This window comes from Paenibacillus lacisoli (genome assembly GCF_030580655.1).
Taxonomy (GTDB): Bacteria; Bacillota; Bacilli; order Paenibacillales; family Paenibacillaceae; genus Paenibacillus; species Paenibacillus lacisoli.
Map to the genome: position 1 here is coordinate 57672 of NZ_JAUQTB010000011.1, position 57671 is coordinate 115342.

The 57671-nt window shown below is 50.2% G+C and carries 58 protein-coding genes (2 of these 58 cut by a window edge); 12 read left to right on the forward strand and 46 right to left on the reverse strand.

Annotation, left to right across the window (positions count from 1 at the left end):
- Both Q5741_RS16430 and Q5741_RS16435 read left to right on the forward strand, forming a co-directional pair.
- Window positions 1-176 carry the 3' portion of a Gfo/Idh/MocA family protein gene (locus tag Q5741_RS16430; protein WP_305025296.1) on the forward strand. 925 nt of this gene lie to the left of the window's left edge, so the window shows 176 of its 1101 coding nt (coding positions 926-1101); its start codon lies beyond the left edge, outside the window; the stop codon is at window positions 174-176.
- A 109-nt stretch (window positions 177-285) separates the two neighbouring features.
- The gene (locus tag Q5741_RS16435) at window positions 286-1143 is read left to right on the forward strand and encodes a helix-turn-helix transcriptional regulator (RefSeq protein ID WP_305025208.1); all 858 of its coding nucleotides are present in this window, start codon (window positions 286-288) and stop codon (window positions 1141-1143) included.
- A 13-nt stretch (window positions 1144-1156) separates the two neighbouring features.
- On the opposite strand, the gene Q5741_RS16440 is transcribed toward Q5741_RS16435, so the two are convergent.
- The 11 genes from Q5741_RS16440 to Q5741_RS16490 all read right to left on the reverse strand — a co-directional run bounded on the left by Q5741_RS16440 (window position 1157) and on the right by Q5741_RS16490 (window position 13449).
- Window positions 1157-1507, reverse strand: a complete 351-nt coding sequence (locus Q5741_RS16440; RefSeq protein ID WP_305025209.1) for a 4Fe-4S dicluster domain-containing protein — start codon at window positions 1505-1507, stop codon at window positions 1157-1159.
- Entirely contained in the window at window positions 1504-3123 is a 1620-nt protein-coding gene (locus tag Q5741_RS16445) for an FAD-binding protein (RefSeq protein WP_305025210.1), read from the reverse strand. The genes Q5741_RS16440 and Q5741_RS16445 overlap by 4 nt, the downstream gene beginning before the upstream one ends.
- Window positions 3124-3153: 30 nt before the next feature.
- On the reverse strand, window positions 3154-4179 hold the full coding sequence (locus tag Q5741_RS16450; protein ID WP_305025211.1) for an ABC transporter substrate-binding protein: 1026 nt from the start codon (window positions 4177-4179) through the stop codon (window positions 3154-3156).
- A 28-nt stretch (window positions 4180-4207) separates the two neighbouring features.
- On the reverse strand, window positions 4208-4540 hold the full coding sequence (locus Q5741_RS16455) for a 4Fe-4S dicluster domain-containing protein (protein WP_305025212.1): 333 nt from the start codon (window positions 4538-4540) through the stop codon (window positions 4208-4210).
- A complete protein-coding gene (locus Q5741_RS16460; RefSeq protein ID WP_305025213.1) occupies window positions 4537-6138 on the reverse strand; it encodes an FAD-dependent oxidoreductase in 1602 nt (533 codons plus the stop codon). Before Q5741_RS16460 ends, Q5741_RS16455 begins: the two co-directional genes overlap by 4 nt.
- Window positions 6139-6179: 41 nt before the next feature.
- On the reverse strand, window positions 6180-7106 hold the full coding sequence (locus Q5741_RS16465; RefSeq protein ID WP_305025214.1) for an ABC transporter permease: 927 nt from the start codon (window positions 7104-7106) through the stop codon (window positions 6180-6182).
- 11 nt (window positions 7107-7117) lie between these two features.
- On the reverse strand, window positions 7118-7930 hold the full coding sequence (locus Q5741_RS16470) for an ABC transporter permease (protein WP_305025215.1): 813 nt from the start codon (window positions 7928-7930) through the stop codon (window positions 7118-7120).
- Between the two features lie 35 nt (window positions 7931-7965).
- The gene (locus Q5741_RS16475) at window positions 7966-8742 is read right to left on the reverse strand and encodes an ABC transporter ATP-binding protein (protein WP_305025216.1); all 777 of its coding nucleotides are present in this window, start codon (window positions 8740-8742) and stop codon (window positions 7966-7968) included.
- 243 nt (window positions 8743-8985) lie between these two features.
- Window positions 8986-9306: a nitrite reductase small subunit NirD gene (nirD, locus tag Q5741_RS16480; protein ID WP_305025217.1), complete on the reverse strand. Its 321-nt coding sequence runs from the start codon at window positions 9304-9306 to the stop codon at window positions 8986-8988.
- A gap of 30 nt (window positions 9307-9336) precedes the next feature.
- On the reverse strand, window positions 9337-11745 hold the full coding sequence (gene nirB / locus Q5741_RS16485) for a nitrite reductase large subunit NirB (RefSeq protein WP_305025218.1): 2409 nt from the start codon (window positions 11743-11745) through the stop codon (window positions 9337-9339).
- Between the two features lie 204 nt (window positions 11746-11949).
- Window positions 11950-13449 carry a protein adenylyltransferase SelO gene (locus tag Q5741_RS16490; protein ID WP_305025219.1) on the reverse strand — a complete coding sequence of 500 codons (1500 nt, stop codon included), beginning with the start codon at window positions 13447-13449 and terminating at the stop codon, window positions 11950-11952.
- Window positions 13450-13637: 188 nt separating this feature from the next.
- On the opposite strand from Q5741_RS16490, the gene Q5741_RS16495 reads away from it, so the two are divergent.
- The 4 genes from Q5741_RS16495 to Q5741_RS21700 all read left to right on the forward strand — a co-directional run bounded on the left by Q5741_RS16495 (window position 13638) and on the right by Q5741_RS21700 (window position 17774).
- The gene (locus tag Q5741_RS16495) at window positions 13638-13775 is read left to right on the forward strand and encodes a hypothetical protein (RefSeq protein ID WP_305025220.1); all 138 of its coding nucleotides are present in this window, start codon (window positions 13638-13640) and stop codon (window positions 13773-13775) included.
- Window positions 13776-13903: 128 nt separating this feature from the next.
- On the forward strand, window positions 13904-15406 hold the full coding sequence (locus tag Q5741_RS16500; RefSeq protein WP_305025221.1) for a 4-hydroxyphenylacetate 3-hydroxylase family protein: 1503 nt from the start codon (window positions 13904-13906) through the stop codon (window positions 15404-15406).
- 365 nt (window positions 15407-15771) lie between these two features.
- Window positions 15772-17472 carry an NAD-dependent malic enzyme gene (locus Q5741_RS16505; protein WP_305025222.1) on the forward strand — a complete coding sequence of 567 codons (1701 nt, stop codon included), beginning with the start codon at window positions 15772-15774 and terminating at the stop codon, window positions 17470-17472.
- Window positions 17473-17594: 122 nt separating this feature from the next.
- The gene (locus Q5741_RS21700; protein ID WP_407074373.1) at window positions 17595-17774 is read left to right on the forward strand and encodes a hypothetical protein; all 180 of its coding nucleotides are present in this window, start codon (window positions 17595-17597) and stop codon (window positions 17772-17774) included.
- Window positions 17775-18024: 250 nt separating this feature from the next.
- Here the strand turns inward: Q5741_RS21700 and Q5741_RS16510 are convergent, their stop codons facing one another.
- From Q5741_RS16510 to Q5741_RS16575, 14 genes are all read right to left on the reverse strand, one after another.
- On the reverse strand, window positions 18025-18552 hold the full coding sequence (locus tag Q5741_RS16510; RefSeq protein ID WP_305025223.1) for a YfiT family bacillithiol transferase: 528 nt from the start codon (window positions 18550-18552) through the stop codon (window positions 18025-18027).
- A gap of 256 nt (window positions 18553-18808) precedes the next feature.
- On the reverse strand, window positions 18809-19303 hold the full coding sequence (locus Q5741_RS16515) for a GNAT family N-acetyltransferase (RefSeq protein ID WP_305025224.1): 495 nt from the start codon (window positions 19301-19303) through the stop codon (window positions 18809-18811).
- A 106-nt stretch (window positions 19304-19409) separates the two neighbouring features.
- The gene (locus Q5741_RS16520) at window positions 19410-20168 is read right to left on the reverse strand and encodes a DUF3891 family protein (RefSeq protein WP_305025225.1); all 759 of its coding nucleotides are present in this window, start codon (window positions 20166-20168) and stop codon (window positions 19410-19412) included.
- Between the two features lie 102 nt (window positions 20169-20270).
- A complete protein-coding gene (locus tag Q5741_RS16525) occupies window positions 20271-20741 on the reverse strand; it encodes a hypothetical protein (RefSeq protein WP_305025226.1) in 471 nt (156 codons plus the stop codon).
- A 107-nt stretch (window positions 20742-20848) separates the two neighbouring features.
- Entirely contained in the window at window positions 20849-22183 is a 1335-nt protein-coding gene (locus tag Q5741_RS16530) for an LLM class flavin-dependent oxidoreductase (protein ID WP_305025227.1), read from the reverse strand.
- Between the two features lie 41 nt (window positions 22184-22224).
- Entirely contained in the window at window positions 22225-22692 is a 468-nt protein-coding gene (locus Q5741_RS16535; protein ID WP_305025228.1) for a DinB family protein, read from the reverse strand.
- Window positions 22693-22727: 35 nt separating this feature from the next.
- Complete coding sequence (gene solA, locus Q5741_RS16540) at window positions 22728-23852, reverse strand: N-methyl-L-tryptophan oxidase (RefSeq protein WP_345784166.1); 1125 nt, start codon at window positions 23850-23852, stop codon at window positions 22728-22730.
- Between the two features lie 7 nt (window positions 23853-23859).
- Window positions 23860-25026, reverse strand: a complete 1167-nt coding sequence (locus Q5741_RS16545) for an amidohydrolase (RefSeq protein ID WP_305025229.1) — start codon at window positions 25024-25026, stop codon at window positions 23860-23862.
- A 33-nt stretch (window positions 25027-25059) separates the two neighbouring features.
- Window positions 25060-26076: an LLM class flavin-dependent oxidoreductase gene (locus Q5741_RS16550; protein WP_305025230.1), complete on the reverse strand. Its 1017-nt coding sequence runs from the start codon at window positions 26074-26076 to the stop codon at window positions 25060-25062.
- 13 nt (window positions 26077-26089) lie between these two features.
- On the reverse strand, window positions 26090-26842 hold the full coding sequence (locus tag Q5741_RS16555) for an amino acid ABC transporter ATP-binding protein (RefSeq protein ID WP_305025231.1): 753 nt from the start codon (window positions 26840-26842) through the stop codon (window positions 26090-26092).
- Window positions 26839-27549, reverse strand: coding sequence for an amino acid ABC transporter permease (locus tag Q5741_RS16560; RefSeq protein WP_305025232.1), 711 nt, complete (start codon window positions 27547-27549; stop codon window positions 26839-26841). The genes Q5741_RS16555 and Q5741_RS16560 overlap by 4 nt, the downstream gene beginning before the upstream one ends.
- Window positions 27546-28331, reverse strand: a complete 786-nt coding sequence (locus Q5741_RS16565; RefSeq protein ID WP_305025233.1) for an amino acid ABC transporter permease — start codon at window positions 28329-28331, stop codon at window positions 27546-27548. Before Q5741_RS16565 ends, Q5741_RS16560 begins: the two co-directional genes overlap by 4 nt.
- Before the next feature lie 32 nt (window positions 28332-28363).
- Window positions 28364-29194 carry a transporter substrate-binding domain-containing protein gene (locus Q5741_RS16570; protein WP_305025234.1) on the reverse strand — a complete coding sequence of 277 codons (831 nt, stop codon included), beginning with the start codon at window positions 29192-29194 and terminating at the stop codon, window positions 28364-28366.
- A gap of 174 nt (window positions 29195-29368) precedes the next feature.
- A complete protein-coding gene (locus Q5741_RS16575; RefSeq protein WP_305025235.1) occupies window positions 29369-30247 on the reverse strand; it encodes a LysR family transcriptional regulator in 879 nt (292 codons plus the stop codon).
- A gap of 240 nt (window positions 30248-30487) precedes the next feature.
- On the opposite strand from Q5741_RS16575, the gene Q5741_RS16580 reads away from it, so the two are divergent.
- Window positions 30488-31033 carry a GNAT family N-acetyltransferase gene (locus Q5741_RS16580; protein ID WP_305025236.1) on the forward strand — a complete coding sequence of 182 codons (546 nt, stop codon included), beginning with the start codon at window positions 30488-30490 and terminating at the stop codon, window positions 31031-31033.
- Window positions 31034-31108: 75 nt separating this feature from the next.
- On the opposite strand, the gene Q5741_RS16585 is transcribed toward Q5741_RS16580, so the two are convergent.
- Both Q5741_RS16585 and Q5741_RS16590 read right to left on the reverse strand, forming a co-directional pair.
- Window positions 31109-31618, reverse strand: coding sequence for a ferritin-like domain-containing protein (locus tag Q5741_RS16585; RefSeq protein ID WP_305025237.1), 510 nt, complete (start codon window positions 31616-31618; stop codon window positions 31109-31111).
- Window positions 31619-31719: 101 nt separating this feature from the next.
- Window positions 31720-32595, reverse strand: coding sequence for a LysR family transcriptional regulator (locus tag Q5741_RS16590; RefSeq protein WP_305025238.1), 876 nt, complete (start codon window positions 32593-32595; stop codon window positions 31720-31722).
- A 120-nt stretch (window positions 32596-32715) separates the two neighbouring features.
- Between Q5741_RS16590 and Q5741_RS16595 the strand changes: the two genes are divergently transcribed.
- A complete protein-coding gene (locus tag Q5741_RS16595; RefSeq protein ID WP_407074374.1) occupies window positions 32716-33234 on the forward strand; it encodes an HPP family protein in 519 nt (172 codons plus the stop codon).
- Between the two features lies 1 nt (window position 33235).
- Here the strand turns inward: Q5741_RS16595 and Q5741_RS16600 are convergent, their stop codons facing one another.
- A complete protein-coding gene (locus Q5741_RS16600) occupies window positions 33236-35215 on the reverse strand; it encodes a GTP-binding protein (protein ID WP_305025240.1) in 1980 nt (659 codons plus the stop codon).
- Window positions 35216-35388: 173 nt separating this feature from the next.
- Complete coding sequence (locus Q5741_RS16605; protein WP_305025241.1) at window positions 35389-37062, reverse strand: ribonuclease J; 1674 nt, start codon at window positions 37060-37062, stop codon at window positions 35389-35391.
- A gap of 271 nt (window positions 37063-37333) precedes the next feature.
- On the opposite strand from Q5741_RS16605, the gene Q5741_RS16610 reads away from it, so the two are divergent.
- A complete protein-coding gene (locus Q5741_RS16610) occupies window positions 37334-37852 on the forward strand; it encodes a DUF3231 family protein (protein WP_305025242.1) in 519 nt (172 codons plus the stop codon).
- 254 nt (window positions 37853-38106) lie between these two features.
- On the opposite strand, the gene Q5741_RS16615 is transcribed toward Q5741_RS16610, so the two are convergent.
- The 4 genes from Q5741_RS16615 to Q5741_RS16630 all read right to left on the reverse strand — a co-directional run bounded on the left by Q5741_RS16615 (window position 38107) and on the right by Q5741_RS16630 (window position 42420).
- A complete protein-coding gene (locus tag Q5741_RS16615) occupies window positions 38107-38925 on the reverse strand; it encodes a carbohydrate ABC transporter permease (RefSeq protein ID WP_305025243.1) in 819 nt (272 codons plus the stop codon).
- A 16-nt stretch (window positions 38926-38941) separates the two neighbouring features.
- Entirely contained in the window at window positions 38942-39814 is an 873-nt protein-coding gene (locus Q5741_RS16620; RefSeq protein ID WP_305025244.1) for a carbohydrate ABC transporter permease, read from the reverse strand.
- Window positions 39815-39959: 145 nt separating this feature from the next.
- Complete coding sequence (locus Q5741_RS16625; protein ID WP_305025245.1) at window positions 39960-41222, reverse strand: ABC transporter substrate-binding protein; 1263 nt, start codon at window positions 41220-41222, stop codon at window positions 39960-39962.
- A gap of 16 nt (window positions 41223-41238) precedes the next feature.
- Window positions 41239-42420 carry an LLM class flavin-dependent oxidoreductase gene (locus Q5741_RS16630; RefSeq protein WP_305025246.1) on the reverse strand — a complete coding sequence of 394 codons (1182 nt, stop codon included), beginning with the start codon at window positions 42418-42420 and terminating at the stop codon, window positions 41239-41241.
- 185 nt (window positions 42421-42605) lie between these two features.
- On the opposite strand from Q5741_RS16630, the gene Q5741_RS16635 reads away from it, so the two are divergent.
- Window positions 42606-43490, forward strand: coding sequence for a helix-turn-helix transcriptional regulator (locus Q5741_RS16635; RefSeq protein ID WP_305025247.1), 885 nt, complete (start codon window positions 42606-42608; stop codon window positions 43488-43490).
- Window positions 43491-43542: 52 nt separating this feature from the next.
- Here the strand turns inward: Q5741_RS16635 and Q5741_RS16640 are convergent, their stop codons facing one another.
- The 12 genes from Q5741_RS16640 to Q5741_RS16695 form a co-directional block, all read right to left on the reverse strand.
- The gene (locus Q5741_RS16640) at window positions 43543-44049 is read right to left on the reverse strand and encodes a GNAT family N-acetyltransferase (RefSeq protein ID WP_305025248.1); all 507 of its coding nucleotides are present in this window, start codon (window positions 44047-44049) and stop codon (window positions 43543-43545) included.
- A 120-nt stretch (window positions 44050-44169) separates the two neighbouring features.
- The gene (locus tag Q5741_RS16645) at window positions 44170-45969 is read right to left on the reverse strand and encodes an ABC transporter substrate-binding protein (protein ID WP_305025249.1); all 1800 of its coding nucleotides are present in this window, start codon (window positions 45967-45969) and stop codon (window positions 44170-44172) included.
- Between the two features lie 39 nt (window positions 45970-46008).
- Complete coding sequence (locus Q5741_RS16650) at window positions 46009-46407, reverse strand: NUDIX hydrolase (RefSeq protein ID WP_455430324.1); 399 nt, start codon at window positions 46405-46407, stop codon at window positions 46009-46011.
- A gap of 42 nt (window positions 46408-46449) precedes the next feature.
- The gene (locus Q5741_RS16655) at window positions 46450-46941 is read right to left on the reverse strand and encodes a DMT family transporter (protein WP_305025251.1); all 492 of its coding nucleotides are present in this window, start codon (window positions 46939-46941) and stop codon (window positions 46450-46452) included.
- 33 nt (window positions 46942-46974) lie between these two features.
- Complete coding sequence (locus tag Q5741_RS16660; protein ID WP_305025252.1) at window positions 46975-47673, reverse strand: Crp/Fnr family transcriptional regulator; 699 nt, start codon at window positions 47671-47673, stop codon at window positions 46975-46977.
- A 57-nt stretch (window positions 47674-47730) separates the two neighbouring features.
- Window positions 47731-48156, reverse strand: coding sequence for a DMT family transporter (locus Q5741_RS16665; RefSeq protein WP_305025253.1), 426 nt, complete (start codon window positions 48154-48156; stop codon window positions 47731-47733).
- Between the two features lie 169 nt (window positions 48157-48325).
- The gene (locus tag Q5741_RS16670; RefSeq protein WP_305025254.1) at window positions 48326-49306 is read right to left on the reverse strand and encodes a glycoside hydrolase family 5 protein; all 981 of its coding nucleotides are present in this window, start codon (window positions 49304-49306) and stop codon (window positions 48326-48328) included.
- A gap of 268 nt (window positions 49307-49574) precedes the next feature.
- On the reverse strand, window positions 49575-50471 hold the full coding sequence (locus Q5741_RS16675; protein ID WP_305025255.1) for an ROK family protein: 897 nt from the start codon (window positions 50469-50471) through the stop codon (window positions 49575-49577).
- A 28-nt stretch (window positions 50472-50499) separates the two neighbouring features.
- The gene (locus tag Q5741_RS16680) at window positions 50500-51924 is read right to left on the reverse strand and encodes a sugar porter family MFS transporter (RefSeq protein ID WP_305025256.1); all 1425 of its coding nucleotides are present in this window, start codon (window positions 51922-51924) and stop codon (window positions 50500-50502) included.
- A gap of 258 nt (window positions 51925-52182) precedes the next feature.
- Window positions 52183-53532 carry an AraC family transcriptional regulator gene (locus Q5741_RS16685; protein ID WP_305025257.1) on the reverse strand — a complete coding sequence of 450 codons (1350 nt, stop codon included), beginning with the start codon at window positions 53530-53532 and terminating at the stop codon, window positions 52183-52185.
- Entirely contained in the window at window positions 53510-54958 is a 1449-nt protein-coding gene (locus Q5741_RS16690) for a sensor histidine kinase (protein ID WP_305025258.1), read from the reverse strand. Before Q5741_RS16690 ends, Q5741_RS16685 begins: the two co-directional genes overlap by 23 nt.
- Complete coding sequence (locus Q5741_RS16695) at window positions 54955-55947, reverse strand: substrate-binding domain-containing protein (RefSeq protein ID WP_305025259.1); 993 nt, start codon at window positions 55945-55947, stop codon at window positions 54955-54957. The genes Q5741_RS16690 and Q5741_RS16695 overlap by 4 nt, the downstream gene beginning before the upstream one ends.
- Window positions 55948-55968: 21 nt before the next feature.
- On the opposite strand from Q5741_RS16695, the gene Q5741_RS16700 reads away from it, so the two are divergent.
- A complete protein-coding gene (locus Q5741_RS16700) occupies window positions 55969-56139 on the forward strand; it encodes a hypothetical protein (RefSeq protein ID WP_305025260.1) in 171 nt (56 codons plus the stop codon).
- Between the two features lie 35 nt (window positions 56140-56174).
- On the opposite strand, the gene Q5741_RS16705 is transcribed toward Q5741_RS16700, so the two are convergent.
- Window positions 56175-57275, reverse strand: coding sequence for an NADH:flavin oxidoreductase (locus Q5741_RS16705; protein WP_305025261.1), 1101 nt, complete (start codon window positions 57273-57275; stop codon window positions 56175-56177).
- A gap of 311 nt (window positions 57276-57586) precedes the next feature.
- Between Q5741_RS16705 and Q5741_RS16710 the strand changes: the two genes are divergently transcribed.
- Window positions 57587-57671 carry the 5' portion of a GNAT family N-acetyltransferase gene (locus tag Q5741_RS16710; protein ID WP_305025262.1) on the forward strand. It continues 3050 nt past the right edge of the window, so only the first 85 of its 3135 coding nucleotides appear in the window; it begins with the start codon at window positions 57587-57589; the stop codon falls past the right edge of the window.

Consider the following 57671-nt stretch of genomic DNA (forward strand, 5'->3'; position numbering starts at 1 on the left):
AGGTCGGACATCCATTCTTCGGGTTGTTGATTCAGGATGTGCTGCAGCGTACTGAAGTCGCTATGACCCAGTCTCACGCCTTTAAAGCCGCAGAATTGTGTCTCATCGCTCAGCAGGAAGCATGGAATCGCCCTAATGCCTTAACCGGCTTTGTGGGGCATCTGACTACAAACTAAACGTTCAATATTCCGGCTGATGTGCTCCCCTCTCTCCCTAGAACATGATACAATAGCACCCTCAGGTGTATTGAAAGCGTTCTATTCAGATTATGGAGGGTTGTGGAGCATGCCGGATTTAATGAGATTCGATCCCCCCGTTATTTATAACTATCGTTCCTCTCAGCCTTTGACTGCCAGCTCCCAGGACGGTTTCCATTCGCATGTACAATATGAAGTGTATTATTTTCATGAAGGCTCCTGCCGTTACATTATTGGTGAACAGCTGCATCATCTGCGGCCGGGTGATGTACTCCTGATGCATGGCCGGACGCTCCACCGGGCTTATCCCGAGAATGGCCTGCCCTATGTGCGGTCGACCCTTCATTTTGACCCTGATCTGCTGCGGAATTATATCCAGGAGCACTACTGCCGTGAAATCTTGATGCCTTTTGAACAGCTTGGGAATTGCAGAGTGTCTTTTCTCCCCGAAGAACGTGCCGGCCTTGAGAGTATGCTAAGTGAACTTGCTGCATGGAAAGCAGAAAGTCAGGCCCGTGTACCGCTGCGATTTATCCTTCAAATCTGCGATCTGCTGGCCATGCTGGCAGATCGCTGTCTTCAGGACGATCGTGCTGAACGAAAAACCGTAAAGGAGCAGTACGTGCAGTATATTCTGGACTATATTGAGCAGCATTTCATGGAGGATATCGTTCTTGATGACATCGCGGAGCATCTGCACCTCTCCAAGTCTTATCTGGTCTCCATATTCAAGGAAAGAACAGGAACCACGGTCTTTAAGTACCTGTATCACCGGCGAATCAACCAGGCAAAATTGATCCTTCAGTTCCAGCCCGAGCTGACCATTACCGAAGTGAGCCAATTGGCGGGTTTCAAACAGCTGGCGCATTTCAGCCGAATGTTCAAACAGGCCACCGGATCTTCACCCGAAGCTTACCGGCAGCTTCGCAGTTCGTCGTCCTGGTGACCTGAATCGTATCTTATCTCTTTTTTGTCCGATGGGTTTCCGTAAATACTTCAAAAAAGGGTGTCGTGTCCCGCTCGGCCATCGTCGTCTCCACATTGCGGCCCCAGCCTATCTCTGCCCTCCAGCTACCCAGAAGCCCTTGCTGAATGAGAGCCTTCTCATTGACTTTTACAGCAGCTTCCGCAAAAGGAGAAACATAGAGTGCATCAACAGGACAGTAGGCTTCACACATAAAGCAGGTCTGGCAGTCCTCCTGTCTGGCGATGACAGGTACCTCGCCTGCCATATCGAAAACATTCGTTGGACAGACCTTCACACACAGGGAACAGCCGATACACCGATCTTGGCTCACCAGCTCGATCATGAGGATGATCCCTCCTTAGTCAGTACAGACAGCTCGGAAGCATGAGGGACTTTCTCTGCTGCGGTCTGGATTCTTTCGATACCTGATACAAGCAGTCTGTGGGTCTGACGCGGGTCAAGATCAGGATATTCTGCCAAGGCATGCAGCCCGCGGCTCTCCTTTCTCGCCAGTGCTGCCGTATAGATCCATCTGGCCACAGCGACCATTCCCGCTGTTTCACGCGCACGTACCCGCTCCTTCACATCATCAGCTGCCACATGATGATGCAAATCAGGCAGCAGATGATGCAGCCGATCTAACGCTCCGCGCACCACCGGTTCGCTGCGGAAGAAATTGATAGGAATCGGCAGAATTTCACGCTGGACAGCGGTAGTGATCTCCCGGCTGTTAAGCGGAGACGCAGTGTTAGAAGTATGTACCAGGCCATATCGTCCCGCTGGCTGGAGTATACGGTGCCCTGCGTCTGCTGCGTGAGACAGCGCATATTCAGCCGCACCGCTGCCGGCCCAGTTCCCGCTGCAAATCGCCCATGAAGCATTATAGGCGCCGCCGCCGGAGATAGCGCCTGTCACCTTCTCGCGCGAAGCAGCATCCCCTGCCGCGAATAACCCGGGCACCCGTGTTCGGCAATCTGTACCTGTCAGCCGCAACCCGCCTGTTCCTCTCATGGTGCCTTCATAGCGCAGCGTAAGCGGGAATTTATCGCGGAACGGATCAATTCCTGCCCTCTCCAGCGGCATGAAGAAAATCGGATGCGCATGCCTTAGAAACTGGCGCTTCTCTTCTGTGTCAGCCAGATTAATGGAGCAATAGACGGGCCCCTTCATCAGCTGATGCTGCAGACTGCCAAAGGTACGGTCCCCCCGGTTGATTTCGTTACCCTGCTGATCATACAATGTCGACCAGGCCAGCATACGGCCCCGTGTCACACTGCCAAACCCGGCACTAGGGGCGTACTGCCGGCTGAATTCCATCCCGGACAGGTCTGCTCCCGTTTCCGCAGCCATTAATAATCCTTCTCCGGTTAGCACATTGCAGCCCAGCCCTTTGCTAAGAAAGGTGCAGCCCCCCGTAGCCATTACAACTGCATGAGCACGAACCTCCCACTCCTCACCAGTAAGCCGATTCACCCCACGGGCACCGCCTACACCGTGTTCATCCTGAAGCAGCTCTAATGCTGGTGACTGATCCAGAATCCGGACACCTGCCTTTCGCACCGCTCTGCGCATTAGCTTCATATATTCCGGTCCATGGAGATGGGTGCGCAGCGTACGTCCTTCCTGATCCCTGGGAAAAGGATAACCCCATGCTTCCACCTTCTCCAGGTAGCCTTCCACCTCGTCCAGTACACGGTGAATCCAGGCATTCTCGGATAAATATCCACCGGCCCGGAGTCTTGCCTGCACAGCCTCCTCCCGCAGCTGCCGGATCGGCGGAATCACCAGCAGGGTTGTTCCTCCAGGTGCTGTGGCACCACTCGTCCCCAGGTAGCCTTTGTCTGCCAGAACGACGTTTGCCCCTTGGGAGGCCGCACGCCATGCGGCCCATGCTCCCGCCGGCCCACCGCCAAGAACGAGTACGTCTGCTGTAATTTTGTTATTAAGGCTGGCTGCCATAATCATTCCTCCAGTCTGTCCCGTCCCGTGTTATTTCAGCACCCAATCATTGATATTAAAGTCCTTCTTCGCCAGCTTCTCTTCCACGAGAAAGTTCTTGGTGCCTTCAATCAGTTTCAGTCCCTCATCTGTAAACGGCGTATCTTTAATTTGGCTGATCGGACTGATCTTTTTAATGACATCCGGCGTCGTACCCTGCGCATCTGCAGCAAATTGGTAGTACTCATCCTCATGCTGCTTCAGGTCATCCAGCGCTTTCAGACGAGCTTCATTCCATACTTTGGGGAAATCAGGGAATTTAGCGAGAAAAGCTTCGGACGCGACGGTGGCACCGGTTCCGATCAGATCAGGATGCTTGGTCGCATCATCCAGCAGTGGGTAACCTTCATTTATCTGCTTCAGCGCCTGTACGCCATTATTGGTCATAGCATCCACGTCTCCTCTGGCCAAAGCGGCGGATGCGTCAGGGATAAGCATATGAACCAGCTTGTAATCACTCACGCCTTCCTTTTTCAGCAGTCCCACCACATATCTATGCATGAAGGATCCTTTCTGGATAGCAATAGTCTTGCCCTGCAGATCTTTCACTGACGCTGCGCCGCCCTTCTTGGCAATCAAATATCCGATCGAATTTGTGGCCGGCTGTGCGATCAGGCGTGTTTTGGCTCCCGAAGCATATGCGATAATGGCAGGAGTGTCTCCGAGACTTCCAGCATCAAGCCGCCCGCTAACCAAGGATTCAGTCTGGTCGGGTCCGTTAGGGAATGCGGTCAGATTCACCTGGGTAATGCCGTGCTTCTTCAGCTCCTCCTGGATAATTCCTTTGTAGAACCCCCAGCCCTCGGCCCCGCTGGAAGGAACATTCAGCTTGTTAATCCCGATATAACCATAGTTGAAAACGGTCGGTTTCTCCGAATCAGCAGATGCCGCCTCATTTGCTCCTTTAGAAGAAGAGCAGCCCTGGACCAGCATGACGGCGAGCAGGCTGCTAACGATAAAGGCGGCCTTCCAGTAATTTTTTCGTTTTTTATTGGTTTTACTGTGAAAGATAGACATCGATGACTCCCCCTAATTGCATTAAAATTTATATTCCGGTGCGTCTTGCCAGCTGTATCATATATTCATGACTCGCTACCGGCTTGCGGCCTTTACCCCAGCCTACTTTGGCTCGGTAACCGCCCATGAAGCCCTGCTCTTCCAGTTCCTTCTCATTCACACCAATGACGGCCTCGGATTCCGGTGCCACATACAGGGCATCCACCGGGCAGTAGAGCTCACACATAAAGCAGGTCTGGCAGTCACTCTGTCTTGCGATAACAGGGATGCCGTCCTCCACCCGATCAAACACGTTGGTCGGGCAGACGGACACGCATTGATTGCATTCGATGCATTTATCAGCGCTGATAATCTCAATCAATGAACAACGACCTCCTTGTGAACCTGTTCCGGACGAACCCACAGCTGATCCAAACCGCCGGTAATGAGACGGTAGTGCTGGTTTTCATCTATTCCTTTATAATCGCTACGCTTGTGCATTCCTCTGCTCTCGGTCCGGGCAAGTGCGGAGGTATACATCCAGCGGGCCGTTGCCGTCATCGCAGCCGCTTCACGCGCCTTTACCCCGGCTGCAGTCTGCTCGACAGCCTGCCCCCGCTGGGACTGCCACAATTGATCCAGCCTGTTCAATGACTGGCTCATAACTTCACCGCTCCGGAACAGATTGCGGTCATACGGCTTCACTTCTTCCTGTACGGCTTGTACCCATTCCTCAGTACGGCTCGCATTGACACTGCCCTTGCCTTCCGCCACGATCGGGTTCGTTGATCGGCCTGTCAATTGACGAGAAGCTGCATGCACTCCCAACGCCTTGGCATAGTCTGCGGCCCCTTCTCCGGCAAAAGAGCCGGAAGACATTGCCCATGCCGCATTGTGGCTGCCTCCGCCAGTAAATCCGCCGCAGATCAGCTCACGGGTAGCGGCATCCCCGGCCGCATAAAGACCCGGAACTTTGGTCTCGCAGTTCTCGCTTGTGATCCGTATGCCGCCGGTGCCCCTTACAGTCCCCTCCAGCCGGAGAGTTACCGGGAATGGATCGGTGAATGGGTCAATGCCCCGGCGGTCAAACGGCAGGAAGAAGTTCGTCTGGCCGACACGGAGCAGCGGCTTCAAATGCTCGGGGGCCTGGTCCAGAATGGCATATACCTGCCTGCCCTCCATCAGATTACGTGCTATGACTGAGCGGCCGCGCTTGGATCCGGCGCCTTCCACAACCGTGCCGTCCTCATAATAGAAGCTGGCGTAACTGTAATAGGCGGTTTTGGTTACCGAAGAGAACGTCGGGCATATGGCATAGGCATTCGAGAACTCCATTCCCGACAGATTGGCCCCTGCCTCTGCTGCCATCAGATAGCCATCGCCAGTCAGAACGTTGCAGCCCAGTGCTTTGCTGAGGAACGCGCATCCCCCTGTAGCAATGACGACTGCCCCTGCTTCCACTACCCACGGGGTTCCTGTCTGGGTATGAACACCTGCAGCGCCGCCCACACCATGCTCATCGGCTAGCAGCTCCAATGCCGGACTATGATCGAGTATTTTGACACCAGCCTTCTTGACAACTCTGCGCATCAAGCGCATATACTCCGGACCTTGCAGACTTCGGCGGTGCTGGTTGCCGTATTCATCCAGCGGGAAGGGGTATCCCCAGGCTCCAAGCTGATTCATATTGACATAAGTCCGGTCGAGGACCCGGTTCATCCAGCGGTGTTCTGCCAGACGGCCGCCCATATCGTACCTGCTTGCCTTCGCTTCCTCCCGAAGCTGCTGATCCGGCTGCACATACCATACACCTGTGCCAGAAGGAGCTGTTGCTCCGCTTGAGCCGCAGTAGCCTTTATCAGCCAGCACCACTCTGGCCCCTTTGGCGGCTGCTGTTACGGCTGCCCATGTGCCTGCAGGTCCTCCTCCGATCACCAGTACGTCTGTAGTCAAATGCAAGGCACGATCCTGATTCGCCATTTCACAAGCCCCCTGATCTCATAATTTAAAGCATGTATACTTCATCCCTGGTAGCTGTCGCGCCAATGCAGCCATCTGCGCTCGAACAGTCTTACAAGGGAGTCAATAACCTTACCAACGACTGCAAATATCAGAATACCGACGAAAATAACCGGCGTATCCGAATTTTGCTTCGCTTCATTAATCAAAAATCCTACACCTGCTGTTGATCCTACCAGCTCCGCAACAACCAGACTGATCCAGGATACAGCGAGCGAAAGTCTGAGCCCCAGCAGTATGCTCGGCAGTGCTCCAGGAATCAGCAGCCGACTGAACCTTTGATAAGCGTTGAACTCCAGCACCCTGCCCACCTCAAACCACTTGCTGTCCACCTGACGAATGCCCATAAATGTATTGATATAGAGAGGAAAAAACGAACCCGTCAGAATGATTGCAATTTTCGATACCTCTCCAAAGCCAAACCATAGAATAATAAGCGGCGCAATGGCTAAATGGGGAACGAGACGTAATACTTGAATGCTGGGATCCAGCAAATACTCTGCCCGGCGAAACAACCCGGTGATACAGCCGAGCAGCAAGCCGAGGAACCCTCCTATGACAAATCCGGTTAATGCCCGCTCCAGACTGACACCAACATGATAGGCCAGCTGTCCAGATATCATCAGGTTTATGAAAGACTCCAAGATAATCCGAGGCGTTGGCAAAAATTCATCGGATACCCATCCCGCACTCCCGGCAAGCTGCCATAGAAGAATGACACCCACCGGAATGATGGAACCATAGCCCAAATCCCTCCACCAATCATGGATCTTCCTGTTCCTTGGAGCTAGCTCGGCTTCGTAATCGTACACTATAGGATCGGCTGTATCTGTTTCAGGGTCCCGGCTTTTCTGCGTAAAGGAGACAGTGGTGTCGCGTTCACTTGTTAACGTCGTCTTGGGGACCGGAATTTCTCTCTGCAAGCTCATTTCTCATCCTCCTATCCTCTGTACTGATCTTTCCATACCAGGAGCCGGCGTTCGATAAGACGAATGATATAATCTGTGGTAAGACCTGCAGCGGCGAAAATCAGAATACCTACAAAAACGACTGGCGTATCCGCAAACTGTCTGGCATCAGACATCATATAGCCGATCCCGGAAGTGGAAGCGATCAGCTCCGCAACGACCAGTCCCAGCCAGGATAATCCGATGGACAGCCGGGTACCGAGCAGAATGTTCGGCAGTGCCGCAGGGATAACCAGCTTGCGGATCTGCTTGCTGCGGCTGTAGCCCAGTACACGTGTTACTTCGAAGAACTTGTTATCGACATTGCGGATGCCAAGGTACGTATTGATATAGAGCGGGAAAAAGGCACCTTTTGCGATTAACAGAATCTTCGATTCTTCACCGATCCCAAACCAGAGAATGAACAGCGGTACAACCGCCAGGCTCGGTACCATACGAATCATTTGCAGGGTGGGGTCAAGCAGCTTTTCCATCCGTGAAAATAATCCAACGAGGATACCGAGCAGCAAACCGAGGCCGCCGCCTAAAGCGAATCCGGTCAGTGCGCGAATGGCACTGATCCTGAAGTTTGACCATAAGTCACCGGTCTGCGCCAACGTCACCAAAGCATCCGCAATCGTTAAAGGTGCTGGAAACAACAGCTCTGAGATATAACCCTGCTGCCCCAAAATCTGCCACAACACGAGTACACTGACTGGAACAATCAAGCCTAACCCCAGCAGACTCCATTTGCCTGGTCCTGCTCTTCGTGTCTGTACGGCTTCTCCTGAAGGTAAACTGCTCATATCTGCCACCCGCTTTCCTTTTCTATAAAACTTGACTAAATGCCGGCCCCATCCGTTAATTCCAGTTCATCCATGCTGTCCAGCAGCTTCAGCACCCGCAGCCGGAGCTCCTGAAATGAGGTTGTCGTCTTCTTGCGCGGATAAGGAAGATCCACCGGCACGATATGCTTGATCTCACCCGGACGCGGCTTCAGGATCACAACGCGGTTGGCCAGGAAGACAGCTTCATCAATATCATGGGTAACAAAAATCATGGTCGTCTTATTCGTCCGCCAAATGTCCAGCAGGACATCCTGCATATGAGCCCGCGTAAAGGCATCCAGTGCACCGAAGGGTTCATCCAGCAGAAGAACACGAGGGTTGCGCAGCAGGGCCCGGGCAATCGCTACCCGCTGCGCCATTCCCCCGGACAGCTCCTTAGGATAAGCCTTGGCGAACCCCTCAAGCTTCACCAGTTCAATAAGCTCATTCACTCTTCGTCTTACTTCGGGATCCCGCAGTGACAGATCGGCAGCTATGTTCTTCTCCACGGTCAGCCAAGGAAACAGCCGGTGCTCCTGGAAGATGAATCCTTTATCAATCCCCGGTCCTTCAATCTCCTGATCGCCAAGCCGGACATGGCCAGAATATTGCACGTCCAGTCCGGCTATAATCCGCAGCAGTGTACTTTTTCCGCAGCCGCTCGGTCCGATGACTGTAATAAACTCGCCTTCCTTAATCCGCAACTCAACTTGATGAAGAGCCTTGACACGGCCTTTTGCCGTATCAAATTGCTTGCTCAGTCCTGTAATATTCAATAACAGTTGTGCCATTTTCTGATTGCCCCCTTGGTGCAGGATGATTACACATTGAATTTTGTTATTTCCCATCTGTATACTAGGACTTATTGTTAAGGACTTTAGCACTCCTGACTCGCCCGAACAATAGGGTATAGGAAAGTTCAATAAGTCTATTGAGATTCTTTATTAAACTAATTCCTTACTGAAGGGTTGTACGGACGACAGCAAAAAGACTGCCGCATCTTTGCGACAGCCTTGGTCAGCTCTATTCTGTTCTTATACCTGAATCCACACCGCGTCTTCCTCAACTTTGACTGGGTAGGTTTTAACTTTACCCTCGTCCGGTGCCTGAACTTCTCCGGTAGACATATCAATTTTCCAGTCATAGAGCGGATCATAGATATAATGCCCGGATACAATGGCCTCTGCGAGCGGCCCGCCCTTCGGATGAGGACTGCGGTTCGCCATCGCGTAAAAATGATGATCCGAGGTGCGGAAGATCGCGATGTCTTCCCCTTCAACCTTTACCGCACGGCCAAGCAGCGTGAAGAACTGGTCCAGTCCGCCGATCCGCTGATAAACACCCGTCTGATTCATTACTCTCCCAACCTTTCTTATGACAGCTTTTTATGTGAACAGCTTGCTGCGGGTTTCTTCATCGTTCAGGACCTTGCTCCATGGCTCCTCAACCTGCTCCAATGCGAACTCGATCCGTTGTACCAATGCAAGACGCTCTGTCAGATTATCTACGACGGTCCGGCGGATATCCTCCAGTCCCAGACGCTCGACCCACTCCGACGTCCGTTCCAGATATTTACCAGTCTCCCGGTAGTACTGCATGATGGCTGCGCAGATCTCTACCAGCTCCGTATCTGTCTTCACTTTGCACAGGGAGTCCGCAATCCGCGGCTTGATCCCGCCGTTTCCTCCAACGAAAATTTCCCATCCCCCGTCGTTCCCTACGATTCCGATATCCTTCGTGCACGATTCAGCGCAATTCCGCGGACAGCCATTAACAGCCATTTTGAATTTGGCAGGGAAATCGAGACGTTCAAATTTGCGCTCCAGCAGAGCTCCCATACCCATGGAATCCTGGGTGCCAAAGCGGCAGAACTGTGCACCTACACAGGTTTTGACGGTACGAAGCGATTTGGCATAGGCATAGCCGGACGGCATATTCAGCTCCTCCCAAACCTGCGGAAGATCTGCCTTCTTGACACCAATCAGATCCAGGCGCTGTCCGCCGGTTACCTTGACCACCTTAACGTCATACTTCAGAGAGACATCCGCAATCCGCTTCAGCTCTTCCGGCGTTGTGACGCCGCCGTACATTCTTGGAACGACGGTATAGGTGCCGTCTTTCTGAATGTTGGCACTCATCCGCTCGTTGACGAAACGGGATTCCTTCTCATCCTGGTGTGTTTCCGGATAGATCATACCCAGATAATAGTTGATGGCTGGACGGCACTTCGAGCAGCCCTCAGGCTGGGACCAGCCCAATACGTTCATCACTTCCCGTGTGGTTTGCAGGCCTTTTGCCTTGATCTCCGCTACCACTTCATCCCGGCTCAGAGAGGTGCAGCCGCAAATTCCGGCTTTGGCCGTCTGTTCAAAGCCATCTCCCAGGACGTACTGCAGAATCTGCTCAACCATCGGTTTACAGCCCCCGCAAGAGCGGGTAGCACCTGTGCAGGCTTTGATTTGTTCTACGGTCGTCATTCCTTGATCTGTAATGGCGCTGACAATCGCCTGCTTGGTCACCCCATTACACCCGCAGACGATCTCATCGTCCGCCATAGAGGCCACCGATGCAGCTGCATTTTTATGGCCGGCACATCCGGTTCCCATGAGCGAGGCGTACAGATCTTCCGTCATTTCAGCCTGTTCGCGCACCAGCTTTTGAAGCGAAGCCGACTCCGTAACATCACCGAACAGTACAGCACCGACGAGCCGATTATCCTTCAACAGCAATTTCTTGTATGTTTTCTTCCAGTCATCCTTGCTGACAATCACCGAATGTTCGGCCTGCTCGATAAATTCACCGGCTGAGAATACATCAACTCCGGAAATTTTCAGCTTGGTGGATACCACAGAGCCTTCATACGGATTGACGGCGGTGCCGCTGAGATGCTTAGCCAGTACCGCCCCCTGCTCAAACAGCGGAGCCACCAGGCCATAGCATACACCACGATGCTCCGTACACTCTCCTACCGCATAAATGTCCGGCGCTGATGTGCGCAGATAATCATCAACCAGGATACCCCGGTTCGTATCAATGCCGCTTGCCTGAGCGACGTCTTTATTAGGTACAATACCGACAGCCATAACGACAAAGTCTGCTTCCAGCCGGCTTCCGTCTTTAAACACGAGGCCTGTCACCCGGGTATCTCCTATGAGTTCAACAGTCTGCTGTCCCATAGCAAAAGAGATTCCCTGGCTTTCCAGCTCATTCTTCAGCATAAGCGCAGCCTGATGATCGAGCTGGCGCTCCATCAGGTCCTCCATCAGATGGACAACGGTAACTTCCATACCGAGGTTAACCAGACCTTTAGCCGCCTCAAGTCCCAATAGACCGCCGCCGATCACTGCTGCTTTGCGATACATACGGGAAGCTTCAATCATCTGGTTACAGTCAGCGATGTCTCTGAATCCGACGACGCCTTCAAGCCCATGACCCGGTACAGGAAGGATGAATGGTTTCGAGCCGGTTGCGATGATGATTTTGTCATAAGGTACCGTAAGGCCATTCTCCGCGATCACCATCTTATTCGCTGTATCAATCCGGGTTACTGCAGTGCCGGTATGAAGAGTAATCTCGTTCTCTTTGTACCAGTCCCAGCTGTTCAGAACGATATCCTCTACAGTTTTGCTGCCTTCAAGCACATAAGACAACATGATCCGGTTATAGTTAGGGTGCGGCTCGCTGCCAAACACCGTTATATTAAAAGATCTGCCAAGTTTCAAAATTTGTTCCAACGTACCAATTCCAGCCATACCGTTACCGATGACGACCAGATTCTCCAGTTGTTTTGCCATGGATACGTCCCCCCGATTACAGGCTTTGTTAACATCACCTGTTAGCTAATGAGGTAAGTATATACGTTCAGCAGGACTAGGGGTTGTGACATTCCTCACAAAGACTTTATTTATTTAAGATTTGAAATGAAAGCTTATTTGTTTAATAAAACAAAACGACAAAAAAGCCCGCATCCATCCCAAGTTGCCGGCTTTTTTGCAGCATCAGGTTCCGCAATAGGTCCTGTATGGACCGCATACCGAAGGCACAGAACGATAATCAAGCTGTTCCGGCAAATGGGCATACGGCTGCGACAGTACGTTCAGCAGTTTCTTCAGCACCGAATAATCGCCTTTGTCTACGGCCGATTGAAGCGCTTCTTCCACACGGTGATTGCGGGGAATGACGGCGGGATTGTGCTGTTTCATCCATTCCCTGGACTGCTCGCGGTCTGCGGTCTCCCGCTCCAGTCTCATCTCCCAACGTTCTCTCCATTGCTGGAATTCCACAGACTGGACCAAGGCAGCATCAGGATCCAGCGTATCAAAAGTCAAATCCAGAAATGTATTGGTATAATCGGCCTCGTGACGCTGCATAAGGGTCAGCAGATCATAAATCAGGGGCAGATCCTCTTCTTCTTCCTCCCGCATACCCAGCTTCGCTCTCATACCTGCATGCCAATACTGATGGAATTTCTCGGCAAAACCAGCGATTACATCCTCGGCGAGTGATACCGCTTCGTCCTCGTTCTCGTGAATTAACGGGAGCAGGGATTCAGCCAATCTGGACAAATTCCATGCAGCGATCTGGGGCTGGCTGCCATAAGCATAACGTCCTTCTGCATCGATCGAGCTGAAAACCGTACCAGGATGATAGATGTCCATAAATGCACAAGGCCCATAATCGATGGTCTCTCCGCTGATCGTCGTATTATCCGTGTTCATTACCCCGTGAATAAATCCGACGAGCTGCCATTGTGCCAGCAGCTTGGCCTGACGATCGCAGACTTCCTGAAGGAATTTCAGATAGCGCTCCGTGTTTCCCAGAAGCTGCGGATCATGGCGCTCAATAGCATAATCGGCAAGCGCCTGCAGATCCTCCTGGCCGCCAAAATGGGCTGCATACTGGAATGTTCCCACCCGAAGATGACTGGCCGCCGTGCGGGTCAGTATGGCGCCGGGCAGAGAGGTCTCACGCATAATGGATTCTCCGGTGGAGACGACAGCCAGACTGCGGGTGGTAGGGATCCCAAGCGCGTGCATAGCCTCACTTATAATGTATTCTCTAAGCATAGGGCCAAGAGCGGCACGGCCGTCTCCCCCGCGGGAATAAGGCGTTCTGCCGGAACCTTTTAACTGAATGTCAATCCGGTCACCCGCTGGCGTAATCTGTTCACCGATCAATACGGCACGGCCGTCACCGAGCCGGTTAAAATACGCAAACTGATGTCCCGCATACGCCTGGGCGAGCGGCCGGCTCCCTTCCGGGAAGGTGTTCCCTGCTAAGATTGAGACACTCTTTGGCTGTCTAAGAGCCTCTGGATTTAACCCCATCTTTTCCGCCACAATCTCATTAAGAAGAACCAGTCTCGGCTCACGGACCGGATTCGGCTTCATATCAGTATAGAACAACTCGGGGAGTTCCCCGTAGGTCGCTTCCAGATTCCATCCTGCTTGCTCGGGATGGTCTGCTTCATTATGATGTGTTGAGCTGTTATTGTTCATGACGGCTCCTTTCCTGTAACAGGTGTTTTTGTATTCTTCTCTTTCATTGCTTCAGATTATTATACCCCTTTCTCCGGTTCATGCCTTGATAAAAATGGAGTATAACCTGCTGAATGACCGGGACGGGCCCAAACCATACTTATAGATGTGCACTTGTCCCCTAATTCCCGTAACGAGGAGGGTTAATGATGAACAAGAAGAAGAGTCTCAATCAAAAAATGCAGTCCATGGCTGATAAATCCGGCAATATGGAAGGCGGCAAGGAACATCCGACAACCAATACCAATATGGGCAAATTCCACATTCCGAACCGTCCATCCGTGTAATTGATACGTTGTCCTCAGCCACCCTTGAAGCCCGTCCGGGCCGGGGTGGTTTTTAACAGGGACACCCGCCCTTTTTGAGGCTGCATGCTGCGGAACCAAGCACACCCTGCCGCCGGATTTCGTACCTTATGACATATGCCTTACAGACAGAGGCGAGTTCCTTGAATGAGGTGGCGGTTATGGGAGTCAAGAACAGTAAGGAATATATTGAGCGGATCAACCGGCAGCGTATGAAGATCTGGTATCAGGGAAAACAGGTGCATGGCCTTCTCTCTGAGCATCCTGCCTTCAGTGGACTGCTCCATACCCAGTCAGAGATGTATGATCTGCAGCACCTCCCCGAAACATCAGAACAGATGACTTATCAGGAATCCTTGAGTGGAGATAACTTTGGGTTGTCATTCCTGGCGCCCAGACACAGGAACGATTTGGTGCGGAGAAGAAAAATGATGGAGCTGTGGGCGTCTCATCATCACGGATTCCTCGGCAGATCACCGGATTATATGAATACAACATTGATGTCCCTTTATACTGCTGCCGATATGCTCGCCGAATATGATAAAGGGCATGCGGACAATTTGCGAAGCTATTATGAATACTGCCGCTCCAATGATATTACTCTTTCCCACGCGTTTATTCAGCCGTTGGCCAGCCGCTGGTCAGAGCAGGTAGATGATGTCACCGATTCCATAGCAGCCAAAGTAATAGATATTCAGGCGGATGGCATCGTAGTCAGCGGAGCTTTCATGATGGCAACCCAGGCCGCAACCTGTGATGAAATGCTCGTTTTCCCTTCCCCCTTACCCTCTTTGCTGGAAAATGATAATCCTTATGCTTTTGCTTTTGCGGTACCTAATGATCTGGAAGGCATTACGTTTATCTGCCGTGACAGCTGCGCCGGTATCTCTTCCTTTGATTACCCGCTCAGCAGCCGTTACGAAGAAATGGATGCTATGGTCATCTTCGACCACGTTTTTGTTCCTAAAGACCGGATATTCTATTTAGGCAAAGAAGAGATCGGCTATAGGCTGTTCAGCGAAGGACAGTTTCATACGCATACCGGACATCAGGTCGTTACACGCTACATCGCCAAAACCGAATTTTTCCTCGGTCTGATCGCCCGCCTGGCCGATGAACAGAATGCAGGTCTGGAACCTATAAACATGGATCGGGTAGCACGCCTGCTGACCATACTGGAGAACCTGAAAGCGCTGAGACTAAGTGCAGAGATCCTCGCAGAACCGGACCATTACGGTTACTATGTCCCAGCCAAAAGGCCTCTGATTGCTGCGACCCTTCAGTTTCCAGCCTTTCATCAGGAGATGCTCGGTATGCTTCAGGAGCTGAGCTCCAGCAATTTAATTATGAATCCTTCAGCATCTGATTTGAATTCAGATGCTGGCAGCTATATTCATACCTACCTTAAAGGTGCCGGTACAACGGCGAGAGACCGGATTGCGCTCTTCCGTCTGGCCTGGGAGCTTGGCGCCGGCCCCTTCGGCGGGAGACAGAGCCAATTCGAGAAATTCTTCTTTGGTAATACGAGAACCATCTCTTCCCGGATGTTTAACAGTATTCAACTAAGCAGTTATAAAAAAATGATAGAAGATTTCCTCCATATTACTTCCTGATTCAAATACAGAAAATCCATATGGCCTTTAACTTTTTTTGAGATAAGGTCATATGGATTTTTAATGTATGTAACGGCTGTCCACTTCAAGTAAACTGTTTTTTTCACTTTTTAATAAATGTTCAGCTCATCACCCGTACATATACGAATGGATTTTACGTCAGATAACAACAAGCCGATATAATTATTTATAACAATATATATTTCTGATAAAATGCCAAGGTACATATGAAAATCGCGAGAAACTTCATGTGAAAACAAGAACAAAACTTAATCTTTTATATCCTCGACCACCTAAGGTGAATAACTAACTTAAAGTTACCTGATTGAAACGAAATTTCGTATTTAGAAAGAAGGCCGTACCTAATGAACACAATTATTCCTGAACGTGAAGGAACCATGACGACACCCCTGAAAGGTAAGGACATTCTGTCCAATCCCATTCTTAATAAGGGGGTCGCTTTTACCGTTGAGGAGCGCAAAGAGCTGAATCTGAACGGAATCCTCCCTCCCATGGTGTTAAGCATTGAAGAACAAGCCCGCAGAGCTTACCTGGAAATCACCAAGGAACCGAGCAATTTGCGTAAAAACATTATGCTCAACGATCTGTACAACCGCAACGTAGTCCTGTACTACCGCGTGCTGACAGATCATCTTAGCGAGCTGCTCCCGATTTTCTATACACCAACGGTAGGACAAGCTATTCAGGAGTACAGCCATCACTATCATAAACCGGGCGGTATCTACCTCTCTATTGATCATATTGAAGGCATTGAAGAGGCTTTCCTAAACAGCGGTGTCGGTCCTGGCGATATCGATCTGATTGTCGCGACGGATTCCGAGAGCATTCTCGGGATTGGTGACTGGGGCGTCGGCGGCATCAACATTGCCATTGGTAAACTGGCGGTCTACACCGCCGCTGCAGGTATCGATCCCAGCCGTGTACTGCCGGTCATCCTGGATGCCGGTACGAATAACCGGAAGCTGCTTGAAGATCCCTTCTATATCGGTACCCGGCATGAGCGTGTCCGCGGTGAGCAGTATGATCGCTTCATCGATGCTTATGTCACAACGGCTCAGAAGCTTTTCCCTAACGTTCTGCTGCATTGGGAAGACTTTGGCAATGTGAACGCCAGAAATATTATCAATAAGTACGGTAATCAAGCACTGACTTTCAATGACGATATCCAAGGTACCGGCGCGGTTACACTGGCAGCCATCATGTCAGGTGTCAAAGTCAGCGGCATGCCCCTTCGTGACCATCGGGTTCTCGTATTTGGTCCCGGGGCTGCAGGTATCGGTAATGCAGATCAGATTAAGGATGCCATGATGAATGAAGGCCTGTCCGAGCAGGAAGCAGAAAGTCGTTACTGGGCTTACGACTATCGTGGCCTGCTCACCGAGACGACAGAAGGTGTTCTGGACTTCCAGAAGCCTTATGTTCGCAGTGAGGCAGAGATCCAACATTGGGATAAAGATGAGGAAAGCAATGTGAGCCTGCTGGAAGTGATCAGACAGGTGAGACCAACGATAATGATCGGAACGTCCGGGGTTTCCGGCGCTTTCAGCGAAGAGATTGTCCGCGAGATGGCCAAATACGTTGACCGTCCGATTATTATGCCGATGTCCAACCCTACCGTACTGGCAGAGGCTCTTCCGGCAGACCTTCTTCACTGGACGGACGGAAAAGCACTGATTGCAACTGGAAGTCCGTTCGAGCCTGTTGAATACAACGGAGTCACTTACGAAATCGGACAGTCCAACAATGCGTTTGTCTTCCCGGGCCTGGGTCTGGGTGCAATCGTAGTTAAAGCCAGCGTCTTTACCAAAGGCATGTTCACGGCAGCAGCCAACGCAGTTGCCGATGCTGTGGATTCTTCCCAGCCGGGTTCACCGCTTCTCCCGCGTGTTCGAGATCTGCGGTCTGTTTCCCTCAGCGTCGCGGTTGCCGTGGCTCAAGCTGCAATTGCAGACGGTGCTGCCAACGAGACGCCGGCCGATGTGGAACAGGCTGTAAGGGACGCTATGTGGCATCCGGTATATAAAACGTTGAGAGCAATGTCATAAGTACCCGCTCTCTTACTCTCTAATGGATTTGAATCATAAGTAAGGTAAGGCTGCCCGGCTGATGATCAGCCCGGTTTCCTTCCCTTCCCTATGAGGCTCATTCACTGGATTAGATCGGGGATATCACCTCAGGTGCCGCCCTGTTCGCTATCGGTGTAACCATCGGACTTAATCAAATTAACTTCAGCAAACAAACTATTAGCATCGCTATATTAAAGGTTGTCGCCATGCCTGCGTTAACGTATGTATTTGCAATCGTGATGGGGCTTTCCACTAAAGATACGACGATCCACAGTTTGTAACACATTTTCTCACCCTTAACAGTAAAGCCGACAAGCCAAATCCGTAACTGAACGGACTTGGTTTGCCGGCTTTTGTAATGCTGCTATAGACAGACTGCAGCCAAACCAGCAGAAGTATACAGCTGATGAGCAATACCGCCTCAAGCAGCGAATCTGCTTCACTAAGGCTTTCCCCCCTGCATATAGAATCGCTTCGGCAACCGCTTCAGGAGGATAGATCATTCCCTCGTGCGCAGGCTTTTTTGCAAGATTACCAGCCCCGCAGATGACGAAGGTTTACAATATGTGCCGTATGATGGCGGGAATGCCAGGAGTACATCCGCAGCGCTTCTGCTAATGACATAGTTTGCCCGGAGCCAGGATGATAGAAGGTCTTCTGCCAATCTTCGGCATTCAGTGAATTCAGCAGGATGAACCATCTTGCGTGCAGACCTTCAAGGATATGTAAAGATAATTCTATTGGTGCTTCGATGGTATCCGGCTGTTCGGCCCATAAATGCTCCTCATAGGGCTTGATCGTAGGATTAGCCTCCGTCAGGGCTAGCTTGAAACGGGTAAAGCTGTTCATATGACTGTCCGCCAGGTGATGGACGACCTGCCTGATCGTCCACCCTTCCGGCCGGTAAGGTGTATCCAACTGTTCTGCAGACAGCCCGCTGACCGCTTCAGTAAGCTTTTGCGGCAGATCTCGGATATCCTGCTTCCACACTGCCATATTTTCCTCTTGGATCGTTTCGGTTGAGGGCTGCCCGATCGGGTAACTTAAATTTGTTGTCATTACCAATTCTCCTCTCTGTTTCACTCCTATTTCCTTATAGTTTATTTTGCTTCAGGCGAAAAATGATCTGACTGATTCAGTAACAGCATACGCCTTTCCTTTGGTTTTTCCAAGATGGCGGCCGATACAATAACATCTATTTTGGCTTAAGGCACTTTCCTGCTTCATAGATTCGCGAATGAATGGATTCATGAATCCATGCTGAGTGGCAGTTGAATCAGATCAGTCCTCCTGATCAGATTGGATTTCGACCACCTTACTTCAGGCTCAGTCTATAAAATTTCTTGTCCACCTCCATCACCGGAAAATGGACAGGCAGCTGTTCTTTCGTAATCTCTACGAAATGATTCTTCTCATAAAAACGGTGTGCAGCCGTAAACTGCGGCGTCGTGCCCAAGAGAATCGCAGACAGATCATGCTCCCTGGCCCACAGGATGGCCTGGTTAAGCAGCTGCGTGGAAGCTCCCCATGATCCGCCCCGATACGCCTTGCTAACGAACATTTTACGCAGCGCAGCCTGCTGCTCCTGAATATCCAGCAATCCAACGGTTCCAATCACTTGATCATCATACAGGGCTACCCAGAAATTGCCGGACCCTGTCCGATAGAAACTCTCGATCTTCATCAAATCAGGCTGATCTTCCTGCGTAATCGAAATCTGATATTCCTTCTGCTGGATGTCAAGAATCAGATCCAGCACTTCATCCTGATCGCTGCTATCATATTCTTTGATTATGATAGTATGATTCACCTTCGCCCTCTCCTCCGAACTGTTTTCTATACAGCCTACCAGATTGGTGCAGATCCGGCATCCATGAGAAAAAGGGATGACAGGTCATCCCTTCAACTTAGCATGATTATGATTTGACGAACGTAAATTCAATTCTGGATTCCGGCGTCTGCCAGTAGGCCTGATCAACCCCAAGCTCTTCTCTCGAAGCTTTGGAAACATAACGAGTGTCCAGAGCGAATTGAGCGGATTCTTCAAATGGAAAAAGATCGATCAGGATTTCACGCTCATTGATCCACTTTGCCTTGTATGTATCCCTTCCGACTGGCGAGTTCGTCCCTTTTTTGAACCAGGTCTGATTCACATTTTGTTCGGGACGGCTGTCTACCATACAGACATACAGCGACAGTCCGTCACAGAACTGCAGCAGTTGAAAATGGCGGTGAACGACTTCTTCATTCAACGGTGGCAGCTGGGCTCTCAGCTTCGCCTGTCTGCTCAGCTCGTGCTGGATATAGGCCGCACATTCCGGATGACTGGATTCCCGAATCTGGGTAAAAGAGCAATAATGAAGACTGCAGACCAAGGCAGCATAAGGACTCATTTCTTCCACTTCATCAATCCCTCTGATATACGCAGGCAGCTTCGGAAACAGGGGATACTCCGAGAAGGAGAACGGAACATGGCTGCGGTCATCCCAGATCGGATTCTCATCCAGCCCCAGCCATCCCCGATCATGCTGGGTGATAGCGAGCAGAACATCATCACGGTAAGCCGTATCAATAAACAGCTCGGGTCTGAACTGTTTGGCCATTTCACCTGACAAAATGGCGTGGTCATGCTGACTCGTCATCACAAATTCTTTTTGAGTTTCACGTGCAATCATCGTCTTGCCCCCTTGTTGAATGGATAGAGCCTGCTAACCCAGGATCAATGTCCTTGAGCGACTCTATATATTCTATACCCTTTTCCGGCTGCTTCGGCTTATCTAAAAATCAGCCATTAAACGCGCATTTCCACTTTTAAAAAAATGATTAATGTCCGAAATTTCATTCACATATCCCTTGATTTCAATCTCCGGGTTTTCCAGCTCCCATTGATCTGTACCTTGTAATATTGCTTTGGGGACCCAAGCCATCAGACGTACTTCTTCGCCAGGCTGAATATTAACTTTATTATTTCTCGCCTCAATCTTGAACGGATTACTTCGGCTGTCCTTCTCTATCTTGACCGGAAAACTTACATATACATTATTCTGAATGATCGTCTCATCAGAGTTGTTGGCAATCTTTAATGTATATCCGGTTCCGTTGTAGTCCTTATGCTCTTCTACCAAGGTGAGTTTAATATTATCAATCACTTGCCCCGGATCCACCTTCTTTTCTTCGCTGCTGCACGCAGCCATCATGAATAGATTCAGAATGGCAAGGAGCGCACAGACTCTCTTTTGTATACTCAAATCCAGCCTCCTCTCCCCTCAAGCGTAACTAATTTGGATGTATTTGTAAAATGGGAAATAAAAAGCAGCCTGGTTAACCAGACTGCTTCTGATAATACAATTCAACTTCAGGCGCGGACAGCCGCTTTGGCTTGGGTGTAACGATTCTCCGGGATTGGCAGGCCCAGATTCCCCCGCAGGGTATCGCTCTCATACTCCGTACGGAAGATGCCGCGCTCCTGCAGAATCGGTACCACATACTCTACGAAATCCTCCAACCCGCTCGGTACGGCCGACGCCAGGATGAAGCCATCGGCGGCGCCCGCATCAAACCATTCCTGAACCCGGTCTGCTACCTGTTCCGGTGTACCAATGAAGCTGGTGCGCGGTGTTGCGGACTGGAGAGCAACCTGCCGGAGCGTTAGGCCTCTCTCTTTGGCATCTTTTTTCATCTTATCCGTACCGCTCTGGAAGCTGTTCTTCCCTAAATCCCCTACATCGGGGAACGGCTCATCCAGCGGGTATTGCGAGAAATCATGATGCTCAAAGAAGCGTCCGAGGTAATTCAGCGCATTTTCAATGGTCACGAGCCCCGCAACCTCCTGGTATTTGCGCTCCGCTTCCTCTGGCGTACTGCCGATAATTGGACCGATGCCCGGGAAAATCAAAACGTCATCCGGATTACGCCCAAATGAAGCCGCACGGGATTTCACATCCTGATAGAAGGTCTGCGCCTCTTCCAGAGTTTCATGACCGGTGAAGACAGCATCTGCCTGCTTGGAAGCATAGTTCTTACCTACCTCTGAGGCGCCTGCCTGAAAAATCACCGGCTGTCCCTGCTTGGACCTCGCAATATTCAGCGGCCCCTGCACCGAGAAAAATTCCCCGTGATGATTCAGCGTGTGCATTTTTTCCGGATCAAAAAACTGCCCGGTCTCCTTATTACGGACAAATGCATCATCTTCCCAGGAATCCCACAGCCCTCGTGTTACCTCCAAATATTCAGTGGCAATACGGTAACGTTGATCGTGTTCGGGATGTTCTTTTTTGCTGTAATTCAGCGCTGAGCCTTCGAGCGGAGAAGTTACCACATTCCAGCCTGCACGGCCGCCGCTAATCATATCCAGGGAACCAAATTGACGGGCCACGGTAAAGGGTTCACTGTAGGATGTCGAGAGCGTGCCTACCAGGCCAATATTCCGGCTTACAGAAGCTAAGGCGCTAAGAATCGTAATAGGTTCGAACCGATTCAGAAAATGGGGAATGGATTTCTCGTTAATATAAAGTCCGTCTGCAATAAATACCAGGTCCAGCTTGCCTTCCTCTGCCTTCTGAACCCACTGCTTGTATAATTCAAAATTAACACTCGCATCCGGCTGGGCATCAGGGTGCCTCCACATCGATGTTCCGCCTCCTACCCCGTGCAGGATTGCGCCCAATTTGAGTTGTCTTGTTTTCGCCATTTTCCGTCCTCCTTATGATGAGTCGCTGTCGCTTTCAAGTTCTACACGAGGGCTGCGGCCTGCTTGATTCGCTGGATCTGCCCCAGATGATTCTGAACATGGCGTGTGAATGCGGCCACAATATCGGATACACTCACTCGCTCGCCTTTGCTGTTCACGCCTGTCTTCGCCAGATCCTCATCGTTAAGCCGCTCCAGCAGTAAACGGTTGTAGTGAAGGATTGCACGAAAGGCGTTCAGTATTTCGTTGGCATTTCCCTCGTTTGAATACTGACCGCTCACCCAGGCGTCCTGAGCAAAGACCGGAAGAACAGCCTGTGTACCGGCCAGAATGTCCCTGATTCGAAACGAAATGACCAGGCTGTGATCAACCAGATGAGACAGCACCTCCTGTATACTCCAGATCTCAGAGGACTGCTTCCATTTAAGTTCAGCATCACCGAGATCCCGGACTGCTTCCCGCAGCTGGGTATACGTATATACAAAGGACTCTATCGTTATTTGACTCATCCGACGCATCTCCTTTCCATTGGATAACCTCAAAACTATAGGATTGAACTCGAGTCGGCAAAACGATGCAATGAAAACGGGCTCAGATCCACATCAGACTGACCTGTGAGAGCTAGATCAGCCAATATCGTTCCAATGACACTCGCAAACTTGAAACCATGCCCCGAGAAACCGCCCGCAATCCAAATGGAATCGTGCTGCGGATGACGGTCGATGATAAAATCTTCGTCTGGTGTCATTTCGTATTTACAGACAGACCCTATATTCAGCTTGCCTGCAGCAGCAGGGATATACCGTTCAAGTATTTCTCGCAAATCTCTTTCATCTTCTGGCCAGGCTCCGAATGACAGCAGCGGCTCCCCAGGTACCCAGGGCACCCCTGTATCATGCCGGCCAATTTTCAATCCTGCACCGGTCGTATCCGGGAAACCGTAATACATTCCTTCCTTGGTGTGCAGGGTGAATCCCGGGAATCGTCCTGCTTTTACATCGGGTGATGCACTGTTGAACCAGCCCACCGTCTTACGGACCGCACGGATCGGCAGATCGAGCATATCGGAAATTGCCCCGTACCAGGCACCGGCTGTCACAACGATGCGGGCTGCGTAGAACGTGCCCTGGCTGGTCAGAACGGCAGAACCTTTCGCTCCTGGGCATATCCTCTCCACCCTAGTATGTGTCAGCAGATCGGCTCCCCGTGCCAGAGCCAATTCCCGCAAAGAGCGAAGGCACTTCTCGCTGTAGAGAATACCCGCAGCTGGCTCGTACATGCCTTCGAATGAATCCGGAATCTGCCAAGCGGGCCATCTCCTGCGGATTTCATCCGCATTCAGCCTTTGAGCGTTCATACCATTAGCCTGGGCCTGTGTAATGCGATCCTCGAATGAGCTGATATTCCGGTCAGCAATATTCAATACACCGCACGGATACAACAGTGTACTCTCTGTTAAATCTTCGATCTCGGTCCAGAGACGATGTGCCAGAGCGGCCAGCCGGCTATACACCGGATCACCGCTGTAGGCATGGCGGATCAATCGTGTCTCCCCATGGTGGCTGCCTTCGGTATGAGGAGGACCAAAGGCGTCGATTAGCAGTATCTTGACGCCCCGCTTCGCCAGCTCGTAACCTGCACTCATCCCCATTGAACCCGCACCCACCACAATGACATCATAGGTGCTGCCTGCTATAAGGAAGCACCTCCTTCTTCTGCAGTTGTGCCAGCGCGAGTTCCGCCAGCTGCTCAAAAAAATGAATACTCACTTCGATAGCCCGCTCGTCGATGTTAAAGGCAGGGTGATGCCATTCCTGCGGGCCATCCGTACCCATAAAGACGAACAGCCCGGGCACGTGACGCTGATATACTGCAAAATCTTCACCTGCCGGGGAAGGTGCCGCTTCGATATGACGGTAGCCGGTTAATTCAGCTGCACGTCTTCCAAGCGCCGCAAGCGCCGCATCGTTCTGGACCGATGGTGGTCCTTCGATCCACCGCACAGCTGCCTTGACTCCCAGGGCAGCTGCGACCCCCTCAGCAACCTGCCGGAACCGGTTAAGGATGGTAACGCGAACATCATCGTCTAAGGTCCGGATGGTTCCTTCAAGCTGGGCCGAATCAGGAATCACATTCCATGTTGTGCCGCTAAGCAGCTTGGTCACACTGATGACAGCACTGTCCAGCGAACCGACATTGCGGCTGACCACGGTCTGCAGTGCGGTAATGATATGAGCGGCTGCAACCACAGGATCAGCTCCCGCCTCCGGTACAGCTGCATGTGTCCCCCTGCCTTGGACATCGACTATAAATCCATCTGCAGCCGCCATCAATGGCCCTTCCTTAATGCCTATCGTTCCTACCGGCAGATCAGGCTTGTTGTGCATACCGAAAATGGCAGTTACCCCTTCTAACGCTCCGCTTTCAATGACCGCTTTAGCACCTTCCGCCTTCTCTTCAGCAGGCTGGAAGATAAACCGGATGGTTCCTTTCAGATTTCGCTCCTTGGCTTTGAGCGCATATGCCGTGCCAATAAGGGAGGCTGTGTGAAAGTCATGTCCGCAGGCATGCATTTGTCCTGGCAATCTGGATGCATACGGCAATCCGGTCTCTTCCTGAATGGGCAGCGCATCAATATCAGCCCGGATCGCAATAACGGGTCCGTCAAGGAACCCCCCAACCTCAGCAACCACCCCTGTGTGAAGGGGGTAGTGAACGAGACGGATTTCTGCCTCCTCCAGCCAGCGGCGGATCCGGCCGGTTGTCTCCAGCTCTTCATGAGACAGCTCCGGATATTGATGAAGCTCCCTTCGCATTTCTACGAATCGTGTAAACTCTGACATATCTGCCTCCATTCTCCCGGATTAACAGCCGGTTTAAGCCTCAGCTGGTATCTCTGATAAAGCTTCGTTCAATAATTCATAGGAGCGGACCCGCTGACTGAAGGAGGCAATATTGCTAGTGACAATAAATTCATGGATGCCCGAGCGTTCATGCAACTGCAGCAGCTTGGCGCGAACGCGCTCTTTGGTCCCTTTGATGACATACGGCTCCTGCTCCTCGATCCGGTAATCCTCACCGGACTGTCTGCCGTATTCCTCTGCGGATTCAATTGATCCCAGAGTAACCGACCGGCCGCTGGCCAGATGAACCTTGATGATCTTATTGCTTCCTCCCAGCTGCTCTGCCTCTTCCTTCGTCTCACCAACAAAGACGGATAACGCAAGAATAACTTCCGGTTCTCTGCCTCGAGAGCGGTCAAAACGTTCTCGATAAGCTTCTATCGCTTCAAGTGCAGCCTCTTCATCCCCGTTAATGAATAAGGAGAATACATAAGGGATGGCAAGCCTGGCTGCAGTCTCTGCGCTGTCCCTGCTGGCGCCAAGCAGATACAGCTGCGGGGGAACAACAGGAAGAGGGGCTGCCCGCAGGCCATACAGCGGGTCTGTATCTTCAAGTGAATCCTCAAGATATTGACTCAGCTCGATAAGCTTATCATCCAGCGCCGCCCCATCTGTACGTCCTCGCTGCAGCGCTTGCGTACTGCGCGGCAGCCCGCCGGGCGCCCGCCCGATCCCGAGATCCACACGTCCAGGCGCCAGATTTGCCAATACATGAAAATTCTCCGCAACTTTATATGGACTGTAATGCTGGAGCATGACGCCTCCGGATCCGATACGTATGCGGTTAGTTTGGGCCAGCAGATAGGAGATCAGTACCTCCGGTGAGGATCCCGCAAGCTGGTCAGAATCGTGATGCTCGGATACCCAGAAACGTCGAAATCCCAATTCCTCTGCCTTCTGGACGAGCTGAACGGTATGTGCCAAAGCCTCTGCTGGACTTTCTCCAGGATAAATCGGGCTTTGATCGAGAATGCTGATCGTGATTCCCATAACGGTTAACCTCCTATATGCTGTAATTCAGCTCAGGTGTAATGCGTTTCAGAAACTGGCGGGTTCGCTCTTCACGCGGATGGTTGAACAGCTGGGCTGGCGGACCTTCCTCCACTACGATGCCGCCGTCCATGAACACCACATGATTTGCAACATCCCGGGCAAAACCCATTTCATGGGTAACTACAATCATCGTAATACCTTCCTTGGCGATCTTACGGATCACTTCCAGCACCTCCCCTACTAATTCAGGGTCCAGTGCAGATGTCGGTTCATCAAACAAAATCACTTCCGGTTCCATGGCGAGCGCCCGTGCGATCCCCACCCGCTGCTGCTGACCACCTGACAGCTGGCTGGGATAGACATCAAGCTTACTCCCCAAACCCACTTTCTCCAGGAGTGCCGCCCCTTTACTACGGGCCTCGTCCTTGGGCAGCTTCTTGACTACCAGCAGTCCTTCAATGACATTCTCCAGGGCGGTCTTATGACGGAACAAATTATACTGCTGGAAAACCATTGCTGACTTTTGCCGCAGTTCATATACCTGCTTCTTGCCAGCATGTTTGCAATCCAGCTTGTAGTCACCAATGGTGATTTCACCGTCATTTGGCTTTTCCAGATAGTTGACACAGCGCAGCAGGGTCGTTTTGCCTGATCCGCTGGGGCCTAATATGACAACAACTTCACCCTTATTCACCGTAAGATCAATCGACTTCAGAACCTGTACCCTGCCAAAAGATTTGGAGATTCCGCTTAATTTAATCATGCCACTCCACCCCGGTTGTACAGATTTATACGTTTCTCCAGCAAGGCTGTAATCCGTTCAATGAATAGCGTCAGCCCCCAGAAAATAACAGCAGCTGCCAGATAGGCTTCGAAAAATTTCCAATTGGTTGATGCGACGATCTGTGCCTTGGCGTTGATATCTACCACCGATACGGTAAAAGCAAGCGTAGACCCGTGCAGCATGCCGATGACGGAATTGGACAGATTGGGCAGACTGACCGCAAGCGCCTGTGGAAATACAATGCGTCTTAACGCCTGCCAGGATGTCATGCCTAACGCCTGTGCTGCCTCCATTTGCCCTCGATCAACGGCTAATAGACCGGATCGGATGACCTCTGACATATAAGCTCCCGCCGTGATGGAGAAGGAGATAAAAGCAAAGGTGATCATTGGAATAGAAGCAGACCGGAAACCCCAATGAAACTGGGCCGATAACGCATCTATAATTAAGGGGAGTCCAAAGTAAATTAACAGCAAATGTGTCAGCATGGGCGTTCCGCGGATGAAGGTCACATAGGCGGAAGCAATCTGGCTCAGCACAGGAATCCGGTGCATTCGAATGAGTGCAACGATCAGTCCGATCATGAAACCTGCAGCCACCGACACTGCTGTAATCATCAGAGTGGTAGGTATCGCAGATAATAAGGACACGAAGGCGGTCCAGATGAATGATGGATCGATTTTCACAGTTCGGCCCCTCCCTTATCAGCTCTGACGCCGGCAAGCAGACGGCGATACGAGGTTTTTTTATTCAACAAAAAAGTGCGTTTAACCGTTGTTTGACGTAATTCATGTTTCAGGAGCCGCCGCTCTGCCACAAGCATAAGCTTCTCCAGTGCAAAGCTGACTGCCAGATAAATGAATGCGAGCGCAAGATAAGCTTCTATAAAATGCTGGGTAATCCCACCGAGTGTCTGAGCTTTGCCGGTCAACTCCATTACACCGAGTGTAAATGCGAGAGACGTATCCTTCAGCAGCGCAATGACCATGTTGGATACAACGGGTACGGCAATCGCCAGTGCTTGCGGAAGTACAATCCTGCTGAAAGCCTGGTAACCCTTCATGCCCATGGCATAAGCCGCCTCCACTTGTCCGCGATCCACCGCTGCGACCGAGGAGCGGATCGTCTCCGACATAAACGCCCCCGTATTGAGTCCATACGTCAAAATAACGAAGAACAGGACCGATGCTTTGGAGATATCCAAGCCGAATGTGTTGAGGATTTCCGGCAGACCATAGTAGAACAAGAACAGCTGAATCAGAATCGGCGTTCCCCGGAAGAAAGATACATAAACACTGGATAAGGTATTTAACACCGGGATTTTATACAGACGGGGTAGCGCAATTAGAAAGCCGGCGGCGATGCCCAGCAGTAAGGAACCGGCAACAATACCGAGCGTTGTACCCAGCGTGGACAGCAGCTTGGGCAGAAAACGGAGCAGTTCCGAGAAATCAAAGGGTGCGCCCATCAGCTCTTTCTCCTTTCCAGATGTAAATGGTTCTACTTGCTGGATTCAGTGAAATCATCTCCCAGCCATTCCTTGCTCAGCTTGGCTAAAGTACCGTCTTTCTTAAGTTCCTGGAGAGCACCGTCTACGGCATCAGCCAGTTTCTGTTCTTCCGGATCATTCTTGCGGAGCACGAACAGGATATCGGCCTCAGACAGTGCATCACCGGTCGTTTTCAGTTTTCCCTGCGGGTCAATAAGCGAAAGGGTGAAGTCTGCGCCCAGGGTAGCGTCTACCCGTCCGCTGGTAATCTGGCTGACCGTGTCGTTAGCCGCTCCGTTCTGATAGACGATCTGAATGGCATTTCCGTTCTCTTTGTTGTAGTTCTCCAGGATTTGTGCCTGAGCACTCGTGGCGCTGGTGAGCACTTTTTTACCCTTCAGATCATCCAATGACTGGATAGAGTTGTTGTCCTTGGCCACAATAATTTTGTTTTTCCAATGGGCGTAAGGTTCTTTATTAAACAAGTATTTCTCCGTTCGCTCCGGATTTTTCTCCATTTCGTGAGCCACCAGATCAATTTTCTTCGTCTCCAGGCTCAGCAGCAGATTGGAGAACTCCTGTGTCTGAATGTCAAACTCATACTGTGGAAGCCGGTTATCGATCTCCTTAATAAGTTCTACATCGAAGCCCGTCAGCTTTCCGTTCTCATCAATGAAGCAGACCTTCGGAAAGCTGGTTCCTGTTCCAATAACCACCTTCTGTACTTTACTGCTATCTGCATTCGCTGTTGAACTGCCGGATGCTGTGGTTTTCTGGTCCGATCCGCAGCCAGCAATGATCCCTGCCAACAATATAACAGCCAAACTCCATGTTTTTTTCATCACGAACTCCCCTTTCTCTTCTCCAACCTTAATTTTATAATTCCCATCCATTTAGTGAGGATTATGTTGAGATTTACTTTACCGCGAAATGAGCCGAGCGTCTAATAGAGTTTTTCTATTTGAGATTGGTTTATTTCAATGGGATTAGCTTTTATAGAGCCTGCGATATCCGGTTTAATGCTGAAGCTGCATCCCGAGATCAAGCAGGGCTGTCAAGTAATCCGCGTTCTCTCCCCGCAGGGATATTAAGCTGCTCTGCAGAGAGATACCGGCGGTTTCAATAATATCTACAGGAACGAGTCTCCCCTGCTCAACTTCCTCTCTGACACTGAGTCCCGGCAAAAAGCAGATACCTGCCCGGCCCAATACAAGCTTCTTCGCAGTTTCCGCATTATCAACGTGATACACGATATGGGGCGGCATATCCAGACTCTCAAACACCCGGTGAATCCTCAGCCAATCCAGAGATCCGCATTCAAAAAAGACCAGATTCTCGTTACGTAATTCCCTGATGGATGCTCTGCCTTGCCCGGCCAGAGGGTGATCCTGATAGACATACAAGCGAATGGGGTCTTCATAAAAGGGATAAGACTGAAAAGATGGATGAATCAGTTTGCGTACAAAAGCCAATTCGATTTCCTTCGCATTGAGCATCCGGGCAATCTCATCTGTAGGAGCAGTCGTTAATTTGAACTTGATGTTCGGATACTTCTGGTTCAGTCTTACCAGTAGTTCCGGCATCAGGTAGTTAGATACGGATACCGTACTCCCAATTCGCAGCACTTGGGCAACTGCTTTTTTGGAATGGAGATGCAGTTTCCCTTTCTGGTAGGTCTGGAGGATCTGCTGGGCATACGGCAGGAATTGTCTTCCCTTCTCCGTGAGGTCAATCTGTTTACCCAAACGGTCGAATAATCGGCAGTCCAGCTCCCGTTCCAAAGACTGAATTCTCGCTGTCACGGTAGGCTGGGTCAGGAATAAGACGTCGGCTGCCTTGTTAAAGCTGCCATAATGGTTAATGTAGACAAATGCCTCAATATTCTGGATGTTCACAGGGCCACCTCCGTATGTAATCTATATAATTCCTATGAATTTAGATGGTTTTATTGGCGCGGCATGTCTCTAAATTATATCCATCTTAGTTACGAAGCCGTTTTCTTGTCAATTTAAATTATGCAGAGCCACTTATAGATTTTCTTAATACTTCAATTATTTTTTTAATTTCCCATGTGTTTAGTTGGTATTTGATGATATACTGACCAGCATGAAGATCCCGTATAGGAGGAATAAAAGATGGAGAACCCACCCATTGTGCATATCAGAGATGCTGTAGAAGAAGAACGGGAGACGATCGCTGATATGATGGTTGAAGCTTATCAGCAGTATGCGGATGTCCTGCCCGTAGAAGCTTGGAATGCATACCGTGATTCGATTCGCCAATCTGCCTTCAGCAGTCTTCCTTATGCCCGTATCGTTGCCGAATTGAATGGTACAATCGTAGGGACTGTACAACTCTACCTGTCTTCGGAGACGGCTTACGGAAAGCCGGAGATGGGGATTCATTCCCCCATCATTCGACTGCTGGCGGTCTCCCCAGCTGCTCGCGGCCTTGGAATCGCCAAGCTGTTAATCCAGGAGGCGGCTCAGCGTTCCATAGAACTTGGTGCAACCACCTTGAACCTCCATACCTCGGACATGATGGCAGATGCCGTAAGGCTCTATGAAAAGCTTGGCTTCCAGCGGGACTACCCTACGGATACGACGAACGGATTAACGTTAGTGAAGGGCTATCGACTGGATCTGCCAGGATCAGCCTTACTTACTCGTGCGATCTCATGAAGCAGTAGGCACAAACAGGAGGCACACCATGGTGTGCCTCCTGTTTGTGCCTACCTTTTTCTTACCGTATTCCGATTATTTCTTCTTCCCGCTTCGGCGTGCATCCAGATTTAAAATGTAATTGTATTTGTTTGCATGCTTCAGTTCGTCGGTCAGAATCTCGAAAACCATATCCCGATGGTAACGGTCCGGCAGCCCCGCCCGAATATCACGGTAACGCTCCACCGCGCCCAGTTCACCAAATAAGGCTTTGCGGATTCCCTCGTAATAGGATTTAGGCTTCTCGAATTCCACATTTTGCGGAGTCTCAATCGTTTGACCGGTTAACTCCTGATAAATCTGGCGGAACATCCGATTGTGCTTGCGTTCATCATTTCGAATGGTCTCGATAATCTCTTTCTCTTCCGTAGTTGGAGCTTCGGATATCAGATAATCGTAAAAAAGCTCATCCTCTCGTTCTCCAGATACCGCCTTTTTGATCAATTCCAATGCTTCCTGCAGCGTTTTGTATGATTTCTGCTCCTGCCGGCTGTGGTTGTAGTAGTGCTGCCATCCCGGATTATAGGCCCAGTAGGGGCTAGGCATTGGGTAAGTGTTTAGATACACGATGGTCACCCTCCATTTCATGTCGCTCACTTCAACAACATATTAGAAACTAGGCGAATGTGTACCTTGTACAGTTTTTTTCAGGTTGTGATTGTATTAAATGACCGCAGCAAAAACTGCTTAAACATCTCGGTGCTCTCCTTCGGTTGAGCTGATTGTCTTCCGATGATTCCGTGATGAATAAGTACGGGTTTTCCAAGATCGAAGATATGCAATTGTTCTGTTTGTAACTCATGCTCAACGGAGCATCTTGGAACCAAAGCTATACCTGCCCCGCTAATCACCGTCTGCTTAATCATTTCCAAGCTGGCATATGCGATGTTCCGGTAATCTATTTTCCCGTAATCAACCAGCATCTCATTGGCTACAGTTTGATATATACAATTGTTGCCAAACCCGATGACTCGAACCTCAGCTTGCATCAGCTTTTCTTGGGTGATCCGACTAGAGTGAACAAAAACAAACTCCTCCTCTAAAATCGGGGTGTACTCCAGTTTACTGCTCTGGGGGTCAAAGGGGATGATTCCCAGATCAACCCTTTGATTCAGCACATCATCGATCACATTCTGATGAAACCCCGTCGTCAATTCAATTTCGATGGTTGGATATTGTTCAATAAATTGAATAATCGGACTTGAAAAATGGGTTACACAAAACGATTCCAACGCTTTCACTTTAACCGTGCCACGAAAATCGTGGATTTCGTCATTTAATTTCTTGGAGAGGCTGTAAAATTGATACGCATATTCAGCAAAGGTTTCGCCTTTTTCCGTGGGTCGTACACCATGAATGGTTCGGTCGAACAACTTAGCCCCTATAACCTGCTCAAGAATTTGAATATGGTTTGTGATCGTAGATTGGGAAAACCCTAATAGGAGTGAAGCCTTGCTGATATTTCGCAATTCATAAACCTTCAGAAATGTATATATATACTTGCCGTCTAATTGATTAAGCACCCTGTACACCATCCATCTATTTGGTCGATATCACTCATTAGTATTATCGATTATACAGATGTCCAGGATTTCTGTACACTGTGAACAGAATTGATTAAGAAAGATGGTGCATCTTACACAATGAAATATATAAAAAGATACCTGGGGAAATTTGCTTCTAGCGCCCGTTCCCCACTTAAACAGAATTTCGTACATGCATTGTGGGCTTTTCTGGGAGGCAGCATCACTGCATTTGTACTAGCAAGCTTCTCCAGCCCGACGGGGCTGCCCTTGTTGATGGCCCCATTTGGAGCCAGTTGTGTTCTAGCCTTTGGAATTCCCGATGCTCCCCTTTCACAACCACGGAATATCATTGGCGGACACTTCCTCACTACTTTGTGCGGATTGATGGTGCTTCATCTGGCGGGCAGCGGAGTTTGGGCCTTGTCGCTTGGCGTAGGGCTGGGTATTGCTGCCATGTTACTGACCAAAACAACGCACCCGCCAGCCGGAGCTAATCCTATTATTGTCATCACATCAGCAAGTACATGGTCTTTTCTGGTCACTCCTGTCCTCACAGGCTCCATTATGATCGTGTGTGTGGCTTTGTTGTATAATAATTTATTCAAAAACCGAAAGTACCCGACATTCTGGATATAAGCTAACCCTGCAGCGCCTTGCGCACACTCAGAATATACTTTGATTGATCCAGCGGATTAACGCCCCTCCGGGTACGCTCCGCGTGAACGTCTTCCGGACAGGGCTCATAGCCTGCAAAAAAGGTAGCCATCGTCCCCCGGCCTTTTGTTAACGACCTCAGTGTGACAGGGTATTCCATTGAGGTTGCCAGCGGCACCCTGCCTTGAAGAATCACCCGGTCCCCTTGGAGCTCCGGCGCGTCAAAGCTTCCCCGCATCTGAACTATATCGTTCATTACCCGGCCCCCGTTCTCTTCGGGGACCGTGATCCGGTACTGCAGAATCGGCTCCAGCAGGCTTGTTCCAACCGAAGCCAGACCATTCATAATTCCCATAGGTGTAGCTACAGCAAAATCTAGCGGATGGGTATGCCACACATGATGTTCTCCCTCAATCAGAGTGACTTTGAGATCAACGACCTCCCAACCATAAAGTCCCTGCTGCAGCGCCTCCGGAACTCTGCGGGCAACTTCATTCTGATACTGCGGCAGCAGGTCTTCCGAACGTACCTGCGCGCTGTACTGCAGCCCGCTGCCTTTTGCTCCGGGCTCAATAGCGAAGCGCAATATGGCCCAGCATGGCTTCGGCATCGTATAGGCAATATAACCTTCTCCCGCCTGGCGGGGTGTTTCTCTATAAATGACCGATGGCTGATCAAAAGAAACGACAAGACCGTATCTGCTTAGGAGAGTACTCGTCAGCATCTCCAGCTGGATCGGCCCCATGACTTTCACATGCAGCTCGCGCTCGTCCTGCATCCACTGCACATCCAGCAGCGGATCTTCGTCGGATAATTCCTGCAGTGCCTGAACCGTCCGGGGATAGTCCGCTTCATTCGCCCAGTGAGCCTGAACCGTTAGCAAAGGTACCGCCAGTCTGGCTTCTTCCGGAATACCGGAGGGATCGCCCAGCACGTCACCGATTCTTACATTCGGCATCCCGCACACAGCTGCAATGTCGCCCGCCTGAAGCAGGCCCGCGTCTTCCGAGCGTCCGCCATCCACTTTGCGGATCTGGGTCACCTTCTCCTCAATCTGCTGGGAATGGTTAAATAGGTTGTCCCGGTTACGGATGGCCCCTTGATAAAGGCGCACAAAAGCCATTCGGCCCATCGTCTTGTCCCGTTCTATCTTGAACACGATGCCGGATACCGGGGCTTCCGGGTCTCCGGAAGGACCCGGCAGATAGTCAATCAGAGCATCCATCAGCTGATGAATACCAATCCCTCGGCTGGATGCACCATACAGCAGCGGAAACCATGCCCCACGCTGCGCCGCCTGGGTGGCAGCCTGCCTCCATTCTGGAAGCAGAAGCGTCTCTCCCTCCAGATACCTTTCCAGCAATGCCTCATCCTGCTCGGCCAAGCTTTCGTATACCGTATGACGGTCCTCCTCATTCACAAGCTCGGACCATAAATCCACGGATTCCGAGTATTCCTGTTCGCGCCCGACTGGCCGCTGCACAGGTGTAACTGAAGGTGATAAATAACGATGAATGTCGCTCAGCACCTGGTCCGGGTCAGCTCCAATGCGATCCATTTTGTTAACGTAAATTACAGTCGGGATTCGAAGCTTGCGCAGAGCGCTCCAGATCAGTTCGGTTTGAGCCTGGACACCTTCAGCGGCGGACACAATCAGAACGGCTCCATCCATGACACGCATGGATCGTTCGACTTCGGAAAGAAAATCAACATGCCCCGGGGTGTCAACCAGATTAATATAGGTATCCTTCCAGACCAGCGAGGTCGTTGCAGCCCGAACCGAAATGCCGCGCTCCTTCTCAATATCTAACCAGTCGGTTACGGCCGTTCCCGAATCCACACTTCCTAAGGAGCGCGTGCGTCCGCTCTCATATAAAATGTGTTCTGTTGTTGTCGTCTTGCCCGCATCTACGTGGGCGAATATACCGATATTTCTTCTTGGATGAATCGTTAGGCTGCTCATGATTGTCTTCTCCTGTACTCTATGAAAAGGTTTTCTATATTTAATTGTAAGTCAAAGCTCTATGGAAAGAAAGATCGTTATAAGCTCCGGCAGCTGCGTGTGAATTGAAGCAAGATATCTTCACCGCACATAGCAAAAAAGCCGTGCATGTGCACGGCTGCCGAAACGGTTGGCTAAACTTCAATAATAATAGGCAGAATCATCGGACGGCGCTGGGTCTGATTATAAATTAGCTTGCCAAGATGATCCTTCAGCTTCTGTTTGATCAATCCCCAGTTCGATGCACCGCTTTCCGTCAGCTCTTCCATCGTGGTCTCGGCCTGCTCATAAATCTGCCGCATCAGCTGCTCAGAATCACGGACATAGACGAATCCCCGTGAAATAACTTCAGGTGGTGCCAGCATTCGGCCTTCCGATTTGCTGAGGGTTGTGACGACAATCAACATGCCGTCCGAGGACAGCTGCTTGCGGTCCCTAAGCACAATATTGCCTACGTCACCAATTCCCAGACCGTCCACCAAGGTATGTCCGGAAGGAATACGATCACCCAAGGACATTTGGCCATTTTTTAATTCTACGGTATCTCCATTGCGGATAATATAAACGTTGTCATTGGGAATACCGACCGCTTCAGCCAACAACCGGTGTTCGTACAGCATACGGAATTCACCGTGAACCGGAATGAGATACTCCGGTTTCATAAGCGTAAGCATCAGCTTCAGCTCTTCCTGACTGCCGTGTCCGGATACATGCATACCGGATGTTGTACCTGAACCGTAGATCACCTTGGCGCCTAACACATAAAGATTGTCAATAATCTGCGCAAGATTGCGTTCATTACCGGGAATAGCACCGGCCGCAATAATAACGGTATCTCCAGGCAAAATTTCAATCTGCCTATGAGAGGAGCTTGCCAGACGGGCAAGAGCTGCCATGGGTTCGCCTTGACTGCCAGTGCATAACACAGCTATTTTCTCCGGCGGATACTTTTCCGTGTCTCCGGCATCGATCAGGAGGTCTTCAGGCATCGTCAAATAGCCGAGCTCACGGGCGATGCTCACTACATTAATCATACTGCGTCCGAGTAGAACGAGTTTGCGTCCTGTCTGCACAGCCGCATCAACAATTTGCTGAACCCGGTTCACATTAGACGCAAAAGTTGAGATGAACACTTGCTGTCTGGCCTTGCTGAATCCTTCAAGAATATGATCCCCTACAGATCGTTCTGAAGGCGTAAAGCCCGGGCGTCCTGCGTTGGTACTTTCGGAGAGGAGAACCTTAACCCCCTGCTTACCGATTTCAGCCATGCGGTGCAGATCCGGATACGGTCCGACCACGGGAGACATATCGAATTTGAAGTCACCTGTATGAACAACTCGGCCTTCGGGTGTCTCGAACACAATACCAAGGCAATCCGGGATCGAATGACTGGTGGCAAAAAAAGAAGCCTGAATCGAACCCGCATCTACTGTGGACTCGGCGTTGATCACATGAAGCTCGGTCCGGTCTTTCAGCCCATGCTCGCGCAGTTTCCCCTCGATGAGACCTATAGTCAGTCTGGCTCCATAGACAGGCACATTTAACTGTTTAAGCAAATATGGGATTCCGCCAATATGATCTTCATGACCGTGAGTTACGATTAATGCCCGTACCTTTTCCTGATTCTCGAGCAGATAGGACACATCAGGAACAATTAGATCAATTCCAGGCAGATTTTCATCTGGAAACTTAGAACCGCAATCGATAACGACGATATCCTCGTCATATTGAAGGAGGTACATATTTTTCCCAATTTCATTCACACCTCCAAGGGCGGAGATCAGCAGTTTGCTGTTGGTTGGTTTCAAGGTTTGCCCCACCTTTTTCCGGTTTTTGATTATTATCTGGTATGCTGCGAGAACTTATTCATGGTGTGATAGAGGTATGTATGGTGGTTTGTATTTAAGTTGTTATTGTGAATTTTTCATATTATGAAATTAGTTTTATTTTAGTGCACAGTTACTATCTTAAATTTCCTGTTTTTTTAGCTCAGCGAACGGGAAGATTGCTGGCGTTGATGGCTGTTTCATGCTTAATCGGCCATTCAAATCCAATTTCATATTAAAAGGAGAACTGATCGTGGGAATTCTAAGCGGAAATCCGAAAGATGAGCCTATGCATTATGGGGAAATTTACAATGTCTGGATGGCCTCAATGATGGCTAAGGGAGCCCTGTCCTCCTATCAAGCCTATCTCAATCACGCGGGCGACAAGGATCTGAAAAAAGTGATTGACGATTTAATCGATCAAGCCAAGCTAGAAATCAAGGAGTGTGACGAACTGCTGACGGATAACGGCTTGGTGCCTGCACCTCTTCTTCCCGAAAGACCGCCGGTACGGCTTGAAGATATTCCTGTGGGTGCCCGTTTCTCTGATCAGGAGATCGGCGCAATGATTGCTGCGGGAACTTCCGCTGGAATGGTCGCCTGCAGCACGGTGATGGGACAATCTATCCGGGAAGATATCGGAGCATTATTCGCCAAATATCATGCTACCAAAGCTGCTATCGGCCTTCGCATTCTGAAAATGAGTAAGGAAAAAGGCTGGCTGATCCCTCCGCCACTCCAAATGAAGCGTCTGGAAGAAGTTAGCGTATAGGCTTATCCGGGATAACACAACAGCTGGCCTAACTAAGCCAGCTGTTGTGCTTATTAGCTTGAGAATGGTTTGCTTGTGTAAACCCTTGGCTTGCTGCTCTATTTCATTCTCGTTTTTCAATAAATCCTCAATTATCTATTTTGAATTTTTCATATAATGAATTATGCTAAATTTTATTTTATAAGCCTAAACAGACCAAAAAAAGACCATGAACCGCACGTAAGCGGTTCATGGTCTCGCTAGAACAAACAATGTTATCCTTTAACAGCCCCAGATGTCATCCCTTCTACAAAATAACGCTGCAGAAAGACGAACAGGATTGCAATTGGCAGAGCAGCCGCAACGACGCCGGCAAGCAGTGTCGTATAGCTCGTTACATATTCTCCCCTGAACTGCATAAGCGCCAGCGGAAGGGTCAGCTTCTCGTTACTGTTAATCATAAGCATCGGAATGAGCAGATCATTCCACACCATGACAAACAGGAACGTCGAGCATGCTGCCAGAGATGGTGCCGACAGTGGTAATGCCATCCGCCAGTAAAGGGTCCACTCTCCTCCTCCATCTATACTGGATGCCTCCAGAATTTCCCGGTTCAGCATCCGCATAAAGCCGGTCAGCATGAATACTGTCAACGGCAGCAGCATGGCAATCGACACAACAACGAGACCGCTCAGATGATTGGACCAGCCCAATTTTCGGACAAGTGAATAAATTGGCAGCATATTCACCTGGGATGGAACAATCAGTCCTGCTACATAAAGTGCAAACAGGATCCGGCCGCTGTACCCTCCCAGCCGAACAATCGCATAAGCGACCAGACTGCCCAGCAGCAGAACAAGCAGGACCGTAGAGAGCGTAACGACAATACTATTGCCAAAATACTTCAGCATCGGCTGCTGGTCAAACAGCGCCTGGAAATTGCTGAGCGTCAGTGGCTTGGGCCAGCCCAGCGGATGTGCAAAGAAAGCGTTCGAATCTTTGAAAGCCGATATCAGAACAAAGTACAGCGGAGCCGCAATAAGAAATGCGTACATCAGCAGGATGAGACGGCTGATCCATTTATAAGGTTTCATCGGTGCCTCTCCCTCCTTAGTACGAAATGCGGTCGGCCCGCAGTGCTTTGAATTGGATATAGGTCAAGACAGCCAGCACCACCAGGAAGATCATCGATCCGGCAGAAGCAAGACCAAATTTGTAACTGGAGAAGGCCGTATGGTAAATAAAGGTTGACAGGATCTCTGTCGCATAGTTCGGTCCACCATCGGTCATAACGAAGATCAGGTCAAATGCCTTGAACGACTGGATGGTCGTATACGCCACTACAATAGTTGCAGACGGCGCGAGCAGCGGCCATGTCACCGAGCGGAACAGCTGCCAGCGGCTGCCGCCATCGATACGGGCTGACTCGTACAGCTCCTTCGGAATCGACTGCAGACCTGCGATGAAGACGATCATCATCTGGCCGGCGTGGGCCCATACCTGAACAAACGCAATGGAATATATCGCAATCTTCTTATCACCAATCCAGTTATTGGCCAGCGATCCCAAGTGAGCCGCATCCAGCCCGAGATTGAGCATGCCAATCGTGGGATCATAGATGAAGGACCAGATCAGGCCTACCGATACAGACGACAGAATAGCTGGAAAAAAATACAGCGCGCGCAAAAACACGCGCGTTTTTGTATTTTTGGCCAGCAGCATGGCAAGCACCAAGGAAACGATCGTCTGTATGATAACCACACTGATCATAAATTTCACATTGTTCAGCACGGTTTTCTGAAAGACGATGCTTTGAAAACTGTCCTTATAGTTATCCAATCCTACCATTTTGTAAGACTCAGATACGCCATCCCAATCGGTGAAGGAGTAAAAGAAGCCCGCAAGCGTTGGATAGACGAACAGGAACAGATAGAGCAGTGTTCCTGGCAGCAGGAACAACCAGAGCACCTTGCGGTTTCGCATAGCTACCTCCCATATCAGCATAGCCTCGGAATTCCAGCGGGCAGAATCTACTCAGCAGCCTATAGAGCAAAGGTTTCACCTCGCCTATAAGCTGCATATTGAGCAAAGCCATGGAATTGGGGCCATATACTTAGTTCGAACAATTTTATTTCGATACGTTCTGATCAACAATCGATTGAGCTTCCTTGGCTGCATCTTCCGGAGAAGAACCGCCAAGTACGGCCTGAATGGAATTGGTTACAGCCTTTTGATTATCAGCGTTAATGATGGAAAAGCGCGGTTGGAACAAGGTTTTTTTGCTAGTCCAGCTCTCTACGACTTTCATCACATCGCTGGAGTAGCTCACATCCTTGACGGTCACGTTCTGACCAGTTGCATTCGCATACTCCGTAGCGACATCCGGCTGACTCAGATAAGCCAGGAATTTCTTCGCTTCTTCCTGATGCTTGGATTTGCTGTTCACGGCCAGCATAAAGGTTGTTGTGTGCACCCCTTCGTATTTAGCCTGGTCAGCACCTACTGTAATCGGGGCCAACAGACCCTGCTCCAGATCCGGATTGGCGGCCTTGTTCTGCGCGAGCTGGTAGGAACCGCTTGCCAGGATAGCTGCTTTCTCTTGAATGAACAGGGCACCGGCTGCCGCATCTTTTGTCCCAAGCGCATTCGCCTGGAAGTAACCTTTATCGTTAAGCTCTTTAATTTGGCTGAGCGTTTTCACCCACCACTCATCTGTCAATTTCGCATCGCCTGCTTCCACTTTGGTGAAGATATCTTCGCTCGGCTCGTTATTCATGACCATGGTATTCATAAATTGACCCGGACCGATGTCAGCACCTGCAAAAGCGATCGGTGTTACCCCATTATCCTTCAACGTTTGGCACATAGCCAAAAAATCATCCCAATTCGTTGGAGCCTTGATATTATATTTCTCCAGCATTTTGACATTGTAAATCGGAATGTTATATACAAGCTGATAAGGAACTGCGAGCTGTTTGCCGTCCTTTGCACCGGCTTTGATCAGATCACTATTATAGTTGTTCAGGAAATCAGAACCTGTCAAATCCGCAAACTGCCCTGCCTTATTCAAGGCTTCGAACTGGGAACCCGGAAAGGAAGCAAATACATCTCCCACCGAGCCATCCGAGAGCTTGGCTTGGGCTGTAGATTGATATTGGTCTGAAGGCATCGTCTGCATTTCAACTTTAATGTTGGGATTGTCAGCCTCGAATTTGTCGATTATGGTATCCAGCGCTTTAACATCTTCACCACGCCAGTGGAGGAAACTCAAAGTTACTTTTCCGTCAGAAGATGAACCACCGTCGGAGGAACTGCTGCCGCAGGCAGACAGCACCGTAGTCAGTGTTAGTACGCCTGCCAGCAATATCGATTTTATCTTGAATGATTTCATAGAATGACCTCCCAGATTATTGACCAATTGTTATAGCTGTGTTCTTGCGGGCCCACTTCTGATGGAACAGCTCCATAGCTTCCCGGCCGAAAATTTCGGCTTCTTCCAGGTGTGGATAACCTGACAGGATAAATGTTGAAACCCCGAGCTCTGCGTATTCAATTAACCGGTCTGTGACCTGATCAGCGGTTCCTACAATGAGAATGGCTCCGCCGGAGCGTACGAGCGACAAGCCAGTCCACAGGTTAGGACCTACGACAAACTTGTTCTCCTTGGACTGTTCACGAAGCTCGTTCTGGCGGCGCTGGTTGGTTGCATCCGTTTTGGCAAACTGCTTCTCTGCCTGCTCGATGGCTTCCGGAGAAACCTTGCTGATGAGATCCCAAGCTGCTGCCCAGGCCTCTTCTTCGGTATCACGGATCAGCACCTGTGCTCGCATTCCGTAGTTCAGCTGCTTGTTCAGACCGTTCTCCTCATTGTAACTTTTACGAACCCGCTCAACGTCTTCAATCTGCTCCTTGATCCAGGCATGCGGCTCACCCCACAGCAGGAATGTGTCTGCGTATTTCACACCGATTTTCTTCGCCATCTCCGAGCTTCCGCCCAGGTAGAACGGAGGATGCGGCTTCTGGATGGTCTCGGGTGCATTAACAGGACGGGTGAATTGATAGTATTTACCCTGGAATGGTTCGGGCAGTGCTTCCCCACCTTCTCCTCCGTCACTGAATTCGGATGAAGCCATGCCCTTGGACTGGGTCCAGGCCTGCTGCATCACTTCCAGATATTCACCCGCTCGGTCATATCGCTCATCATGCGCATGAGCCAGCGGATCGCCAAGCTCCTCCAGATCCTGCACCGAGCTGCCGGTCACGACATTAATCATGGCGCGCCCATTGGACAGCACATCCAGCGCTCCGCCCATACGTGCGGACAGCACAGGCGCCGTCAGACCTGGACGAACAGCTACTAATGGACGAAGGGTTGTCGTATGACTCATCACTGCCGAACCTACTACCCATGCATCGAGGCAGGCACCACCTGTCGGAATGAGCACGAATTCGAAGCCGGCATTCTCGGCTGTCTGGGCAACATGAATAAGATAATCCAAAGAAGCTGTACGTTCAGGCTGAACGCCAACATATTTGCCGTCGCCGGCTGTAGGCAGAAACCATCCGAAAGAGATTTTTTTGTTAGTCATAATCAGGTTCCCTTCTTTACAAGAAAGTTTAATTTTTATCAATTCAATGGTACACTCAAAATAATTCTCATATTCCCAACCACAATAGTGGGGTATTTGTGATTTAAATCATAGCAATCCAGTCGAGTTTAGTAAATGTCAATTTGTGCCTATCATTTCTTGTCATTTTGTGTGTGGAGGTAACGATGCGGAATAATGTGCAGGAAGACCATCATGAGGAACTTGAACTTTACCTGTTTACCCCTGGCGAGCTTGAAGCAGCCAGTCCAGCTCATCCGCTGAGAATCGGGCATAACCGGGCGAAGCCGAATTATCATATCGGGCCTCGAACGACGATCTATTACTATTTGATGTTTGTTATTGAAGGCCGCGGACGGTTTGAACAAAATGGGGGGACCTATGATTTGAGGGCGAATGATATATTCTGCTTATTTCCAGGCATGACCCATGAATATGCAACGGATCCGGAACACCGGCTTCAGAAGCTATTTATTGCTTTCGACGGGCCTATGGCTGCCCAACTGCTGCAGCGAATCGGGCTTACCGCCGAACAGCCCCATCAATCCGGCGTTCTGAATGACCAGCTCGTCCGCCGGATGTGGAACATCCTGAACGCGGCGTCCAGCCCTGAGCCCGGATCCGCGGAGCTTGGCAGACTGGCCGGTTTTCTGCAGCTGTTTCACGAACTGGAACGGATCACGACGACAGCCCCGGGTATTGACCAGCCGTTTATTCAGGATTGGCTGGAGCAGGGAATGCATTTTATGAAAGTACATTATACCGAAGGCATAACCGTCGCACAGGCAGCAGAACATGCCGGGGTAGAACGGACTCATTTTACGAGACGTTTTCATCAGACCTACGGTATAACACCGATTCAATATCTACAGCAGCTCAAAATTGATAAAGCCAAGGAGCTCCTGAGGGACACCAGCTACACCTTAACTGAAATAGCACAGACTGTCGGTTATCCGGATATGTTCACCTTCTCCAAAGCCTTCAAGAAGCTGACAGAAACGACACCCAAGCAGTACCGGCTAAGACAGCAAACAGCCCCCTCTCAGGAATGAAGAAGGGGCTGTTCTAAATATTCATTATGCTTAAAAAAGCAGATACTTCTCTTCAAATTTTCTTGTAGTAGATGATGGTGGCATCCAGCTGTCCATTCTCTGATATTGCATAATCAGGAATTCTGCCGGCCTGTATATAACCCTCAGACTGGTAAAGGAGGTTGGAAGGATCACCCTCACGGGTATCCAGTACCAGCAGTGAACGCCCTCCCTCCTGTGCGCGCTGTTCCACGGTACGCAGCAGTGCACGCGCAGCTCCGTTTCTACGGTAATCCGGATGTGTCATCAGCTTCGCCACCTCCGCCCGGTGCGCCCCGTTGGGCTTGCCGCACAGCTGAAGCTGGACAGCCGCAATGACCTTCCCACTCTCTCTGGCCGTATACAGGATCACGCCCGGTTCCAGCACCTGATCCCAATAGGTCATCGCTTCATTACTGGAGAGCGGCGGCAGAAAGCCGATGGATGCCCCATCTGCAACAACGCGGATTAGAAGGTCTGATAATATTTCCCGATCGCTTTCAATTGCAGTAATCTCTTCTATGACAAAGTTTCCTGCCATTATTTTAACCCCCATTCGATTTCTTCACCTGAAACTGAGAAACTGGTTGTCCGCTCACTTCAATCATAAGAGCTCCAGCCGTATATAAAAAGGGGAATCTCCCTTTCGGAGTTTCCCCTTTTATCCGCTGCTCTCCATTTCGATGGCAGGATCATACCAAAGCTCTTTGAAATCCACCCATCCTCTGGGATGAAGACGTACATGATGCAGGTAAGGCGAAGAAGAGCAGCAGATTATTTTGTTTGCCAGGAAAAGGACAGCTGACTCTTCACGCAGAACAGCCTCTATTCCAGCCAGCAGCTCTTCTGCCCCTGCCATATGTCCTTGCTCCCATGATCTTATCAGGCCGCTTATCCTGGAAATCTGCTCTGCCTGAAGGTGATCCCTTATAAAATGGGACTTAACACTTTCAATCAGCCGAATGATGCCTTCTCCAATCAGCAATTCATACAGAATCAGATCCGCTTCCTTCCTGACCGAAGACTGAAGCAGTTCTTCCCAAGCCACCACCCTGACGTCAAGCGTAATTCCATAACTTTCGAATTCACGGCTCAACCATCTGGCATCGGATTCATGCCTTCCGTAGGTAAGAAGCTGCAACCGCAGCTTACCGGACGGCAGGCCTGACTGCTCCAGCAGCTCCCTTCCATAGACAGGATTAAAGTCCGCCGGCTGTTGCCCGGCATGTTCTAAGTTGAAGCCTTGCGATGTTGAATGCCGGGACCTGCCCAGCTCTGCCACCATTCTCGAACGATCGATAAGCTGGTTCAAAGCTTCACGCAGAGGCTGCAGAGTCAGAAGCTTATCCTTTTGGGATTGGTTCAGCGTCAGCACTGTACAGCCTGTTAATTTCTTATGCTGTGTCCAGTCCGGAACCGAGCGGCTGGACTCGGGGTGGAGTTCGTCCGTATGGACTCGTAAAAGCGAGTGTCTCTCATCCAGCCGGGTGCCTTCATGCTCCGGAATGGAGTACAATTCCACCCGGTCCAGTAAAGTGCGGTGCCCGCTGTAATGATCAAATGCCTCAAGCCTGCACAAATTCGCTGTATGATAAGCTAATCGAAAGGGCCCTGTGCCCACCAGCTTACCGCTACGATTGAACTCATTACGCGACACGATCGATGCAGGCGGATAACTTAAATAGGATAAGAGCCGAAAGTTTGGCTGCTTTAGAATCAGCTCAAGCTTGTATTTCCCTAAAATATGTATAGATTTAATATTTTCAACCAGCCAGCATTGCAGATGGGCCGGATCCATGAGCCGCTCCAGACTGAATTGTACGTCCTCGGCTTCCAGCTCCCGGCCCTGATGAAAGAAGATACCTTTACGCAGATCAAACCGCCAACGGGTTCCCTCTGTGCTGCAGCTCCAGTGATGGGCCAGCCTGCCAACAAATTCTCCTTCGTCTTCACCCTGAACGACCAATGTCTCGAACACCTGGCTCACAATATGGATGTCCAGACCATAAAATGCCTGAGCAGGGTCAGCCGTCAGCATCTTACGGTAGAGCGGCAGGCGGAGTACCTCCAGGGCATCCTCATCCGAATGCTTCAGGGGAGTGCCAAAGTAGGCATTCAGCCACTCTATAAATGAGCCAAGGTTAAAAGAAGTGCCGTGTCCATGTCGTTCTACCAATCTAAATGCTTCTTCCACGCGCCCGCTTTGAACGAGCTCGCCGGCCGCTTGCTTCAGTGCCGCTTCATATTCAAGCAGAAAAATAATCGTAGACCTGTGCCCCCGACCGCCTCCCGCTGTGTAAACGATCCATTCTCGGTCAGACATCTTATGCAGGATATGCCGCACATTCCGTTTGGTACAGTACAGAATACCTTCAAGCTCGGAACTGCCCGCTTTTACGGGGACAGATAAGGAAGCTCCTAATCTGTGGTACATTTCAAGATAGTAATGGAGCAGATGCATAACAGACGCCTCCCGCATTCGAAATCACGAATATATTGCCTACAGCAGCAGGCCTTGTTCGTGCAGTTGCTCCATGACCAGCTGGCTGACTGAAGATACTCTTTCCCGATCTTTATAGCTCAGCCAGGCGATCTCGGCGATCTCGGCGGCTGCATGGAGTGTCCCTTCATACTTGGCCAAATAACAAGCCATGACCACCTTTATCCCCTCTGCTTTCCCGTCAGCTTGTGCTTCAAAAGTTCCACAAGACTGAATCGTCTCCTGCTGAATCTGCACGGACAGCTCTTCCTTGACTTCCCGGATCAGCGCTTCGTGATCATTTTCCCCCGTCTCCCGCTTGCCCCCCGGAATATAATAGTGTTCCTTCCCATGCGATCGGGCAGCCAGCAGGCGGCCTTCTGAAAGGTGAATCCAGGCAATTTTATCAATGTTATTCATCATCCATGCTCCTTTATGCTTATGCAATATAATGTCACACCATCAGTATCCTTCATGCTGCGAGACTTGTGTTTTCTTCCACTTCCATTTGCTTCGAAGGCTGCCGCCAAACTTGAACACGAACACCCCGGCCAGCAGGATAAGTACACCCGTCAGCTTCTGCCAGGTAAACGGCACCTTCTCAAGACCAAGCAGACCGAGTGAATCCCACAGCAGTGCAAAACCTAACTGGGACGTTAATACTACGGAGATCGCAAACGTGGGACCGAGCAAGCGTACACCTTTGACGAGAGACATCACGACACCAATTCCGATCACACCGCTGATCCAGTACCATGGCTTAACATGGTTTAGCTGAAAAGCCTTTGGTCCCTCAACCAGCAGGCTGATGATCAGTGATGCAGCAAACCCTAATCCCAATACCAGCGTCGTTGTCGTCCACGAACCCGTCTTCTCATTGACTTTGCTGTTAAAAATATTCTGCAGGCTGACCAGCGAACCTGCAATCACCGCCAGTATGGCACCCATCCACATCTAAATTCCCCCATCATTCTGTATTCTGTGCTGTTATTCATACAAGTTACGGTTAGCTACCGCTGTCAGCGCTTGCCGGTCCTTCACCAGCAGATAACCCCGGCTGCGCTCGACCATCCCTTCCTCACACATTTTTTGGATAACCCGGTTCAGGTGGCGGTAGCTCGTCCCGATCAGATTGGCTGCATCCCGCAGACTGGATGTCTTGAGTTTACCTTTGAACATGGCATTGGATTCGTCAAAGGAGACCGACAGCAGATAGCTGGCCAGCCGGACCTCCACCGGATACATTAGGTTAAAGCTGAGAAAGTTGGACTTCAAGTAAAATTTATGGGTCACAATATTCAATAAAAAATTAAGCAGCGGTGCATGATCCTGTCCGTACTTCATCAGCCAGCGGCGCTGAATGCCCATCATCGTAACCGGAGATACCGCTTCAACGGTATTAATGATCGGGATACTGCGGACATACTCGATATCACCGATAATCTCCAGCGGCGTCTTGAACGACAGGATCAGTGTCTTGCCTTCCGCTGAAGTAGTATAAATTTTGACCTTGCCTTTGACCAGAACATAGAGATGATCAGCGGCCTCTCCCTGGGAACAGATCAGCTCCCCCTCATCAAAGGTATAAAGAGATAAATGGTTCATCATGGGTCCATTAAACACGTCTTCAATCCCGTGAGCCTGCAGGTAGTGCTTCAGCTGTGTCTGATCTTGAATCATTTTCATACCAGGCTTCACCTCTTCATTTCATGACGTTATGCCTTTATTATACATGTCATACGATTACAGTTTCATAATCAGCACTCCGGCAATCATCAGGCCGATGCCAATAAACTGCGGCAGCTTCATCTTCTGCTTCATCACCTCAAACCAGCCGTTGCTGTCAATGAGGAAGGTGAGCAGCAGCTGGGCTATGAGCAGAATAGATATCGTTAAGGTAACCCCCATTTTGTGTATCGCTGTCACTTCACTGAAAATAATGACTGCCCCAAAAGCCCCGCTGATCAGATACAGCGGCCTTACCTGTCGGAGTCCCTTGGGGGCGGCATCACGGACGAACATCAGAATGATCAAAGATATAATGAAACCGGTCAATTGTGTAATCGTGGCCGCCTGCCATGTTCCGATATCTTCGCTGATTCTTGCGTTGGCTACGCCCTGCAGCGTAATACAGGCTCCCCCAATCAATGCGTACAGTATTCCCTTCATGCTGTTCTCTCCTTCGCAAAAATCTACCTCTCTCATTAAAGAACATCCGCCGCCCCGCGTGAAGGACATATGTCCCTAATTTTGAAATTAGAAAAGAAACACAACAAAACCCTCTCAGGGCTTCATATACATGAGCCGAAAGAGGGTAATTGTATACTGCTTGAATCTTTTAAAAAATACCTGCCTTCACCGAAGTTTGTTTAATTCCGTTCGTTCCGTTAACCACCGTATTGCCAAAGCTGGTCAAGCTTCCATTCGGACCTGTCGCCATATCGAGATAGCTGAGGTCTGAGCTGTTGCCGTACCAGGACCAGGCCAGCCAGCCTACGCCTTTCTCCTTGCCGTATTTCATGATCGCCGCTTCGTCTACATCGCCATTAATATGCTGTCCGCCAAATTCTCCGATTATCAGGGCCAGTCCTTTATTCAGCACATTTTCCATATTAGCCTTGACGGTCGCGTCGTCCTTGCCGGCGTATTCATACATATGAATGGAGAACATAGTGTTTTTTAACGAATCTGCCGCCAGCACAGACTGACCATAGTCGACGATGGATTGAGGATATTGCCCCCACCCTGCTGCATCTACGATTAGTGTATTTTTGATACCAGCATTTCTGAGTTTCGGTATGGCCTTCTTGTATCCGTCGGCCCAGACGCTTCCATTCCAGGTCCCGTACCATTCATTCGCAATATTGACGATAACACGGTCCTCCTTGCCGATCAGGGCATCCTTGATGCTGATCCAGTAATTCACGGCATTATCCAGTGAGGTATAATCGTCTTTTCCTGTCGCGTCATGAACTTCCAGAACGGCAATCATCTTATATTGATTTACAAGCGCAATGATATTCTTTACGGAAGCCAGATCATCTTTGGTATATTGAGTTCCATTCGAGAGCACGATGCGCACGGTGTTTGAGCCTGTAGCTGCGATAGCCGGGATGGCTTTGCTGAGATCATTTTTGTACCAGGAATGAGGGTCGTTAACCCCCCGCATGACAAAAGCTTTACCGGTGGAGTCGTATAACTTGGTGCCGCTTACATAAAAACCTGAAGCTGCAGCCGCTTTGGGCGCTTGATGCCCCCATCCCGCTATTACAAGTAAAGCGGCCATAAGGGTGATCCAAAATTTTTGCTTTTTGACCATGCTTGTACCTCCTGAAATGATTTTTTTATTTTAACTCCAGGCCATCAAGGCGCCATAGAGGCCCAGAGTCAAAACCAGCAATGCTGATGCCAAAAGGTATTATATATTAACTTATCGTTAAGGTTATTTCTTGCTAACATCATAAAATGGAAACGTTTACAAGTCAAGCTTGAATATGTAATTCCTAACCCGCTTCGTAAACCAGGTAAAAAAACGCCCTGCCAGGAATACCTGGCAGGGCGTAAAAGATGTAAAATAAAAACTTTATTTATCCGTTCAGCAAGTTAAGTTTTTTCTCGGCTGCGGCTTTGCCAAGCGCCAATGCACCGCTCAAGCCGGCATTATCTCCAAGCCCAGGAGTCACAATGTACTCGTCAATACGGCCCTTCAGCTCATCTGCAACCACGTAGCCGTTCAGGGCACGCTGAACCTCAGCTCTAATCAATGGAAGCAGCTGTTCCTGATGCATCACGCCTCCGCCCAGAATAACTTTTTTGGGACTCAGCATCAGAATGGTTCCGGCAATGGCTTGGCCTAGATAAAATGCCTCCATCTCCCATGCTTCGTGATCTGCCGGCAGTTCATGACCTTTGACACCCCAGCGCTTCTCAATAGCGGGGCCTGCAGCCATCCCTTCCAGACAATCGTTGTGGAAAGGGCAGTTACCTTCGAAATGATCGTGCGGATGACGACGGGTCATAATATGGCCGCCTTCCGGATGAACTAAACCGTGAACCAGTTTGCCTTCGGTATATACTCCGACTCCGACACCTGTTCCAATCGTGTAATATACACAGCTGTCCAGCCCTTGAGCGGCACCCCATACAGCCTCGCCATATGCTGCTGCATTAACATCTGTGTCCCAGCCAAAAGGAACGTTAAATGCCTTTTGCAGTGTAGGCAGGAAAGGAAAACCTGACCACCCCGGCTTTGGTGTGCTGGTCACACAGCCGTACATTTCACTTTCGGGATTCAGATCAATTGGACCAAATGTCCCGATACCGATCGCTTCCACACCTTTACCCTCGAAGTAAGAAATGACCTCACTCATATTTTTTTCAGGCCGATCTGTGGGAAAGCTGATTCGGTCTTCGATCTCTCCATGTTCATTGCCGATCCCGCATACAAATTTGGTTCCCCCGGCTTCAATAGCTCCAATACGCATTTTAAATCTCCCCTAACCCATGATGCAGTTATTTAACAGTCCACATATTCTCGATATCTTCCAGTGATTTCCCTTTCGTCTCCGGCAGCGCACGCCATACAAACAGAACGCAGAGCAGTGCCATAAACGCGAACAGCCAGAATGTTGGTGCTCCTCCCAGCGAGCGCAGCATTGGCGGGAAGGATTGGGAAACAACATAGTCGCCAATCCAATGTGTCATCGTACCGATCGCAACCGCTTTGCCGCGGATACTGCTTGGGAAAATCTCGGACAAGACTACCCATAGTACCGCTCCCAACGATACGGCGAACGATGCAACATACAGAAGAACAAAAACGAGCAGCAGCGGACCTGATGTATGACCGGTATAGAATGCGAAACCGATAACAGTCAGACAAACCATCATGGCCGCAGAACCGGTAATGAGCAGTGCTTTACGTCCCACTTTGTCAACCAGCCACAAGGACAGAATTGTAAAGACCAGATTGACAAAACCGACCGCAATCGTCTGTACCAATGAAGCATTGGCTCCCATGCCAGCCTGTTTGAAGATTTCCGGTGCATAATACATGATTGCGTTAATGCCTGTAATTTGCTGGAACGCGGCCAGCAGCACACCGATCAGAAGCGCCCAGCGCAGGCCGGGTTTGAACAGATCGCGGAATGAACCGCCCTTTTCTTCTTCTTTGAATGTTTCCTTGATCGTAAGCACTTCTTCCCTTGCGAGCGTTTCACCGTTCACACGGATGAGAATCGGCAGCGCCTCGGCAGGGCGTCCCTGCTTAATCAGCCATCTTGGGCTTTCCGGTACGAAGAACAGCAGGATGACGAAGAGCAGGCCCGGAATAACACCAACCCCAAACATCCAGCGCCATGCCATAGTTACATCCCAGTAATCGTTACCACTGCTAACAATCCAGAGGTTCACGAAATAGACAAGAAAAATACCGGTTACAATGGCCAGCTGATTAAGAGCAACCAGACGTCCACGATATTTGGCCGGCGCAATCTCGGCATTGTAAAGAGGACATAGTGCAGATGTAAAACCGATACCTACACCGCCAATGATACGGGAAACAATATACATCGAAAAGGTTGTCGGCAAGGCAGTCCCGATCGTACCTACAATAAATATCAATCCCGCGGCAATCAGCATCTTTTTGCGCCCAAAACGGTCACTAAACATCCCTGATGTCGCTGCGCCGACAATGGCACCCAGAATAATACTTGAAACAGCAAAACCCTGCTGTAGATCACTCAAGTGAAAATTTTGCGTCAGAAAACCAAGCGCCCCCGACACGACCGCAGTATCGAAACCAAACAGCAGTCCGCCAAGCGCAGCTACAATGGATACCAGCGTAACGAACACCATGTTGGGCTTATCTTCGTTTCCTTGCGGATGAGTCTCCATATTCACTTGTTGCTTACGATCTTCCACAGTTACGGATGACATATGGAATCTCCCCTTTCTCTTTCCTGTAACAATCCAGGTCAAATTATATCATTGCCTGTTAGGGGTGCAGGTTATTATCTCCAGCACTTTTCTGCTCTCTTCCTGCACATCCTTAAGTTCGTGAACATCCTGCCGTTTTATTCGTTCAAACTAGCATTATTTTGTGCAGGGAAGCACAAAAAAGTCCATGTCTCACGGACATGGACTGAAAATGAATAAATATTTGTTCATTCAGGCTGAACTTCCCCGCTCCAACAGCTACCTCAACTGATTGCGATACTCTGTCGGTGTCATACCTGTCACCCTTTTAAATACCCGGCTGAAATAATTAGGGTCCTTGTAGCCAACCTCGAAGCAGACCTCCTTTAGACTCAACTGCTCGGAGGACATGATTTCTTTGGCCTTTTCAATGCGCAGCCGGGTCAGCAGATCGATAAAACTTTCTCCAAACTGCTGTTTCATAATTTTGCTCAGATAGTAGGGATTCAGGTGAACATGTTCCGCCACATCCTCGAGTGACAGCTCTTCTGTGTAGCGCTGCAGAATGTACTGTCTGGCTCTGTCTAGTACAGTGATGGTCTCCTGTTCCCTTTCTTCCCGGCTTCGCTGAAGCGCGGTGGCGACATAAGATCGGTGCAGCCGGTGCTGCCCGTCCGAAAGGGAAGAGACCTTGTAGGCTTCCCCTTCGCCATTGCGGAGATCATCGAACCGGCATACCTTGCCCCCCTGCTCATAATAAGCGGAAGCAAAGACGGCTTCAAAATAAGATTGATGCAATCCGTCCGCTCCCTCGCACAGTGATCCCACTCCAACCGAGATTGACGTTGACCATTCCACCTGCCGTTCGACTCGCAGGCAGAGATCTTCACCAAACCGCTTAACCTCATCCATCCAGCCGGCATGCTGATCCGGATTTCGGGGAGCCGTCAGGAAAATGGCAATATGCTGGTCAATCAGCGAACTGAGAATGCATTCCATGCCGCTGCTTTTGGTGTAACTGCGAATGAAGTCGTACAGCCTCTTCTCATCCAGCTGTGTGGGACTTTCTGCAAGAGCGGCGACCATCGAACATCCGGTACCCAGCGGAAAATCGAGCCATTCCGCCAATTGGGCTGCATCACTGTCTCCTGTCTGGTGCACCATAATCATGAGGGCCAGTTCATTCTCAGCCAGCGGTACCAGCTGGGATACTTTGTTCTTCAGCTCCAGATGTTCCTGTCGTCTGCGTTTTTCCTCGTCCAGTTCCTGAACGAGCTGCTGCAGAATTTCGACAACTTCGTTCCTTTTCGCCGGCTTAACAATGTATTCCTTAACTCCCAAGGACAGTGCCTCTTTAGCATACGCAAAATAATCATAGGCGGTAACGAGAACAAACTTCGTATCCGGCAGGCTTTCCTTGATCTCCCGAATTGCATCAAGGCCGCGGATACCTGGCATATTCACATCCATCAAGACGATATGCGGATGCTCTTCCTCTGCCAATTCAATAGCCCTGCGGCCATTCTCCGCATGAATGATACGGAAATTCTCTTTCAGCATATGATCGATAATCCACTCCAGACCTTCCCGTTCGAGTGCTTCATCGTCAGCTATTAATATTTTGTACATAAATGCCCCCCTCCTCTGTCAGCGGAATTCTAAATCTGATCTCGGTTCCCTTTCCCGGTTCGCTGCTGATCTCGACCAGATCATCTTTTCCGTAGAACAGGGCCAGGCGCTTGAATACATTGCGGGTACCAATGCCGGTAGAGGTACGGCTGATCTCTTTGTCTTTGAGCTCCAGCAGAGATTTTCTTGTTTCCTCTTCCATCCCTGCTCCATTATCAGCAATAGAAATCAGGACCTCCTGACCTAGGCGCCTGATGGCGAGCCTGATCACTCCTCCCTGTTCCATGTGATCGATACCATGCATAAAGGCATTCTCGATGATCGGCTGAATCGTCAAGGACGGAACCAGGATCTGCAGGACAGACTTATCAATATCGGTCTCAAATTGAACACGGTCCCGGAAACGGGCTTTCTGTATCGCGATATATTCATCCACATGTTTCAGCTCATTCTCCAGAGTGACCGGCTGATCAAGGCTCCGCAGATTATACCTGAGCAGATTGGACATGGATACAATCAGATCACTGGTCTGCTCAGCTCCCTCCAACAGGGCCAGCTTCGAAAGAACATTCAAGGTATTGAACAGAAAGTGCGGATTAATCTGGCTCTGCAGCGCCTGCAGCTCGAGCTCCTTCACCAGCCTGTCTTTCTCCAGGCTTTCTTTCTCTTTTTCCATCATCACCAGCAGATCAGCGGCCATTTGGTCAACTGCATCCGACAAAATCCCCAGTTCATCATCTGTATTCGGCTCGGGCACCGGCTTGAGGTCCAGCTTGCCCTCCGCCACTTCTTGTGCTCTGGCTACCAGCCTCGAGACGGGAACGGTGATACTGCGCGAAATCCAGATAGCAATCACAACACTTAACAGCGCGTTCACGGTAAAAAGTGCTGCGCCGAGCGTGTGGATCTTCCGGGTCTCCAACTGAATTTGCCGGTAAAGCGGCTGGTAATAATCCAGCTCTTCATTGACGAGGGAAATTCCTTCTTCCCGGATAAAAGCCATGGTCTGTTCGGCTTCTTCATAATCTGACAGCGCCGCTGACAAAGAATCGGTGGACGCTGCCTGCAGGGCAGATTGCTCTTGGGACAAATAAGTGCTCCATGTATTTAAATATCCTTCAACAGAAGAGGCCTGTGGTGAAGCAGCTTCCAATTGAGCAATGTCTGCTTTCATCTGCTGCATGCTTGAACGGGAATGTTCCAGATCAGTCTTCGTTCGTTCATCCGGGTTAAGCAGATACGTATACAAGCGCTGAAGGTGATCCTCCGCGGTCTGGACCGACTGCTTATATAACAGAATACGGACCATCATCCTGTCATAGCTGTCCTGAACCCCCTTGCCGCTCTCGAAGAAGAAGAAGGTCACCAGATTCACCAGCAGTACAAGCAGCGGAATAAAAACCAGCAGCTTTCGGCGTATCGTCATGGCGTCTTCCCTTCCGCCTTCATAAAGGAAGGACTGGCCATAACCGAAATTTCTGTATATTTTTTGCCTGGCGAAGCTTTTCCGCTCAAATAATCCCGAATCATTGTGACCCCATCATATCCCATACGGTATGGCTGCTGAATCAAAGTCAAGTCGATGCGGTTCTCACGGACTGCCTGCAGCGTCTCATCCAGATCATCAAAGGCAAATATGCCTGCAGATGATCCGGTCCGCTCGGCGGCCTCCAAAATACCAAGCCCATCCAGCGAGCTGAAGCCTACCAGACTTTCCGGATGAGGATCTTTTTTCAACAGCTCTTCACTTCGCTGGGCAGCCTGCAGACGTGAATTTTCTGAAGAGGTTACTTCTAATATTCGCATATGCGGATATTCGGCAATGACCGACCGGAAACCCTTCAGTCTCAGCTGCTGACTGTACGATTGGAAATTCGATACCATTACGCCAATGCTTCCCCGGCCGCTGCTGTACTTGGCAATATACTGCCCCATCTTACGGCCGGCTTCATAGTTATCAGTTCCTATATAGGCAAGACGGCGGCTACCCGGTTCATCCGCATCCAGTGTAATGACCGGAATCCCGAGTGCAGCCGCTTTATCGATCCATGCTTTCTGCTCCGGCTGATGAATCCCCTGTACCATAATAGCAGCAGGCCGGGATGCAACCGCCTTCGCAAGCAGGCTGACCTGTTCCTCCGGGTTAATCCGCAGCGGCCCGGTGTACTCCAAAGTGATATGCTGTTGATTCGCCGCCTCGGCTGCCCCCTGCTCGACCTTTCTCCAGTACGGATTATCCAGCTCCTGGCCGATGAGCACAACACGGGGTTGGGTAGCGCTCCCTGCAGCAGCAGGCTGAACCAGCTCATGCAGATGTACGTTTGCCAGGAGAAACGGGATGAGCAGCCCGGTGAAGCAAGCGAACAAGATAATTATTCCAACCCCCCATGTACGGGGAATGTTAACGCGGGACATAGCAGCGGCTCCTTCTTGATCATGAATGCAGACTTATTGGCTGCCTTCTTCATAGTTGCTGTAAAAAAATTAAGTATACCCTATTATACAGAAAATGTGCAGGAGCCTAAATGGATATCGATCACTTTAAATGCTGAACGTGAAAACCACGAAGGCCTTTATCCGTCAATGACGGATAAAGGCCCCGGTTAACTTCCTATAGGATGGCGAATAGTCCTGCACTTGCCTTATTTCAGTGTACCCAACTCATCCCGGGTGAACGGAACGATTTCGTCAATCTGTCCTTTACGGAGCTTGTTCGGCCATGCCGGATCACTGAGCAGTGCACGCCCGATCGCGATGAGATCATAATCCCCGCGTTCCATCTGCGCGGCCAGTGGTTCAACATGCGCATCCGGTCTTGCCGCTGTCTCTTCGCCGCGGCTGGTAAATTCCGCATCCAGTCCAACCGATCCTACCGAAATGGCTGGCTTACCCGTCAGCTTTTGCGTCCATCCAGCCAGATTTAATTCAGACCCTTCGAATTCAGGCAGCCAGAAACGGCGGGTAGAGCAGTGGAAAATATCTACGCCGGCCTGTACGAGCGGTGCCAGAAAACGTCCCAGTTCATCGGGATTCTGTACCAGCTTGGCATTATAGTCATACATTTTCCACTGCGAGAATCGAAATACCATAGGAAAATCTGGTCCTACGGCGCGGCGGCAGGCCTCAACGACTTCTGCCGCAAAGCGGGTCCGGCCGACCAAGTCACCACCGTAGCGATCTGTGCGTTTGTTGGTCTCTTCCCAGAAAAACTGGTCGATCAGATAACCATGTGCACCGTGAATTTCAATGCCGTCAAAGCCGATGGCTTTCGCATCGGCTGCAGCCTTAGCAAATGCAGCAACAACGCCGGCAATCTCTGCCTCGGTCATCGGATCGCCGACCTGTTCACCCTGGCCATTCAGGCCAGAAGGCCCGATAGGAAGAGCATCAGCATTCGGAAGATCTCCGGCCTTACGGGCCATACCGACATGCCACAGCTGCGGCATAATGGCTCCCCCTTCACTGTGAACAGCCTCCACCACCTTACGCCAGCCAGCGAGGGATTCCTCACCGTGGAACAGCGGAATGCTGTCACCGCTGACAGCGGCCGGATGATCTACGCCTGTACCTTCTGTAATAATGAGTCCTACGCCGCCAGCAGCACGGCGGCGGTAATATTCAGCTACCTCCTGGCCAGGGACACCGCCAGGCGAAAACCCGCGTGTCATGGGAGCCATGACGATCCGGTTAGGCAAAGACAGATTCGCTGTTTTGAAAGGCTGGAACAAAATTTCCATACTCATTGTTATTTCCTCCCCAGAACGGTGATTTATCAAACCGATTTATATCATTTTAATTGCGTAAAACTTACCAGAACCAGAATAACAGATTCCGAGGGGATGATTCAAATTTCTGAAGAATGGAATTCGCAGTTCCATTCATGCTCTAATCATAGGGAACGTTCTGCTTAATTCAAAGTTACCGCTGATCCGCATGGAAACTGTAACCATTATCAGTTATGCTGAAACTACCATTTGGTATATTAAACCATTATTGGGGCTTTTCCTGTTTCCGGACAGGATTGGATCCCTTGGTGATCATAGGAGGATGAGGCATGACGTCACATTTGGATGAAGCGGTTCAGAAAAGCTTTACAATTGTAGAATACGAAGCGAAGTATGCAAAATCCTTGGCAGACA

Excerpts from the sequence above, each read along its gene's own strand:
- Q5741_RS16435 (WP_305025208.1), top strand. The coding sequence starts at position 286 with ATGCCGGATTTAATGAGATTCGATCCCCCCGTTATTTATAACTATCGT.
- Q5741_RS16440 (WP_305025209.1), bottom strand. The coding sequence starts at position 1,507 with ATGATCGAGCTGGTGAGCCAAGATCGGTGTATCGGCTGTTCCCTGTGT.
- Q5741_RS16445 (WP_305025210.1), bottom strand. The coding sequence starts at position 3,123 with ATGGCAGCCAGCCTTAATAACAAAATTACAGCAGACGTACTCGTTCTT.
- Q5741_RS16450 (WP_305025211.1), bottom strand. The coding sequence starts at position 4,179 with ATGTCTATCTTTCACAGTAAAACCAATAAAAAACGAAAAAATTACTGG.
- Q5741_RS16460 (WP_305025213.1), bottom strand. The coding sequence starts at position 6,138 with ATGGCGAATCAGGATCGTGCCTTGCATTTGACTACAGACGTACTGGTG.
- Q5741_RS16465 (WP_305025214.1), bottom strand. The coding sequence starts at position 7,106 with ATGAGCTTGCAGAGAGAAATTCCGGTCCCCAAGACGACGTTAACAAGT.
- Q5741_RS16470 (WP_305025215.1), bottom strand. The coding sequence starts at position 7,930 with ATGAGCAGTTTACCTTCAGGAGAAGCCGTACAGACACGAAGAGCAGGA.
- Q5741_RS16475 (WP_305025216.1), bottom strand. The coding sequence starts at position 8,742 with ATGGCACAACTGTTATTGAATATTACAGGACTGAGCAAGCAATTTGAT.
- nirD (WP_305025217.1), bottom strand. The coding sequence starts at position 9,306 with ATGAATCAGACGGGTGTTTATCAGCGGATCGGCGGACTGGACCAGTTC.
- nirB (WP_305025218.1), bottom strand. The coding sequence starts at position 11,745 with ATGGCAAAACAACTGGAGAATCTGGTCGTCATCGGTAACGGTATGGCT.
- Q5741_RS16490 (WP_305025219.1), bottom strand. The coding sequence starts at position 13,449 with ATGAACAATAACAGCTCAACACATCATAATGAAGCAGACCATCCCGAG.
- Q5741_RS16495 (WP_305025220.1), top strand. The coding sequence starts at position 13,638 with ATGAACAAGAAGAAGAGTCTCAATCAAAAAATGCAGTCCATGGCTGAT.
- Q5741_RS16500 (WP_305025221.1), top strand. The coding sequence starts at position 13,904 with ATGACATATGCCTTACAGACAGAGGCGAGTTCCTTGAATGAGGTGGCG.
- Q5741_RS16505 (WP_305025222.1), top strand. The coding sequence starts at position 15,772 with ATGAACACAATTATTCCTGAACGTGAAGGAACCATGACGACACCCCTG.
- Q5741_RS16510 (WP_305025223.1), bottom strand. The coding sequence starts at position 18,552 with ATGACAACAAATTTAAGTTACCCGATCGGGCAGCCCTCAACCGAAACG.
- Q5741_RS16520 (WP_305025225.1), bottom strand. The coding sequence starts at position 20,168 with ATGATTGCACGTGAAACTCAAAAAGAATTTGTGATGACGAGTCAGCAT.
- Q5741_RS16530 (WP_305025227.1), bottom strand. The coding sequence starts at position 22,183 with ATGGCGAAAACAAGACAACTCAAATTGGGCGCAATCCTGCACGGGGTA.
- Q5741_RS16535 (WP_305025228.1), bottom strand. The coding sequence starts at position 22,692 with ATGAGTCAAATAACGATAGAGTCCTTTGTATATACGTATACCCAGCTG.
- Q5741_RS16545 (WP_305025229.1), bottom strand. The coding sequence starts at position 25,026 with ATGTCAGAGTTTACACGATTCGTAGAAATGCGAAGGGAGCTTCATCAA.
- Q5741_RS16550 (WP_305025230.1), bottom strand. The coding sequence starts at position 26,076 with ATGGGAATCACGATCAGCATTCTCGATCAAAGCCCGATTTATCCTGGA.
- Q5741_RS16555 (WP_305025231.1), bottom strand. The coding sequence starts at position 26,842 with ATGATTAAATTAAGCGGAATCTCCAAATCTTTTGGCAGGGTACAGGTT.
- Q5741_RS16565 (WP_305025233.1), bottom strand. The coding sequence starts at position 28,331 with ATGGGCGCACCCTTTGATTTCTCGGAACTGCTCCGTTTTCTGCCCAAG.
- Q5741_RS16570 (WP_305025234.1), bottom strand. The coding sequence starts at position 29,194 with ATGAAAAAAACATGGAGTTTGGCTGTTATATTGTTGGCAGGGATCATT.
- Q5741_RS16580 (WP_305025236.1), top strand. The coding sequence starts at position 30,488 with ATGGAGAACCCACCCATTGTGCATATCAGAGATGCTGTAGAAGAAGAA.
- Q5741_RS16585 (WP_305025237.1), bottom strand. The coding sequence starts at position 31,618 with ATGCCTAGCCCCTACTGGGCCTATAATCCGGGATGGCAGCACTACTAC.
- Q5741_RS16595 (WP_407074374.1), top strand. The coding sequence starts at position 32,716 with ATGAAATATATAAAAAGATACCTGGGGAAATTTGCTTCTAGCGCCCGT.
- Q5741_RS16600 (WP_305025240.1), bottom strand. The coding sequence starts at position 35,215 with ATGAGCAGCCTAACGATTCATCCAAGAAGAAATATCGGTATATTCGCC.
- Q5741_RS16615 (WP_305025243.1), bottom strand. The coding sequence starts at position 38,925 with ATGAAACCTTATAAATGGATCAGCCGTCTCATCCTGCTGATGTACGCA.
- Q5741_RS16620 (WP_305025244.1), bottom strand. The coding sequence starts at position 39,814 with ATGCGAAACCGCAAGGTGCTCTGGTTGTTCCTGCTGCCAGGAACACTG.
- Q5741_RS16625 (WP_305025245.1), bottom strand. The coding sequence starts at position 41,222 with ATGAAATCATTCAAGATAAAATCGATATTGCTGGCAGGCGTACTAACA.
- Q5741_RS16630 (WP_305025246.1), bottom strand. The coding sequence starts at position 42,420 with ATGACTAACAAAAAAATCTCTTTCGGATGGTTTCTGCCTACAGCCGGC.
- Q5741_RS16635 (WP_305025247.1), top strand. The coding sequence starts at position 42,606 with ATGCGGAATAATGTGCAGGAAGACCATCATGAGGAACTTGAACTTTAC.
- Q5741_RS16640 (WP_305025248.1), bottom strand. The coding sequence starts at position 44,049 with ATGGCAGGAAACTTTGTCATAGAAGAGATTACTGCAATTGAAAGCGAT.
- Q5741_RS16645 (WP_305025249.1), bottom strand. The coding sequence starts at position 45,969 with ATGCATCTGCTCCATTACTATCTTGAAATGTACCACAGATTAGGAGCT.
- Q5741_RS16650 (WP_455430324.1), bottom strand. The coding sequence starts at position 46,407 with ATGAATAACATTGATAAAATTGCCTGGATTCACCTTTCAGAAGGCCGC.
- Q5741_RS16655 (WP_305025251.1), bottom strand. The coding sequence starts at position 46,941 with ATGTGGATGGGTGCCATACTGGCGGTGATTGCAGGTTCGCTGGTCAGC.
- Q5741_RS16660 (WP_305025252.1), bottom strand. The coding sequence starts at position 47,673 with ATGAAAATGATTCAAGATCAGACACAGCTGAAGCACTACCTGCAGGCT.
- Q5741_RS16665 (WP_305025253.1), bottom strand. The coding sequence starts at position 48,156 with ATGAAGGGAATACTGTACGCATTGATTGGGGGAGCCTGTATTACGCTG.
- Q5741_RS16670 (WP_305025254.1), bottom strand. The coding sequence starts at position 49,306 with ATGGTCAAAAAGCAAAAATTTTGGATCACCCTTATGGCCGCTTTACTT.
- Q5741_RS16675 (WP_305025255.1), bottom strand. The coding sequence starts at position 50,471 with ATGCGTATTGGAGCTATTGAAGCCGGGGGAACCAAATTTGTATGCGGG.
- Q5741_RS16680 (WP_305025256.1), bottom strand. The coding sequence starts at position 51,924 with ATGTCATCCGTAACTGTGGAAGATCGTAAGCAACAAGTGAATATGGAG.
- Q5741_RS16685 (WP_305025257.1), bottom strand. The coding sequence starts at position 53,532 with ATGTACAAAATATTAATAGCTGACGATGAAGCACTCGAACGGGAAGGT.
- Q5741_RS16690 (WP_305025258.1), bottom strand. The coding sequence starts at position 54,958 with ATGACGATACGCCGAAAGCTGCTGGTTTTTATTCCGCTGCTTGTACTG.
- Q5741_RS16695 (WP_305025259.1), bottom strand. The coding sequence starts at position 55,947 with ATGTCCCGCGTTAACATTCCCCGTACATGGGGGGTTGGAATAATTATC.
- Q5741_RS16700 (WP_305025260.1), top strand. The coding sequence starts at position 55,969 with ATGAATGCAGACTTATTGGCTGCCTTCTTCATAGTTGCTGTAAAAAAA.
- Q5741_RS16705 (WP_305025261.1), bottom strand. The coding sequence starts at position 57,275 with ATGAGTATGGAAATTTTGTTCCAGCCTTTCAAAACAGCGAATCTGTCT.